Source organism: Acinetobacter lactucae (genome assembly GCF_001605885.1).
In the GTDB taxonomy this organism is placed as follows: Bacteria; Pseudomonadota; Gammaproteobacteria; order Pseudomonadales; family Moraxellaceae; genus Acinetobacter; species Acinetobacter lactucae.
Map to the genome: position 1 here is coordinate 1 of NZ_LRPE01000004.1, position 57,671 is coordinate 57,671.

Here is a 57,671-nt window from a genome sequence, read left to right on the forward strand (position 1 = left end):
ATAATATATTTTTTAAAATAGTTTACTTAATATTTTCTTAGCTGAGATCAGTATTCTATTAGTGAATAATTAAAAACCCACTTAATGACGAGTGGGTTTAATTAAAATTTAATATTGCTCGATTGCCTTAGACACAGGAACTTACTCTTTTATTTCATTCGAGTTAGTCTTAAATTAAAGTCGGATGGAAGTAAAATACGATATTCTATCTCAGCTCTTGGTTTGACTTCCGTTTCTTGAGAAGTGGCAATATTGGGGCACATCCCTCCACCTGTTTCTAATCTAAAAATATAATATTTAGGCTCAAGATAAATGGTAGCTATTTCGTTTGAGCGAATTGAGAATGCTTTTTCGTTATTTACATAAATATCATGAGAACAGCCAGATCCTAGAAAACCTTTATCTCTTAAGAATGTAACTTTTGCTTGTTCAGGAGTCTGTTTCTTTAGGTAGTTCTGATTGTACACTCTCTCATTAGGTATTGGTTTCACTGTATTCGAAACAACAGGAGCAGTTGAACATCCAACTAGGCCTAGAATTAGTGCTAAAAAAATAATCTTTTTCATGACATTATCCATTTTAATAATGTGTAAAATTTAAAAGTTAAGGATAATACAAATCCCCTGTCAGTAGTTTAAGTTTTTGAAAAAATTATTTATTTTATCTTCGTTATTCAATAGAATGCCGACATAAATTTTTATAAGAAAATGAAAAACTATGTGGCTTAAATTTTTATTGTATCCCATTGGTATGTTTATACTATGGCAAATTATTTTCATCATCGAGCAGCTTTCTTTAGAATTTTTAAATGCGCCACAAATACTTGTAGGTATAATAGCGCTGATCATAAATTGCGGTATGCAAATTTTGATTGGTTATAAAGTTCCTAAATTAGCACCAAAATATAAGTTTGTAGCGAGTATTACATACATCATCTTATTCACTTTTTTAGTAGCAATTTATTCAACAACTATTTTATTAGAAGGCTTAAAAGTTGCTCCTCAAGCAATTTGGCTAGGTTATTTATTTTTTCATGTCGTTGGAATGGTTCTATACTTTGCTAACAACACTGATGAATTCTGTTGGGAAAATTTACTGAAGTAGCTCAGCACATTGTTCCCTGCTTTATTTTTCTTATTTTTTTCAAAAAACATCATATTAGACAAATTTTCGTATAAATTACCCTTCTAGGTGAGCTGAGCAATCTAAAGGAATGAAATGACGCTTAAACAATTAAAAGCTTTTTTAGCTCTTGCGCGTACCCTCAACTATGCCAATGCATCTTTAGAGCTACATCTCAGCCAGTCTGCTTTAAGCCTCACTATCAAAAGCCTAGAAGAAGAATTAGGCGGAAAATTGTTTAATCGTAATACACGCCGTGTCGAGCTTACCCAAGAAGGTAAATCCCTTATTCCCTATGCTAAAAAATTACTCGCCAATTGGGATGAAATGGAAAATGATGTAAAACAACGCTTTAAGCTCAATCGGGGAACATTAAGTATTGCCTCAATGCCCTTTGTGACCCATGCAATTTTGCCTGAGGTGATTCATCAATTTTTAGAACTTCATCCCAACCTGAACTTTTCAATCCACGATATTCCGAATGAGACGATTATAGAAAAAGTACAAGATGGCATTTTCGAGCTTGGCATCTGCTTCGAACCGGATCTCACCGAAGGCTTAGAGTTCAAACCATTATTTGAAGAAGATTTCTTAGCTTTATTACCTAAGACTCATCCACTTGCTCAGTCGCCTTCTATTACGTGGCACGAGCTTTGTTCAAACCCATTCGTGACATTACAAAAACCTTCAATTGTTCGATATTTAGTTGAACAAAATTGTTTGCGAAATAATATAACGCTCGATTTGAAAGTTGAATGTCATCAAATTTCATCACTTTCAAGTTTTGTGGCTTATGGAATTGGAGTAAGTGCGATTCCAAGGCATTTTGCTAAACACATTGATAAAGAACATAACGTTTTGATTGAGTTAAAGGATGAAGCTATTCATAAGACTGTAGGAATTGTTTATAAAAAGAACTTTGAAATTTCAAATATTTCGACTCAATTTATTGAGGCTTTGGTTCAATATAAATTTTAAAAAATTAAAGACTGTATTTTTAGAATGAGCTAAGCATAAGGCTAAGTTAAATTCTTAATTATTATAATTTTCAATATATTATAATGATTTTATGAAGATTTAAACGTTATATACGTCTGATCTTTTATAGATAATTTGAGACCATTCATTGATTATACTTATTAATCCTTTAAAAAAATTAACTTCTATAACTCGAATTCAGATGCTAAAACTAAGATTACTAAGGGATATAGGATAACAATAGAATGAATAAAGTTTATGCCAATGCAGAGGCAGCACTGAAAGATGTAATTGCAGACAATCAAACACTTGCAGTTGGCGGTTTTGGTTTATGCGGAATTCCTGAAAAACTGATTGTTGCAGTTAAACAAAGTGGTGTAACTGGTCTCACTTGTATTTCTAATAACGCAGGTATAGATGACTTTGGCTTAGGTATTTTGCTTCAAACCAAACAGATTAAAAAAATGATCTCTTCTTATGTTGGTGAAAACAAAGAATTTGAGCGTCAGTATTTAAATGGTGAACTTGATGTAGAACTTACCCCACAAGGTACTTTAGCTGAAAAGTTACGTGCTGGCGGTGCCGGAATTCCTGCATTTTATACGCAAACTGGCGTCGGCACACTGATTGCTGAAGGTAAAGAAGAACGGACCTTTCATGGCAAAAATTACATTTTAGAAGAATCTTTAACAGCAGATGTTGCTCTTGTTAAGGCCTATAAAGCAGATAAAGCGGGTAATTTAGTATTCCGTAAAACTGCTCAGAATTTTAACCCTGAATGCGCGATGGCTGGAAAAATTACAATTGCAGAAGTTGAACAGGTTGTTGAAATTGGTGAATTGGATCCGGATGAGATTCATTTAGCGGGTATCTATGTAAACCGCATTGTACTTAATGCGTCACCTGAAAAACGTATTGAGCATAAAACTTTAAGCACGGAGGCAGTATAAAATGGCTTGGTCACGCAATGAAATGGCACAACGTGCTGCAAAAGAACTTGAAGACGGTTTTTATGTCAATTTAGGTATTGGCTTACCTACCCTAGTTGCTAATTATATTCCTGAAAATATTAATGTTTGGCTTCAATCTGAAAATGGCCTATTAGGTATTGGTGAATTCCCGACTGAAGAAACGGTTGATGCTGATTTAATTAACGCTGGTAAACAAACGGTTACAGCACGCCCTGGCGCTGCCTTTTTCTCAAGCTCAGAATCTTTTGCCATGATCCGTGGTGGTCATGTCAATATTGCAATTTTAGGTGCCATGGAAGTTTCTGAAAATGGTGACTTGGCTAACTGGATGATTCCGGGCAAGAAAGTCAAAGGTATGGGCGGTGCAATGGACTTGGTTGTAGGTGTCCAAAAAGTTGTTGTGCTTATGGAACACTGTGCAAAAGATGGTACGCCAAAAATCGTGAAAGACTGTAGTTTACCTTTAACAGGTAAAGGCGTGGTTCACCGCGTAATTACTGACTTAGGCGTAATGGACATTACCCCACAAGGTGTAGAACTCATTGAACTAGCTAAAGATGTTACGCTTGAACAGATTCAAGCTGCTACAGGTGTTGAGTTTCACAAAACATTAGTCGCGTAAATTTTAATTTTTAGTTATTGAGATAAGACTTAAGTTACAAAGTGAGCTTAAGTCTTAGCCCTTTTAAGCACCGGATGTGCTGTCTACGAATAAGAACGAGAAGGATTTTTTCAGCTATGGAAAAACAGCAAGGAATTTTTGAAAGATTTGCTCTTCGGATTAGTGACTGGTCTGAAAAATGGTTTCCTGATTCATATATTTTTGCTCTACTTGGCGTCATTATTGTATCTATTGCCGCGTTGGGCATTGGTGCGCCGATACATGATGTAGCGACTTCATTTGGTAATGGCTTCTGGAGCCTTATTCCCTTTACCCTGCAAATGACCATGCTCATTATTGTGGGTTATGTGGTTTCTGTATCTAAGCCCGTAAAGTTCCTAATTCAAAAAATGGCACGTATTCCAAATTCTGGACGTGGTGCTATTGTTTTGGTGGCAACTGTCAGCTTGTTAATTTCACTGGTCAATTGGGCAGTAAGTACGATTCTTACTGCACTTTTAGTGATTGCATTAGCAAAACGTAAAGAGCTGAACATGGATTATCGTGCAGCGGCAGCGGCGGCAATTATTGGTATGGGAGCAACATGGGCACTGGGAATTAGCTCTTCGGCAGCACAGCTTCAGGCAAATAAAACCAGTTTACCAGAGTCAATTTACAATCTGACCGGTGTTATTCCATTTACTGAAACGATTTTCCTTTGGCAATCTATTGCGATGACTATTATTTTGGTGATTGTTTCAATCGCAATTGCTTACTGGTCAGCTCCCAAAGGTAATAATGTTAAAACAATTGATAGTTTTGATGTGCGGTTTGAAGAAGACAAACCACACGAGGAAAAATCGACGCGCCCAGGCGACTGGTTAGAAAACTCACCTATTTTAACGATTATTGTGGTGGCATTAGGCTTAATCTGGATGTTTTTTGAATTTTCAAAAAGTAATCCAATCATCGCTATTTCAAGCTTAAACACATATAACTTTGTGTTCTTAATGCTAGGGCTAGCGTTGCATGGAACGCCAAGAAACTTTTTAAATGCTGTTTCAAAGGCAGTTCCTGCTGTATCGGGAATCTTAATTCAGTTTCCACTTTATGGAAGCATCGCTTTTATTATGACGCAAGCTTTAAATAGTCAGGATTTATCGCTGTCGCATTATATAGCCGAGTTTTTCGTTTCAATCGCCTCAAAAGAAACCTTTGCAATTGTGATGGGAATTTACTCTGCCATCCTGGGGTTCTTCGTGCCATCTGGCGGTGGAAAATGGATTATTGAAGCCCCATATGTCATGCAAGCAGCAAATGATTTAAAGGTTCATTTAGGCTGGTCTGTACAAATTTATAATGCAGCCGAAGCTTTACCGAACTTAATCAATCCATTCTTTATGCTTCCAATGTTAGGCATTCTAAAACTAAAAGCAAAAGATGTGATTGGTTTTACAGTCACTCAGCTCGTTGTACATTTTCCATTAGTTTTATTTTTATTATGGTTCTTTGGAAGAACACTTAGCTACACCCCACCTACTTTTTAATTTACTGGCGCCTTTAGTTTCGACTAAAGGCAAATTTAGCAAATACATCAATAAGAGATATTAAGATGAGTTCAATTGTTATAGTTTCAGGTAGCCGTACTGCAATGGGCGGTTTTCAAGGTAGCCTATCGGCTTTAACTGCACCAGAACTTGGCGCTGCTGTCATCCGTGATTCGATTCAACGTGCAGGCATTGCTCCTGAACAAGTAGATGAAGTTATTTTTGGTTGCGTATTAAGTGCAGGTATTGGCCAAGGTCCTGCTCGTCAGGCGATGCGTAAAGCTGGTGTACCTGATCATGTCGGTGCAGTCACTATTAATAAACTGTGTGGCTCTGCCATGAAAGCGGTGTTAATGGCTTCAGATACTTTAAAAGCAGGCAGTGCCAATATTATTGTTGCAGGTGGCATGGAATCTATGACCAATGCGCCTTATATTTTACCGAAAGCTCGCGGTGGTTACCGTATGGGTCACGGCGAAATTAAGGATCATATGTTTTTAGATGGTCTTGAAGATGCTGAAACAAGCCGCTTAATGGGTTCGTTTGCGCAAGACATGGCAAACACTAAAGGCTTTACACGTGAGCAAATGGATAACTTTGCGATTTCTTCACTTAAAAAAGCGCAAACTGCGATTACCGAAGGTTATTTCAAAGAAGAAATTGTTCCTGTTGAAGTAAAAACACGTAAAGGTGTCGAAGTTATCGATCAAGATGAGCAGCCATTAAAAGCCAATCTTGAGAAGATCCCAACATTGCGCCCTGCTTTTAGTAAAGACGGAACAATTACAGCTGCTAACTCAAGCTCCATTTCTGATGGTGCTGCTGCATTAGTACTTACGACTGAAGAATATGCTCAAAGCCATGGCTTAAATACTTTGGCGAAAATTGTTGCAACCTCTACTCACTCACAGCATCCAAGCGAATTTACTATTGCTCCAATTAGTGCAATTCAAAAAGTGCTTGAGCGTGCTGGTTGGTCTGTTGATGAAGTAGATGCATGGGAAATTAATGAAGCTTTTGCAATGGTGGCAATGGCACCAATTCATGAACTCGGTATTGATGAAGCAAAAGTTAATGTACATGGTGGTGCTTGTGCTTTAGGCCATCCTATTGGCGCAACAGGCTCAAGAATTATTCTTTCTCTTATCTATGCTTTAAAACGACTAGGTAAAAAGAAAGGTGTGGCTGCATTATGTATTGGTGGTGGTGAAGCTACAGCTGTCGCAATTGAAATCTAAAAATCAAACCACGCAGAAGGTGTAAGAATTTTTCTTATACCTTCTTTTTTTTTAGACTTTAAAAAGTTCATAACAGGTTTGGCGGAACCATTTATGACTACTTTTATGATGGCAAGACATATGCCAATGTTGTTTAACATCATAAGTTGGGAAGTCTAGAGGCGCCGGTAAAATCTGTAAATTTTCTCTCACCAGTAAAACTTGGCTTAAATAATACGGTACCGTTGCAATCGCATCTGTTTCTTGTACTACTAATCCCACTCCTAAATAACTTGGTAATCGAATTAAAATATTTCGATCCAATCCTTTGTTCTGTAATTCATTTTTAATATGGTAGTGCCCGATTCCTGCATCAATATCAATATGATATTCGCGCATATAATCATCTAAAGTGAAATTATTTGGGTCTAAACGAGGATGGCTTTTAGAGCTAATCACCACATAATGCTGTTTAAAAAACTTTTGTTGGTAAAAGCCTTCTTCTAATTGGGGTAAAAAACCAATTGCGAGGTCAATTTCACCATTTGCCATTTGGTAGCTGGTTTCTGGCGTAATCGGCCTAATATTCAAGCGAATTAAAGGCGCTTTTTCTTTCAAATAGTTGGTTAATTGCGGTAATAAAACCAGATGAGAGACATCTGTCATGGCAATTGTAAAAAGCTGATCTGAAGTTAGCGGATCAAAGTTCACACTAAAGTTATTAATGCTTTCAACTTTATCAATCACTTCACTAATGAGCGGAAAGATTTCTTTAGCCAATTCGGTTGGAATCATTTCATTTCCAACACGAATAAAAAGTGGATCATTAAAATGTTGACGGATTTTGTTGAGTCCATTACTAACACTCGGTTGTGTAAGGCCAATAGCATCGGCAGCCATTGAAACACTTTTAAACCGATAAATATGATAAAAAATATTTAGTAATCTACTATCTAGATCAAACAAAATTGTCTCCGTCTGGATCAAATAATCCATTCAAAAGGAATGAAATCAGGTACAGCATATATAAAAATGCCCACTAAATTTCTGAATTATTGATATATGGTCTAAATTAACAAAGAATCTAGACCATGAGCAATGCTTTATAAAGCCTTTCATCACAAAGACAAAGGTATGAGCTCTTTAATTGATTACTTTGTATGTAAATGTGTTGAATACATCACATATCATTATAAATTTTAATCATGCTGAGTTTGGAAGCCCTTCCAGATTTGCTGAACTGATTTGTTATCACTCAGATTATTTTTAAAAATATAAATATCTTGCGGAAGACAATACTCATTATGATCCAACATGACCAATTTTCCGGTAGCGAGATCTTCCTCTACATTAATTTTTGGAATCCATGCTACACCTAAACCTTGTAATACAAGCTCTTTCAAGTTGGTGGCATTGTCAGTTTCATATAAGGTTTTATAGTTCAGTTTACCTTCGATCAGTTGATCGACCAATTTTCGCAAATAAGCATGTTTACTATAAGCAAGTAATGAAAAGTTACTCTGGATTGTATGTTTAGGCGTATGGTCGGCCTCGGTAGCTGACACTGGCACAATCTCTGTTTCAGCAATCTTGATACCACTTAAAATATCATCGCCAACTCGATTAATATTAGATCGATCTGCGTAACAAATCATAAAGTCACAGGCGCCTTCTTTTAAAAGAGATAAGCCTTCACCACTATTCGTTGCGACAATTTCGATTTTTAAATCACGCATAAATGTTGGGAATTTTTTTAAAAAAGTTGTTAAAAAACCTGATGCTAATGAGTGAACGACACAGAAGCGAATCGTAGATTCGGTTTCATTTTTGATGTTTTTAATCAGTTTGGCAGTTTCTTCTACTTGCTTCTCAATATTTTTAGACATCACCAGCATAATTCGCCCGATGTCAGTAAATTCAATATTATTTTTATTATTTCTAATAATAACTTCAGCTCCAATCATCTCCTCTATTTGCTGAATTCTACGCGTAAACGCGGATTGACTAATAAATCGTTTTTCCGCTGCTTTTGAAATTGAACGCTCACGCTCTAGTGTCAAAAGGTCTTCTACCCAACGTACTTCTAAGTTCATTTTATGCATTCCCTTTTTATATTTATGTCCTTAATCTGTCTGGTTGGGAAGCTGGATAAATAGCTGAATAGATGAATAAAAACTATAAAACATGGGAGTACCTGCAAAAATGCGATGGAGGATTGGCAAAGCCAAACAATAAAATTAAGTATTGAATAATTCTGACATAGAAACGAGCGTAAGAGAATAAAAGACTTTGATTTAACTTACCAACTCATACAAAGATAAAATTATTATTCAAAAATTTTTTTTAAATCAAAAAGTAAGGTATATATAACGCAAGTAAATAACAAGTTTCAACTTAATAAAAAATAGAAATAATCCTATGTATTAGTCATGTTTTATTTTATAAAAAAAAGTCCGTACCTTGGGGATGAATACGGACTGTAAAACTGAAAATTACGATCTTGCTTATTTCAGGAATTAAGCCCTCTGACTTAATAAATTCATTTAAATCAGAAGATATATTTAGAGTATAACTCAGCTCCAAAAACCTGACTATTCTACTAAAGTATTTAACTTAAGATTGAATAAAAACGAATTTCTAATATTCACCAATCAGGTAATATAACTTTTTTGAGATTTCAACCATCATGTTTGAAGTATATTGAGTAATTTCAAAAACTTGTTTTTTTTGGGGGTTGAATACCATATTATCTTTTTCATCACTAAAAAAGATATAAGTGGTGTATTTATCCATATGATGGATATGTTCTTTTAAGCTTAATTTTTCCCCAGAATTGGGATCATAGGCGATAAACTTCATTCTCATGAATTTTGTCTCTATACATACAGTCTTTTATCTAAAATTTAAAAAAAATTAGATAAAACAATATTTTGAGGGATAATATAAAATAGTTAACCTAAGAACTGCGGCTACTTATAAGATATTGGTACAATACTATTAGCCTTGTTTACAGAGGTTTCAGCAGAAGCGATTGATTGCTCTGCTTCTTTAAGCAGACGAGAAGTTTTAGACTCAGTTTTCTCTTCACCGTGGAAAAGTACATAGTATGTAAAACTTCCCAAGATAATTAATGCGGCTGTGACTTTTAACATAAACTTAAAACTAAGATTTTTTCGTATTATAGTGTTTTTTATGTGAAATGCATCACATTTTTATATAAATTTATTAGATAATCTACACTTTAAAAGCCAATAATAAAGATAATTAAGTTGATATTTCACTTAAATTAAGCAGTCTTGAATTTTAAAATGAGTTGCTATCTGAAATTAGCAGATCATCAATTTCATTAAACAAATTTTCAAATTAACTTTTTCTTAACATTAAGTAATTAATTTAAAAAGTAAAATTTAATTCAAATTCAGATTTGCAAACGAATCCTCATAGTTAGTTAACAGTAAAATTTAAAAATCGATATGCAAAAAATGCATAATTAAGCTGATAAATGCATTAGAAGTGAAGCATTTCGAAATCTAATATGAATTATCTTCTTTACTAATTCGAAGTTTAATGATGAACGCTGAAATTACCACCCGTATTGAGAAGGATCTTATTGGTTATAGAGAGATCAATAACAACGACTACTACGGAGTTCAAACGTTACGTGCTCTAGAAAACTTTAATTTAACTCAAAGCAAGGTCGGAAACTTTCCTCACCTTGTTAAAGCCTTAGCAATGGTAAAGCTTGCTTGTGCTGAAGCGAACTATAATCTTAAAAGCTTAGATCAAACTAAATTTGAAGCAATTGAATACAGCTGTAATCAACTTATTCGCGGTAATTTTCACGACCAGTTCCCGATTGATATGATGCAAGGCGGGGCTGGTACTTCAACTAATATGAATGCAAATGAAGTATTGGCGAATGTTGCTTTAGAATATATGGGACATTCTAAAGGCCAATATCAATATCTACATCCAAATAACGACATTAACATGTCGCAGTCAACAAATGATGTGTACCCTACTGCGATTCGCTTAGGTTTGTTATTAAGCTTAGATGAACTTAATCTTCCTTTTAATAACTTAATCTTAAGTTTCCGCAATAAATCACAAGAATTTGCTCACATCTTAAAAATGGGCCGTACACAGTTACAAGACGCTGTGCCTATGACATTAGGTCAAGAGTTTGGTGCTTTTGCAGTAACTTTACAGAAAGACCTTGAGCAAATTAATACGCTTATTCCAAATGTTTTAGCGTATATGAACCTTGGTGGTACGGCGATTGGTACGGGAATTACAACTGAATATAGTTACCGTGAACTTGCCATTCAAGCACTTGCAAAAATTTCTGGTAAGAAAATTAAGTCTGCTCCTGATCTAATCGAAGCAACTTCAGATATGGGTGACTTTGTTCTTTTATCTGGTTTATTAAAACGTACCGCAACTAAACTTTCAAAAATTGCCAATGACTTACGTTTACTTTCAAGTGGTCCACGTACGGGCATTAATGAAATTAACTTAGAAGCACGTCAACCGGGTAGTTCGATCATGCCAGGTAAAGTAAACCCAGTCATTCCTGAAGCAATGAACCTTGCTTGCTTCCAAATTATTGCAAATGACTTAGCGGTAACTTTAGCTGCTGAAGCGGGCCAATTACAGTTAAACGCAATGGAACCACTTATTGCATTCAAACTGTTTGAATCTATGGATTTGCTTGGTAAGGCGATGGCGATGTTCCAAAGTAAGTGTATTGATACGATTACAGCGAACCCTGAACACTGTAAAGCTTTAGTTGAAAACTCAATTGGTATTGTGACCGCACTTAACCCTTACCTAGGTTATGAAACTACAACTCGTATTGCCAAAACTGCAAACGAAACTGGACAAAGCGTATTGGCTTTAGTTCAAAATGAAGGTTTATTATCAGCACAAGTGCTTGATGATATCTTGTCGATTAATAATATGGTTAAACCAAAAATGTCGGCTTAATTCCTGAAATAAAAAAGGAGCTTTTATAAGCTCCTTTTTTATTTGTTTTATATTTTAAAAGCTAAAAGTTGTAGAGAACTGAGCTGTACGTGGATTACCTAAGAAGAGATAGTCGTCACCCATAAATGCGCCTACATCACGCCAATATTTCTTATTAAATAAGTTATCAATGTTGAATCTAAAAGTTGTGTCATGACCAGCAAAATTTGTTTTATAAGCAGCACCAACATTAAAGACACTGTACCCGCCTACTTTTGCCGTTCCCTCTTTGTTTGCATATTTACTGCTATTGTATTGCATACCACTCAGTAATCTTAATCCTTCAATTGAAGGTACTTTATAAGATAACTGTGCAGTTGCGCGTACTTTCGGTACGTTCTGAGTTTGATGACCTTTGTAGCTGTCACTATTAATATCAACAAGACGAGATTTAGTATAGGTAATGCCAGAGCTTACGTCGAGTGTATCGGTTAAAGCACCTGTTAAACCTAACTCAATACCTTGATTGTGTTGTTCGCCTTGTTCAACAAAATCAAATGTTCCATCTGCATTGACTTGGCTATATTGATGGTCTTGTTTTAAATCAAAAATAGCTGCAGTTACTAAGAAGTTGCGTATTTGTTGCTTAACACCAACTTCATATTGTTCAGAATTTTTAGGAGCAAGAACTTCTAGGGCATTATTAGCAAACCACGGGGCCTCTCCACCATCTGATAAGCCTTTGGCATATGAAGCATAAAGATTAGTCGTAGCAGTTGGGCTATACATGAGTGCTAATTGAGGCAAGAACTTATTTAAATCCGTGTCTCGGCTTTGCTGCCCATCTGGACCATAAGCTTGTTCATCAAGGTGAATAAGTTTTCCACCTAGTAACGTTGACCATTGATCATTAAATTGAATCCGATCAGATATGGTAAAAGCAGTCTGCTCGCTTTCTAAAGCTTTGTAACGATCGCCTAAGCTGTCTGATGATGGACTGTAGTCGATCGTATCATTATAGATATTACCAGTTCCTACCGCTACATTAAGTGGTATATGGTGCTTTAAGGTTTTATAAGTACGTTGTAATTCAAAAGCGATTTGATGCTGAATATTGTCAGTATTGAATTGACCATTTAACCCAGCAGCGAACTGGTTAGTAATACGTGTGTCATCTGGGCTGCGGAAGTCATAAATGTCATAGTTACCGTGTTTATCAAAAGTATTACCTAAGCCACTAACTTCACAAATATCGCTATAACATCCCCATGGGAAAGCACTATTATCATCAATCACAACACGGCTTTGAGATGCACTTAAGCTACCATTCCACTGATCATTAAATGCGTATTGATATTTTAATCTCGCATTTACACTGTTATTTACAACAGGTTTACTCCAAGACTGATAACCCAACAAACGGTCTTGATCTACATTTGTTGGTACTTCTTGCCCATCTAGCAGTTGATAACCCGGTACGGAGCGTTGGCTTTGATGCTGTGCTTCAATATCGAATAGTAATTTAGAGCGATCATTAATTTTCCAGTCTAGAGCAACTGAACCAAACTCACGCTTACCATTTGCATGGTCAACATTTGGATGAATACTTTCATGCGCTAAATTGATTCGATAACCAAAACTATCATTAACAAAGCCGCCGACATCTGTTGCCAGTGTATAGCCGCCTTCTGAATTCGCATCGACCGTAATATTTTTAACGTCGACAGGTCTTTTGGTTACATAGTTGACAACACCGCCCGGAGTCGACATTCCACTTTGAATTGCAGAAATGCCTTTTAAGATTTCAACTTGTTGTTTATTTTCTAAAGCCACATTTTGCTCACCACGTATGGGGTGACCGTTAATGAGATAACTTGTGCCTAAATCGAGTGCAAAACCACGTGCTACAAAGTTTGGATAATAACCAATAGCAGCGTAGCCATCTCCCAATGATGAGTCATTTTTAATAACATCGGTTAAGGTTTTTGCGTGTTGATCTGCTATACGTTCAGAAGTAATAGTTGTAATAGATGCTGGGACCTTCTTTACATCGCCCGTTTGAAAACCAGATAAATTAACTTTTTTTGATGTGTATAACACATCATTATTTTGGGTGGCGTTCACAGTAATGGTTGGGAGCTGGGAAACCTCCGCTTCATTTGCATAAACGACAGATGTTATGAGTGCAATAGATGAAGCCAATGCTGTTTTAGAGCATGTCATGAAGTGAAGATTTAACGTACGTCTTTCCATTGAATAACTACCTGCCATACCGTGCATAATTTGAAGCGCTAGAAGTAACTGCTGAGCCTATTTTTAGCCACGCAAGAATACCGCTACATATATTGAGAAACAACACATTCTGTATTTTTTCGATTAAGTGAAGGTGATACAACTTTTATGGACTTATCATTATATGAGTTTCATCTATTTTCTTAGGAATTGGCGCTATAACATTTTAAGTATTACCAAATATTCAAAATAAACTTAAGCTCGAAATGGTACTCAAAAGGAGAAATAGAACAGAAAAATAATGTTGTGAAATGAGCTTACTGATTTTAGATACTAAGAATTATCGAGTTAAGTGAAAGGAACTGTTCGATCATTAGTAAAAATCTCTTTAAATCGAACAAAAGGACGTAATTTCACTAGAATCGAATTTTAAAATTAGAAAAAATGAAGAGTTAGGAATTTAAGGACATGCTCAGGATTGAGTGATATTTAAAGTTTCATTCTATTTTCTATCCAGCATATCTAAAAATTCCTCGTTTTTGTCTGCAAATGATGGAAGAAATATGACATACACTCAGGAAGAAAAACGTAGCAGAATACGTGGGATTGTAGGCGCAGCCTCTGGTAATTTAGTTGAATGGTTCGACTTTTATATCTATGCGGTATTTGCTGCCTACTTTACTCAAGCGCTAACAGCACCAGATATGGATAGTACGACTAAATCTATCTACGTGTGGGGAGTATTCGCTGCAAGCTTTTTTATGCGTCCTATTGGTAGTTGGGTATTTGGACGTATTGCAGACCGGCATGGTCGAAAAAAATCGATGGTCATCTCAATTTGTCTTATGGCTTTGAGTTCTTTTTTATTTGCAGCCCTACCCACTTATAACCAAGTTGGCTTATTTGCCCCATTTCTTTTACTGGTAGTACGTTTACTTCAAGGCTTATCAGTTGGTGGTGAATATGGTGCAGTAGCAACATATATGAGTGAATTAGGCTTAAAAGGTCAACGTGGTTTTTACTCGTCTTTCCAATACGTCACTCTCTCTGGTGGTCAATTACTTGCCAGCTTACTTGGCGTTATTTTATTAACGTTTTTGAGTGAGCAACAATTACATGATGGCGGGTGGCGTATTCCATTTGTTATTGGTGGTATTGCCGCAATTTTATCTTTACTGGCACGTAGTCGCTTAGAAGAAACACTTTCTCATCAAGACAGCGAACGAAAAGAATCTGGTAGCTTAAGAGAACTGTTTAAGAAACACTGGAAAACCTTTTTATTGGTGGTTGGATATACTTCTGCTGGTTCATTAACGTTTTATGTAGAGACTGTTTATTCAAAAACCTATTTAACCAATTTAGGGATGGATGGAAAAACTGTTGGTTATATCATGACCTTCGCACTATTTGTCTATATGTGTGCTCAACCTGTATTTGGTGCAATTTCGGATCGTATTGGGCGACGCTCTTCAATGTTGGCATTTAGCTTATTGTCCGCCATTTTTATCTATCCAGTTATGGCCATTGGGATGCCTAATTATATAGATTCGCCGATCATCATTACCTTGTTGCTTATTTTTATGATGATGATTCTGAGTTTCTATACATCTATTAGTGGCTTGGTAAAAGCTGAAATGTTCCCACCTCATGTACGAGCTTTAGGTGTAGGGTTTTCTTATGCTGTGGGTAATGCGCTGTTTGGCGGTTCTGCACCTTCGGTTGCTTTACAGTTTAAAGCTGCCGGAATTGAAAATACCTTCTTTATATATGTAATTATCATGCTGATTATCTGTTTCTTGTGTAGCCTTGCGCTTCCTAAAAAACCAGATTATTTAGAACATGATCATTAATTAAATAAGATGCCTTCTGTCCCAAGCAGAAGGCATCTTTTATCTCTTAGCAAATTCTTTTAAAAAAGCCCACGGGAAAATCCCTTTATCATGCCCATCATTAAAGCAAATTTGGGCACCATAACCTTGATCGAACATAGCTGTCACTTCAACATTTTGATGCTCTATTTTAATTTGTTTAATTCGCTTCGCTCGACAAAAGCCACATGGGCAAATTTCCCTTAAATGTTGATGACTAAGACATACGCTTGAGCCATCGATCCATATAAAGTGAACCTGCTTATTTATAGTGTCGACACGGATATCAGGTCTGATTTGCATACTTCACCTCACCAATTTGATTTAATCCAATACGAATCGCTTTTCGTACTTCCGGGTCGGAGTCATGTTGGTGTTGTTCTAATAGGTTCTGAGCTTCTGCTGTACCAATTTCACCTAGTGCTAAAGCGACTTCTTTACGTAAATTGCTAATTTCATGCTTAAAGTTATCAGATAAATGAGCGACTGCCAGATGCGATTTAAGTAGTCCTAAGCTTCGTACCGCCGCAATACGTACTTGCCAATATAAGTCTGCTAAAGCATGAATTAAAGGAGCTTCGAGCTGAACGATATGTAATTTTCCAATCGTAAGTGCAGCTTCGACTCTTAATTGCCAACTTTCCGAGGTTAAAGAATGATGAAGTGCTTGGATCACCTCAGCTGATATGTTCTGGCTATAAGCCAAACCACCTGTTGCAATGCGGCGAACCTCATCATCTACATCTGTTTCAGCTGTTTTTGCCAATATTGTAATCGCTTGGTCTTGTTGTAACCAACTTAATGCACTGACTGCCTCACGGCGCACAAGTGCATTTTCATGGTGTACCAAAGCAGATATCTCTGTGAATAATTGCTGTGGTCGTAAAGGTTTCAAAGCACGTAAAATTGCACTAAGAGCGAAAGTATCCGTATGCTTTAAATAAGGTGCAAGGATCTGGGCGGATGCTGCATTTTTCACTTCACTTAAGCTTTGGCTGGCAGCTTGTTTTACATTCAGATCAGTATCAAATAAGGCTTGGGCCAATACTTGCAAGCTAGTTGGATCTTCCCAACTTTCTAGTTTTTTTGCCGCCTCTTCGCGAACTAAAGCTGAAGAGTCGTGTTGTAGTGCTGCATGCAACCAAGGAAGTAAATCCGGATTTTCTTCATCACCAATATTCATTAAAGCGACAAAACGAATCTTTTCATCTGGGTCATTGAGCTGTGCAAGAAATTCCTGATTATATTCATTGAGGTCGTCTAAAGCTTGATAATAAAAACTCATTCGTATTCCTTGATTTGTGATTTCTTTCCAAGCCCTAATGGATTTAAACGGCTTAATTCTTTTTGCTGAGTGGCTTCTTTTAAAGTCTGGATGCAATGTTTTTTAATGGCAGTAAATTCACTACTCGTTACAAGCTCAACATCTCTTGGACGTTCAAACTTAAGCGGAATTTCTTCAATAATTCGCCCTGGCCGATGGCTCATAATCAACACTCGATCGGCCAAAAAAAGTGCCTCATCAATATCGTGGGTAATAAATAAAACCGACGTTTGGATTTCTTGCCAAATTTCGAGTAATAGCATTTGCATTTTTAAACGAGTTTGGGCATCTAAGGCACCAAAAGGCTCATCCATTAATAAAATCCGAGGTTGATTAATCAATACTCTCGCAATTTCAACTCGTTGCTGCATGCCACCAGAAAGTTCGGCTGGAAATTTATGTTCAAAGCCTTTAAGTCCGATCAGATCAATCATTTTCTGAGCTTGTTCAATACGCTTTTGTTTAGCAATGCCTTTCATTTTTAAACCAAAGGCAATATTTTCAAGCACGCTTTTCCATGGAAATAAGGTATGTTGCTGAAACACCAAACCTCTATCTGGATGTGGTTCAAATATCGATTCATTATCGACAGTTAAAGACCCAGAACTAATCGGTAAATGCCCTGCCAAAGCACCTAATAATGTTGATTTACCACAACCCGACGGGCCAAGTAGACATATAAATTCGCCTGGTTGTATTTCAAAATTAACTCGATCTAATGCCTGAAAACGATTTTTAGCTTGCCCTAAATGTAGCGATAGATTTTGAATACGCACATGGCCTTGTGTAATTGACATTTTAAGACTTCCTCAGTTGATACCATGGTGTAAATCGGTTTCCAATCACGCGCACTAAAGTACTGCTAAACATACCCAAGGCTCCTATTAGCACCATGCCAACCACAATATTGCTATAGTTTTGCAAGGTGAAAGATTCCCATGTGAAGTATCCAATTCCGTGTTGGCCCGAAATCATTTCGGCAGTCACTAAACAGAACCAACAAGTGCCCATTCCAATAGATAAACCAGTAATAATGTTCGGTAATGCACCCGGAATAATGACTTCATAAATGATAGCCAGATCAGAAGCACCTAAGCTTTTCGCTGATGCAACGAGCCTTGGGTCAACTGCACCAACGCCATGTACCGTGTTTAATAAAATTGGAAATAGAGCCCCAATAAAGGTAATAAAAATCATAGAGGCTTCTGATGATGGAAAAATCAGAATTGCTAAAGGAATCCATGCAACTGCTGGTATTGGCCGTAATACTTCTAATGGCGGCATGAGAAAGGCAGCCAGTTTTTGATAACGTCCTACCAACAAACCAATACCTACACCAATTAAAGCCGCGAGTACAAAACCAATCACCACTCGAAATACACTGGATTCAACATGTTTAAATGCAGTGCTAAGTTGAAAGAAATCCCATAGCGCATGAATGACATCCAAAGGTGTCGGGACATTACTAAAGTTCACAAGGCCTAAATTTATTTTAAACTGAGCAAGTCCTTGCCAAATTACGATCCAAAAAGCTATTGATGTAAAAGCAATGACATAGCTTTTTAAATGCGCTGAATATGATCTCAACTGCTGAAAAAATTTAGTCAAAAATGTACTTTGGTTATTAAGTTTTGTCTGGGCTAAACTACTCATTTGTCACCTCCTGTTCATTAGGTAAGTCAACACATCAGCTCTGTGTTACAAGCTGAATAGCTTTAAAGTCATATACTTTTCCGCCTTGTTGTTTAGCCCATTTTTCAGCATCATCTTTTAATAAAAAGGCCTGAATTTGTCCTGCTTTGTCTGTGGCATACCATGCCAGATTGGCAAGTAACTTAATGTCGGACTGATGATCTTGGCTATAAACCACACGCACCATTTTTCCATCGGCTTGTATTTTCTTTAAATCAGAAAAAGCGTGCTCAGGCGTTTCATAGCTACGCACTTTTTCTTCACCCTTTACCCAAATTTGAGTCACCCGATCAAATGTTTTGATGGGTTGGCCCGTTAATGCGTCATTGGCAACCAAAGGTGATTTTGCATAGTCAGCAAGTTGCTGGCTGTAATTAAGTCCAGATGCCTGAAATGCATCCTTAATATATTGGTCATCAATAAATTTATTTACATCAAGCGTACCATCGTTTTTGCCTAAAACTTTTAAGGTATCTATCGCAATTTGAGTCGCTTTTCGATATTCAGGTTTCCATGTTAAGTCACGAGTTTGCAGGCCGAGTGGACCATGAAACAGATAGACCACTTCAGCAGGAATACCTGTTTTTTCAGCAATAAATTCACTATATTTTTCAGGTTGCTCTCGAATCAGGCGATTCGCTTCAATAGTTGCCTGTAAATAAGCTTTTATGACTTCTGGATGCTGCTGTGCATAATCCTTGCTGGCAAGTGAACCATGAAATGTCGGTGATTTTGCTTGTGAACCATCATAGATTTTTTTAGCAAAACCTTGATAAGCAAATAACTCTCCAAATGGTACGAAGTCAGCATGTGCAGCAATCTTATGACTTTTTAATGCAGGCCCTGCCACTTCTGGCGCCTGAGCAATCACTTTAATATCTTTATCAAGTTGCCAACCTTCAGCTTGAATCGCACGCAGCAAAAGTCCATGAGCAGTTGAAGCAAAAGGTACAGAAATGGTTTGTCCTTTTAGTTCTTTGAGTGAAGTTACTTTTGAGTCAATTGGAACAACAATCGCATTACCACTACCATTAATACTGCCTGACAATGGCGCTAAAAATATGCTTTCTTTTCCAGCTTTTTTAAATGCCGCTAAATTATTAACCGCAGGAAAGTCAGCCATTGCTCCCAAATCTAGACGCCCAGCTACCATCTCACTGGTAAGTGGTGCACCAGAGGTAAAGTTTTTCCATTGAATGTCATATTTAACATTCTTGTATTTACCATCTTTGGGTAAATATTTTGGTAATAAATTCAATTCACGAACTAGCAACCCACCTGTTGCACAGTTAATGGTGGTGTCTTGCGTGCCAATCGCTACACGAACAGTTTCTGTTTTACCGCCGCATCCCAAAGTGCTAAGTACAATGGCACCAATTAAGCTACTGAGTAATAGTTTTTTATTGATCAATTTATTTTGTCTCATGTTGAGTATTCCAAATTAATTATTTGAGTAGGTATGGGATATTTACTTTAACTGCATCTGTTGGGCAGTCTTTTTCACAAGGCATGCAGTACCAACATTCATCAAATTGCATATAGGCTTTTTGAGTTGTTGGATCGATAGCCAATAAATCCATTGGACAAACATCTACACAGACTGTGCATCCTTTATCAGCAATACATTTATCTTCATCAATAATGACGGGTGCGACAGTACGGTGCTGTACTTCTTTAAAAATAAAAGCCATGATTTGAGTTCCTGATTTATTTAGTCTGCTAGAGCAACATCTTTTTGAATACGTAAACGGTCATACGACACAGCTTCATCTTGATTAATCGGCACAACATAAGGCTCGATTGGCTTTTTGAAACTGACCATGTTGCCGTATTCATCTTTTTTCAAATGCGCGTGACAGAACCAATCCGAGTTATTTTTTTGAGGGAAATCTGCTCTATAGTGGTACAGTCCCCAGCGGCTTTCTTCTCTAAACAGTGAAGCTCTAGCTGCCATTTCAGCACAGTCTCGAATAAAAGAAACTTCAGCAGCACGCATCAGCTCATGCGGGTTTCTTGCAGAGATTCGCTTAATATCCTGTTTGATTTCTTCAAAACGCTTGAGCCCAATTTCCATTTTTTGGCGAGTTTTAGGCGGTTGCAAATAGTCATTTACAAAACGGCGCAGCTTATATTCCACTTGTTCGGCAGGTAAACCTTCAGAACAATCCAGTGGCGCAAATATTCGTGCTTTTTCTGCTTCTATTTCGCTTTGGTTTAATTCGCTATCTTCAACTGCAATCACGTATTGGGCGGCATTTACACCTGCAAACCAACCATAGGTAAATGCACCAAGCATATAGTTATGAGGTACAGCCGCCATATCGCCAGCGCTGTATAAGCCTTTAACTGAAGTTTCGGCTTTTTCATTGACCCATACGCCAGAAGCACTGTGTCCGCTACAGAAACCAATTTCTGAAATATGCATTTCCACCATATCTTGACGATAATTAGTTCCTCGGCCTTCATGAAAACGTCCACGGCTTGGGCGCTCATTGGTATGCAATATTTCTTCAATAGTCTGAATCGTTTCTTCAGCCAAATGATCTACTTTTAAATAAACAGGACCATTACCACTTTCCAGTTCTTGGTAAAACTCCCACATCATTTGACCACTCCAGTAGTCACATTCAATGAAACGTTCACCTTTACTATTGGCAGTATATCCTCCTAAAGGACCAGTCACATACGCACAAGCCGGTCCGTTATAGTCTTTAATCAGTGGATTAATCTGGAAGCATTCTAAATTGGCAAGCTCTGCACCTGCATGGTATGCCATTGCATAGCCGTCACCTGCATTGGTTGGGTTTTCATAAGTACCCATTAAGTAGCCTGAAGCTGGCAAACCTAAACGCCCTGCGGCACCACAACATAAAATGGCAGCTTTCGTTTTAATGACATAGAAATCACCACTACGACAGTCAAAACCAAGTACTCCATTGATTGCACCTTGCTCATTTTTTAAAAGCTTTGTGGTGACAATCCGATTATTAATTTTGACTTGAGCACGCTTTAACTGACGATATAAAACTTTTTTAACGTCATGGCCTTCGGGCATTGGTAATACATATGCCCCCATGTGATGTACTTTTTTTACTGCAAATTCGCCAGTCTCATCTTTTTCAAACTTAATGCCCCATTGATCGAGCTGTTGAATGGTTTTGAAACTATGCTTTGCATATGCATATACAGTGGTTTGATTAACCACTCCATCATTGGCCATGGTAATTTCTTTGGTGTATTGCTCAGGTGTTGCGTAGCCCGGAATAATGGCATTATTCAGACCGTCCATTCCCATTGAAATCGCCCCACTGCGTTTTACATTCGCTTTTTCAATGAGCAAGACTTTTAAATTCGGGTTTTCATGTTTTGCTTTAATCGCAGCCATTGGTCCAGCAGTTCCACCACCAATCACCACAATATCGAACTCAAGATATTTAGTTTCCATTGTAAAATCCTTATTTTTATCTGAGTTATTAACGATGAATACGTAAACGGTACTGGAATGTATCGCCCGAAAAATAGAGATATTCATAGTCAATCGGTTGGCCATTTGCGTCATGAGTCAAACGCTCAACCCGTAATACCGGAGTTCCGATTTCGACTTGCAGCAAATCCGCTAATTCTTCATCCGCCACCGTGGCATCAATGCTTAAATCCGCATGTCCCAAAGGAATTTCGCACTCTTGTTCTAATGCCTTGAAAATATCTGTTGTGCGTAAATCAATCGCTTTCTCTTTGAGTTTCAACCCAATATGTTCTGGCAAATAAGTCAACTCATAAGACACAGGCTGACGGTTTAGCAAACGAACACGTTGAATTTCATACACACTCGCTTTAACAGGTAACTTTAACTTCGGTACAACGTGCATCGGGATTTGCTTAAGCTCGGCCGAGATGACACGGTTTAAAATTTCGTGACCCGCAGATGACATTGCTTCTGCAAAACCTTGCAAACTTGAAATGTTCTGGAACGTTTTTGGCTTACTTACAAAAGTCCCTTTACCGGGCACCTTAAAAATATAGCCTTCCAACTGTAATTGGTTGAGTGCTTGGCGAACTGTGATTCGGCTTACACCAAACTGTTCAGCAAACTCGTTTTCAGAGGGAATTTGACTCAGCACGGCATATTCACCATTTACAATTTTGTTCAGGATGAGTTCCCTTAACTGATCGTAAAGAGGTTTATGATTTCTGGGATCTTGGGATAGCTGGCTCACGGCTCACAACCTGTTATAACAACTTGAGCAAATAATGTTTAAAATGTTTCAGCTTTGGAAATAATTTAAAGCGATAACTTTAGTTAAAAAAATAATTTCAATTAATATCATCAGCTTAATAGGTAGTTATCTATAAAAAATTAATCATTATCATAAAAAATACATTTGTGTTTGTTATGCTATAAAACATACTCCGTCATACCATAAATGCAGAAATTAATATTATTTTTTAGGGGATAATATGCAACAAAAACAACAAAATACCCCTGATGATTCAGTGGAACAAGTCACCTTCTGGCAAGCCTTTTTATTTTGGCTCAAGCTTGGCTTTATTAGTTTTGGGGGGCCAGCTGGACAAATCGCTGTGATGCATCAGGAACTGGTTGAGCAAAAACGCTGGATATCCGAAAAAAGATTTTTGCACGCACTTAACTATTGCATGTTGTTACCCGGTCCTGAAGCACAGCAGCTAGCAACTTACATTGGTTGGCTTATGCATAGAACTGTTGGAGGATTAGTTGCAGGTATTCTATTTGTATTGCCATCCTTATTTATTTTAATTGCGCTGTCTTGGGTTTATATAAAATTTGGAGATGTGCCTGCTATCGCAGGTATTTTCTATGGGATTAAGCCTGCCGTTACCGCAATTGTCTTTCATGCAACTTACCGTATTGGTAGCCGTTCACTTAAAAATAAATTTTTATGGTTAGTCGCAATTGCTGCGTTTTTTGCCATTTTTGTCTTAAAGCTTCCTTTCCCGCTTATTGTTTTATCAGCTGGTATTGCTGGCTATTTAGCGAGTAAAAAGTACCCAGAACTATTTTCCTCACCAGTTGGGCATAAAACCAGTCAAAAAGATTATGGCCCGGCATTTATTGATGATGAGACTCCAACACCAGAACACGCTAAATTTCATTGGTTGCGATTAGCTAAACTTATTTTTGTGGCAATCGTTTTATGGTTATTGCCAATTTTAGCTTTGGGTGCATATTTTGGATGGCATCATGCTTATACTCAAATGGCATGGTTTTTTACTAAAGCTGCGCTTCTCACTTTTGGAGGTGCTTATGCAGTTTTACCTTATGTCTATCAAGGAGCTGTAAATCATTTTGGATGGCTTTCACCTACCCAAATGATTGATGGTTTGGCTTTAGGTGAAACTACACCAGGACCTTTAATTATGGTTGTGGCCTTTGTTGGTTTTTTAGGAGGTGTCAATCATTCATTACTTGGTTCTGAGTATCTATTTTTTGCCGGAGCACTAGGAGCTGTCATTGTCACTTGGTTTACCTTCCTTTTTTCATTTGTCTTTATTTTTGCTGGTGCACCGATTATTGAATCTACTCATAATGAAATTAAGTTTACCGCACCACTGACTGCAATTACCGCTGCTGTGGTTGGTGTCATTTTAAATCTAGCATTATTTTTTAGTTATCACGTGCTATGGCCACAGGGCTTTTCAGGACACTTTGATGTTGCAGCAGCCTTCATTACTCTGGGTGCATTTATTGCATTGTTCCGCTTTAATGTTAACGTGTTATATGTCATTTTTGCTTCGGCACTGGTTGGGCTCGCAGTCACTTTCTTCTAGTTATTTACTGATTGAATTGATTTTTCAAAATCATAATCTCAATAAGGCCGAACAGTTCCTTTCTGTTCGGCTATTTATATTTTTAACCCGCTAACTGGGCAATTTGCGCTGCTGCATTATCTAAGGCAGCTTGACGTGCTTCTGGTCCGAAAGCGATCCCTTCCGCACGCACAAAAGTGATATCAGTCACCCCAATAAAATTGAAAAACGCTTTGATATAAGTTTCTTGATAGTCTAAAGCTTCAGCTGGTGAACCTTCTGAATACACACCACCACGCGAAGAAGCAATAATGACACGTTTCCCCTCTACTAAACCTTGAGGACCATTTTCCGTATAACGGAATGTTTTTCCAGCAACAGATAGTCGGTCAAGCCACGCTTTTAACTGTGATGGGAAGCTAAAGTTATACATAGGTGCGCCAATTACAACGATATCTGACGATAAGAACTCATCCAAATATTGGGTGTTTCTTGCAACACGTTGTTGCGCTGTTTCATTATTAGGTTCAACACCTTGCCATGCTAAAAACTCAGCATCAGACAAATGAGGAATTGGCTCTAAAGCAAAATCGTGATGAATAATTTCTGCATCTGGATAAGCTGTGCTGAGCTGACGAATAACAGATGAGGTGAGTTGGCGGCTAACAGACTGCTCACCTAAAATACTTGTGTCAATTTGAAGTAGTTTCATCGTTTATACCTACAGTATAAAATTGTTACTTGAACTAATTATGTTACTACTATTATTCTTATGCACAAGAAGGCACATTTAGGGAACCAAGTAATATGACTGTAACCATACCTCACGATATCCAAAGTTCAGATTGTCAAAGAGTCAGTCAAGTATTGGCTAGAGTTGGTGAGAAATGGAGTATACTCATTGTAATGACACTTGCATCACGTTCTCATCGCTTTTCTGAAATTAAAAGAAGTATCAATGGAATATCGCAGCGTATGCTTACCTTATGTTTGCGCGGTTTAGAAAGAGATGGATTAGTTAAACGTACTGTTTATCCTGTAGTTCCACCGCATGTTGAATATGAATTAACACCACTGGGCCATTCACTTACAGAACCTGTAATTGCTTTAGGCCAATGGGCGCAGCAGCATATTGCAGATATTGATGCGGCAAGAGCAGCATTTGATGCAGCTCAGGAGAAACCAATTACATTAGATACTTAACGTAACTGCGAAGGACTCATGCCATAAAACTGTTTAAAGCGATGACTTAAATGGCTCGCTGAACTAAACCCACATACTAGGGCAATATCTTGTAAAGAAAGCTGAGATGATTGAATTAAACCTTTTGCCTTGGTTAAGCGTCTTTGCATGACATATTGGTGAGGCGCCATATTCATGGATTGTTTAAACATATGAGCAAAATGATATTCGCTTAAATTCACAACATTTGCTAAATCAGACAAAGTGAGTGCTTGATCTAAATGCCCTTCAATCCAGTCTTGAATATATTTGAGTTTATGAGGCGCCAACCCACCTTTAATGACAGGTTGTTGCCACTTCACGTTGCTATATCTTCGAATTAAATGATTCAGCAATAAGCTGGCAGTGATACTCATCTGTAAATGGTTTGCTGAATCTTTCCAATCACAATCTAGTAAGAAGAACTGATAAAGCGCTCGGATCCTTTCATCATCATTAAAAACGACTTCATTCAATTCAATTTGATTGGGTTCTTTGTCCCATATTTTTTCAGCAACATCACGCAAATGTTGATCGGTATAATACAAGTGGACAAATTTAAGCCCACCTCGTATATCCCAAGTCGACTCCTGATGTTCAGGCAATAAGCAAAAACGACCCGGCCCACCGCCATTTTTCCAGCCCGCAGGTGTTTTTTGATAGCTTTCATAGCCATCTTGAATATACAGACTTAAAGTGTGGTGATCGCTACAGACACTTACACGATCTTGCTGATTAGACCAAAATGCAAGTTGCATATTTTCATCAAGCACCACCGTTTCGTGAAGCTTGGCTTTAGATTGCTGTAGCTGTTCTAAAGTTTGATAGGCCATGCAAAATTAAAACGAATCTCATTGAGCTTAAGTTAACCATATTCAGCAAAATTGAGCTAGTTTAGTTCTATAAAAAACGCAAGATCTTGCATGTAGAACACAAGAATATATACGTGAAAAATGAAGCATTCCTAGATACTTAAGCTTGGTAATCGAGGATGAACTTATGAATATTTTACTCTATGTTGCGGTGGTGTTGATTTGGGGAACAACATGGATTGGAATTGCCGTTCAGAGCCATTATGCAACACCTGTCGTCGCAATTTTATGGCGTTTTGCCATTTCAGCCTTATTACTTTGGGTTGTTTTACTATTTTCAGGAAAATTACAACGAATTGCATTAAAAGACCATTTATTTTGTATGCTACAAGGTCTATGTGTTTTCGGCCTAAACTTTATTTGCTTTTATACCGCAGTTAAATATGTAAACAGCGGTTTAGAGTCTGTCATCTTTTCGATGGCTGTTTTCTTTAATGCCATTAATGCCCTTATCTTTTTTAAGCAAAAACCTTCACCAAATTTTGGTCCAGCTGCACTTTTAGGTTTAGGTGGCATCGTTTTACTATTTTGGCATGACCTCATAAATAGCCAGTTTAATGCTCAGTTATTATTAGGTATTGGGCTATGTGCTGTAGGCACTTACGGTTTTTCTTTAGGGAATATGATCAGTGTTAGACATCAAAAACGTGGTCTAAATATCTTTTCAACGAACTGTTATGCCATGACATATGGTGCACTGGTGATGTTAAGTTTAGCTTTATTTACTGGTCAAAATTTAATGCCTCCAATGAATTTCCCATTTTTAAGTTCGGTACTTTACTTGGCTGTATTTGGCACAGTTATTGGGTTCTCTGCTTATTTTTCTTTAGTTGGGCGAATTGGTGCTTCAAAAGCAGCATATAGCACGTTGCTCTTCCCTTTAGTGGCTCTAACTGTTTCTACCTTTTTTGAAGGATATGAGTGGACCTTAAATGCTGTATTTGGAATTTTATTAATCTTACTTGGCAACTACTTAATGTTTAGTAAGTTTGAAATTGGAAAGAAGTTATTTAATAGTCAAAAAAATTGTGAGAAGCAGGCTTAAAAGCCTGCTTTTTTTTATAAATCATAATTAATTTTAGCAGCCCGTTTTTAGCATCAACTCCAAATCTTTTAAAGCAGCAGCTGCCGTAGCTAAAGGCGCAGAAGCCCCTCCACTTACAACAAGTTCACCCATTTCTTGCGTTAACACCCGAATGCATTTATTAGAACCTTGCAGATGAGCAAAAGAATGATTTGGCGGAACTAATCTTAATTCAACACCTATTTGAATTTGCTGATTTTTATTATGAATAAAACCCACCAAACGAGGAATTAGATTTTCTTTTTTCCAATCACGTATATGATCGGCTGTAACATGACTGATTCCTTGTTTTGGAATATCCTGAATTTTTACATCAGCTCCTAAAACAGTATTTGCCAGTATAGTAATTTTAGCAGCGGTATCCCATCCATCTACATCGAAAGAGCTATTAGGTTCGGCAATACCTTTTGCTTGTGCTTTTTCAAGAGATTCTGCAAATGTACATTCATTTTGCAACATATCATTTAAAATAAAATTTGTGGTGCCCGTAAACACACCTTCTATTTCTAAAATTTGACAGCCAGCTAAGTTATATTCAAATAAATCAACAGTTGGTAAAGCCGCAGCCGTCGCACCACTAAAAAATAGTTTTTTATTGTGCTGATGTGCCAAGTTAATTAATTTTTTACCATCTACGACTAACGCACCTTTAGATACCGCAATCGCATTCATGTTATGTGTTAAAGCATAATTTAAATAAAATAGGCCTTTTCCACCGGTAACATAATCACTTGGGCCAGTCTCAATAATGACATCTGCTTGAATCTGTTCTAAAAACTTTTGCTCAGTTAAGCCTACTTGATATTGTGTTTTATCTAGCCACTTTGTAGCTTGTAAGCCTTCTTGATCAATTAGACCTGATGATGAGTTGCAGACACCCACTAAACGGGCATCAATTTGATATTTTTGTTTATAGTATGTCGATCGATTTAAAAGAAGCTCTTCAATTTGTTGCCCAATCCGTCCAAAACCACAAATTGCCACGTTAATTCGCTTCATATCGCTTTCTCAAAAATTTATATGGTTTAAATCAAATTTCCAAAGATAATTTTAACATCTCATCTTTGGAAAATTACTATTTATAGAGAAGGTTAAAATACTATATTGCTCAGATATTTGTTAGATTAACAATCTTAATGACCATATAAATTGCGACAGCAAAAACCATTAAAGCAAAGACTTTTTGCACGATTGCAGACGGAATAAAACGAATAGCTCTGCGTCCTAATAGCATACCGAATGCACATGCGAGCGAAAACGCACTGGTAATGGCTACAGGATAATGGAAACCCCCTGCAATATGCATCACAATACTCATGCCACTAATGAGAAAAATAATCATAAGTGATGTTGCAACAATGCTATGCATATCCAAATTTGTGACTTTTCTAAGCGCCGGCACAATTACAAAGCCGCCACCAACACCGAGCATACCAGTTAAAAGCCCAGCAATAATTCCTATACTTGCAAGAACGCTACCTGTTTTAAAATTCCAGATAAAGCGTCCCGTACTTGGGTTGACCTGACACGGCGGGTTATGAAAATCTGAAACTCTATTACTAATAAGTCGATAACCCACAGTAAACATGACCAAGCTAAACATTAACATGAGCCAGACAGGTGAAATCGTGTTGGCTATTAAAATGCCAATATGTGCCATAGGAGCACCAATTAGGGCAATCCAGATCGCAGCACGATAGCGAACAATCTTTTTAAATAAGCCTTCAATGGTGCCAATGAGTGTAGATAGCGCAACTGCCAATAACCCAATCGGCGCAGCTTGCGCCACACTCCAGCCTTGACTGGTCATGAGCGCAGGTACAGCAAGAATACCCCCACCTGCACCAGTAAGACCAAGTAAGAAGCCAATCACGATGCCTTCAACGACAAGTAATAACATATCAAAAGCCTAAAATTGCATATACATCATTTGCAGTAGACTGCTGGTTAATGAGTGAGTAGATCTCGCCTTCTTGCGAAGCTTTAACCGCTTCTCAGGACAAAGCGTTGCTTTGTTTACCCTCTTAACTCGAGCACAGCTCTCGCCTTCTTGCGAAGCTTCAACCGCTTCTCAGGACAAAGCGTTGCTTTGTTTACCCTCTTAACTCGAGCACAGCTCTCGTCTTGCGCTCGGGTAAAGATTATTAATCTTTACTTATCCTCGCTCAGGTTTGACCATCCATTCGCGGCCTTTGAGCATGCCTTGCCAGTAAATTGGCGGTAAAATCTGTTCTTTAAGCAACCATGCTAAACGTGATGGTTTTTGCCCATCGATTACCCATTTCGGAAAACTAGGAAGTAATTTGCCACCATAACCAAATTCTGCGAGAACGATTTTTCCACGCTCTACCGTGAGCGGACATGAGCCATAGCCGTTGTATTCAAAGAAGTTTTGTTCACCCTTGAGCTGGGCTATAACATTCACAGCAACGATGGGTGCTTGTGCTCGTGCCGCAGCAGCAGTTTTGGCATTAGGCGCATTCATCACATCACCTAAAGCGAAAATATTGGCATGTTGTGTGTGTTTTAAGGTTTGAGGATTCACACTCACCCAGCCGGCTTCATCAGTAAGAGTACTTGCACGAATAAAATCAGGCGCTTGTTGCGGTGGAACAACATGCAACATATCGAAATCAGTCTCGACCAATGCTGCATTTTCATCGTTCACTACCTTAAACCATGCTTTTTTTGCAGGCCCATCTACTTTGACAAGCTGATGGTTAAAGTGCAGTTCAGAACCATATTTTTCGACATATTGCATTAGTGCAGGTACATATTTCTTCACACCAAATAAAACACCGCCTGAGTTATAAAAGTGGATAAAGATATCTTTAAGTTTGCCTTGCTTTAACCAGTAGTCAGCTGAAAGGTACATTGCTTTTTGTGGAGCACCAGCACATTTAATCGGCATAGGCGGCTGAGTAAAGACAGCCTTCCCACCGTTTAGCTCTTGCACCAGTTCCCATGTATACGGCGCTAAATCATAACGATAGTTAGACGTCACCCCATTTTTACCTAAGGTTTCAACTAAACCTTCAATGCCATGCCAATTGAGTTTTAAACCGGGACACACGACCAATGCTTTATATTGAATGGGTTGGCATCCTTCCAAAATAACCTGATTGTGCTCAGGGTCGAATCCAGCAACGGCAGCTTTCATCCATTTCACTTTTGAAGGAATCACGCTTGCCATTGAGCGTGCGGTTACTTGGGGTTTAAAAATACCAGCCCCAACCATGGTCCAGCCCGGTTGATAATAATGAGTATCGGCCGGATCAATAATGATAATATCTAAATGAGGTTCACGAGACAGTAAGCTTGATGCTACAGAAATTCCTGCTGCTCCAGCGCCCACAATCACAACGCTATAACAAGGAATTGTCGCTGGTTCGTGGTCACGTTTTAAAATACGTGGCACCAAGCCTTTTAAGTTAAAGCCAAGTTTGTTACCAGCTTCAACTAACAGTGCTGCATCTGATGGAGCAACTTCGCCCAAAGCCCATAAACTGATTGCACGCATACCAGAACGGCAATACGCTAAAACGGGCTTCTGAGCATTCTGATAAAGCTGCTTAAACTCGGTAACTTGTTGGTCAGTAATTTTGCCACTGGTAACAGGTTGATAAATTACGTTTAGACCATGTCGCTGAGCTGCTTCTTCAATTTCAATCACATTAGGTTGGTCTGCACCTTCTCCGTCTGGACGGTTACATATCAGAGTTTTTATTCCTTGGTCTGCAATTTTTGCGACATCATCAGCAGTAATCTGGCCAGCAACATAAAATTCTTGATTAACTCGTTTAAGTTCCATATTGCCACCTTATGATTGGGAAGTTGAACCACAGGCCTGATTGGCAGGTAGTGCTTTATCGATTTGTTTAGGATATGGCAGATTTAGGTTATTCATTAATTTAATAAAATCTTCGCGCGAGCGATTCTGACCTAGACGTGAATTTTTTAAACGTTCATAACCAATCGTTGAAGACAAACGACCCTTATAGTCGTGTCCAGGATATACAATAGTGCTGTCAGGTAGGCTGAAAAGTTGCTTATGAATACTGTCATAAAGTGTGCCTGCATTACCTTGTTGAAAGTCAGTTCGACCGCAACCGTCAATTAATAATGCATCGCCAGTGAAAACTATATTTCCTACCAGATAACTTGTACAAGCATTGGTATGACCTGGTGTATAGCGCGCTTCAATACTGAGATTACCGACTTTAAGCATGCAACCATCAGTGATTAAAATATCTCCACAACTTACATCTGAGTTTCGGTGTAAAACCGATTTGCAATGGAAACGTTCACGAAGCAAATTCGCAGCAGTAATATGGTCTGCATGAACATGTGTATCTAATGTATAGATGAGCGTAAATTGATGTTGCTCTAATTCTTTTGCATAAATTTCTATATCTGATGCGACTGGATCAATTAAAACCGCCTCTCGTGTTTCTTCACACCCAAGCATATATGTATAAGTCGAACTTTCCTGCTCAAAAAACTGTTTAAAGAACATGATTTATACCTTAATAATTTATTTCTTTCCTATATTTTGCAAATAAGGTGCCAATTATTTAAAATTTAATAATAAATATAAAAATCAATAAATTAAATTAATTAATGAAATTAAAATAAGAAGATGAACTGAGCTTGATGTTCCCTTGAAACTCAAGTATGTTTCAATGAAACGATTGTGAAACACATGAAATGGCAAAGTTAAATTTTGAGTCAGAACAAGATTTTTATATATTATTTGAGCAACTTAAGGCTTTATTTCCAAATGCAAGTCTGTTTTTAGCAGACACAACGACTCACGCCATTCACTATAAATTTAATACAGACGATATTTCTGTTGAGAGCATGGCAGCGCTTACTCAAGATCATCACAATCAATATCTTGAGATCAATACTCCTAAAATAAGAAAGCGATTTATCTATCAAGAACATGATATTTATATTGCCGAGCATCATATTATTGGCAAGTTACATATTTTACAGCCAGTTGGCACAGAAAATGATATTGCTGGTCAATCAACGCTAACAGAACAATTACAGGACTTAGCCAAGGTTTTTAACAGTTGCTCACCAGAAATGGCTCGTATGTTTTCCATCATTCAAAGAGTTGCAATTACTGAGTTTCCAGTACTCGTCCGCGGCGAGTCTGGTAGTGGTAAGGAACTGGTAGCAAAAGCAATTCATGATTATAGTCAGCGTAAAAATAAGATTTTTGTAGCGATTAACTGTGCTGCCCTCAATGCCAATATTTTAGAAAGTGAACTTTTTGGACATGTTAAAGGCGCTTTTACAGGAGCAATTCGTGACCATAAAGGCGTGTTTGAACGTGCCGCTGGTGGGACGCTTTTTCTGGATGAAATTGCTGAGATCCCTTTAGAACTTCAGGCTAAATTATTACGGGTGTTAGAAACAGGTGAATTTACGCCTGTAGGTGGTGAAAAACCGATTCAAGCCAATGTCCGAATTATCACTGCAACACATAAAGCTTTACGCGAAGAAGCTAAGGCTGGACGTTTCCGCCACGATTTGCTCTACCGTTTACGCGTAATTCCAATTTTTATACCACCACTCAGAGAACGTAAAGTCGATATTCCACTCATTGTGGATCAGATTTTAAAAGAGAGTTCAACTCAACTCGACACAATGCCGCGTCATGTCAATCAAAAAGCTATACAAGTTCTATTAAATTATGACTGGCCAGGAAATGTTCGTGAGCTTAAAAATACATTGCTTTATGCATTAACCATGGCAAATGGTAAAGACGAAATTGAAGTTGAAGACTTACCAAATGAACTATTAGATGCAGACGAATACGTTAAATTACCTGAAAATAATGCAGAACTTACACCTGAAAATGTTCAGGCAGCTCTAGAAAAATATCACCACAACCTGAATATGGTCGCGAATATTTTTGGAATTAGCCGTACCACGCTTTGGCGATACAGACAAAAGCATAAGCTTTAGCTAGGTATTTAGCTCGTCTAAAGCGTATCATATTGCACTTGGTTAGGTTCATTAGTTCAAAGGCTTTATATGATTGTCCGTGATAAAAGCAATGTATTTAAATTATTATTTGCTTGGAAAGGAACAATTTTGCCGAAGGTCTTGCCTGCACTGAGCATTGTTATTCTGATCTCAGCATTTGTTGTTTTTCTTTCTTATTATCATTGGATTCAAATCCCTACCGTACCTGCAATTGGTTTTACAATCTTCGGTGTGATTCTGTCAATTTGTACGGGTTTTAGAAATAGCGCGTGTTATGACCGATGGTGGGAAGGTCGCAAACTTTGGGGTGCGCTAATTGCCAATGCCAGACATATCGTTAGAGATAGCCATGTTCTATCGAATGAACAGCGTGAACATTTAATTCATCAAGTCCTAATTTTTAGTAATTTATTGCGTGATCGACTGCGTCAACAAACAGTTGAACCCACCAAATTTCTTGAACATGCCTATTTAACGAACTCTTCACTTAATTATTTAAATGAGCATATTAATGCACCACAATTTGTACTCGAAAACATTCAAAAAGATTTAGTTAAAATACTAAAAGATGGTGAAATTAGTGACATTATCTATAGCACCTTAAATCGACATATTGTTGAGTTAGGCAATATCCAAGCAGGTTGTGATCGTATTGCTGGGACACCTTTACCCTATTCATATTCAGTACTTTTGCACCGTGCCGTTTACTGCTTCTGTTTCATATTACCATTTAGCCTTGAAGCAGCTTTGGGCATCTGGACACCGCTTATTGTCGGCTTAATCGCTTATATGTTTTTAGGTTTAGATGCCTTAAGTGCTCAAATTGAAGAACCTTTTGGTTTGCAAGAAAATGATTTACCGCTCGATTCAATTGTACGTTTGATTGAGAGAGAGTCTCTAAGCTCTTTAGGACAGCCATTACCGCCTATTATTGAAGCCCAAGACAACAATTTACTTTAATAAAAAAGAGCGAATCATCGCTCTTTTTTATAGGTCTAAGTATCTATTTAGGGCTGTACGATAATCTTAACGGCTGACTCATTGTTATGAATTAAGGTTTCAAAACCTTGTGAAATCAAATCATCAAGTTGAATACGCTGGGTAATAAAAGGTTCAAGATTTATTTTACCCTCTTCAACCAGTTTAATCGTTTCTTGATGGTCATTCACATAGGCAATTGTGCCTCGTACATCAAGCTCTTTCATCACCACACTATGCACATTAATTGATGCTGGATGGCTCCAAATCGAAACAATAACGATAACGCCTGTTGGTTTGACTGCTGCAACCAAAGTATCTAAAACTTTGTTAACGCTACTACATTCAAACGCGACATCAACGCCATCGCCATTGGTAATTTTCATGACCTCAGAAACAACATCAACTTCTGACGGGTCTAAAATATAATCTGCGACTCCCGACTCTTTGGCCTTCTCTTTACGTTTTGCACTTAGCTCGGTAATGATGACCTTAAGACCTTTTGCTTTTAAAATTGCTGAAAGCAACAAACCTATTGGGCCCGCACCACCTACCAGTGCAATATCACCAGCCTTTGCACCACTACGTACGAAAGCATGGTGACCCACAGATAACGGTTCAATCAAGGCCGCCTGATCTAGTGGAATTTTATTGGAAATTGGATGCACCCAACGGCGTTTAACCGCAATTTTCTCCGATAAACCACCGCCACGACCGCCTAAACCAATGAAGTTCATATTTTTAGAAAGATGGTAATTATCACCCGGTCCAGTCGGCACATCATCGGCCACAATATAAGGCTCTACGACTACATGCTGACCAATTTCAATATCATCAACACCTTCACCTACGGCATAAACCACACCTGAAAACTCATGTCCCATAGTAATCGGCGCAGATTCGCCTGAAATAGGATGCGGATGTCCACACGGTGGAATAAAAATCGGTCCTTCCATAAACTCATGCAAATCTGTACCACAGATTCCACACCAAGCCACCTGAATACCTACAGTGCCGGGAGTGACTTCTGGTTCAGGGATATCTTCAATACGAATATCGCCTCTGTCATAAAAACGCGCTGCTTTCATTATTATCTCCCTCAAATCAGGATGTTGTTTTAGCGATAGACAATGCCGCCGTCCGTTAAAATGGATTGGCCTGTAATGTAATCTGAATCTTCACTTGCCAGAAAAGCAACTAATGCAGCTACATCCTCTGGTATTTGGGCTCTACCTAAAGCAATACCTTCCACATATTTTTTATAAGTTTCACCTATAGCGGCACCGGTAATTTCAGCAAAACGTTTATCGATTTCAACCCACATGTCAGTTCCGACAATTCCGGGACAATATCCATTTACCGTAATACCGTGACTGGCATATTCTTTTGCCGCAGCTTGGGTAAGTGCTCGTACCGCAAATTTGGTTGCCGAGTAAATACCGAGTAAAGCAAACCCGTCGTGGCCTGCAATTGAGCAAGCATTAATGATTTTTCCTTTATGTTGCCGTTGCTTAAATTTTGCAGCAGCAGCCTGAATGCCCCACAGTACTCCACCAATATTGATATCAACAATTTTTTGAAATTCATCAGGTGTGATATCAGCAATGGCTTGAACTTGTGCAATTCCAGCGTTATTAATCATGACATCAAATCCACCAAGAGTCTCTTCAGCATGATTTATAGCGGTATATACTTGCTCACGGTCACTGACATCAGCAATAAATATGCTCGCATTTACACCTAAACCCTGAATTTCCTGCTGCACCTCGTTCAGTCGATCTTGTTTCATATCGACTAGGGCAATATGTGCCCCTTCTTGCGCCAAGCGCAGGGCAATCCCACGGCCAATGCCTTGAGCTGCCCCAGTCACTAAAACGACTTTATTTTTTAATCCCTTAACCATGTTCAACTCCTGTAAATGTAGAATTTCTACATATGAATCGCTCGTTGCATTGAAGCCAGAATAGATTCATGCATGGCTTCTGATAAGGTTGGATGTGGGAAAACCACTTGAGCTAAACTTTCATCAGTTGCTTCTAGATATTTAGCAATCGCAAAGCCTTGAATGTGCTCAGTCACTTCATGACCTACCATATGTGCACCAAGTAGTTCGCCCGTTTCTGCATGAATGATTGTTTTAACGAAGCCTGACGCATCTCCAATTGCCAAAGCTTTGCCATTCGCAGTTAAAGAAAACTTGCCGACTCGTACAGGTAAGTTCTTAGCTTTTGCTACGTTTTCCGTTAAACCAATACTCGCCACTTGTGGATGCGTAAAAATACAACCCGGTATCTGGCTACGATCGAGTGAATGTACGTTTGCTACACCAGCAATTTTCTCGACACATATCATGGCTTCATGGCTTGCTTTATGGGCAAGACACGGCGCTCCAGCCACATCACCAATGGCATAAAGTCCTGCTACGTTGGTTTTACAATAGTCATCAATTGCCACAAAACCTTGTGGATTGAGTTCTACACCTAAACGTTCTAGTCCTAGCCCCGTGGTGTTAGGCTGTACACCAATTGCCGAAAGCACGCGGTCAAAAACAAGCGTTTGAACATCATTTGCCGTTTCAACCACACAGTGGACTTGCTCATTTTCAATCTGAATACTTTGAACGACAGCATCGGTTAAGACTTTCATACCTTTTTGTTCAAATTGTTTTCTAACAAATTGAGCAACTTCCGCATCTTCAGTGGGTAAAATCTGCTTGGCTAAATCAATAAGGGTGACCTGACATCCTAAATCTTGATAAAGACTAGCAAACTCACTGCCAATCGCTCCCGAGCCTACAACCAATAAGCTTTTTGGTAATTGCTCTGGTACAAGCGCTTCTTTATAGCTCCACACGTACGTTCCATCGACAGGAAGCTGAGGAACATGTCGAGCTTTAGCTCCAGTTGCCAAAATAATATGGGGCGCACTCAAAGCCTGACTTTTACCTTGAGCATCGGTCACTTCAATTTTTTCTTTAGCCGTAAGCTGAGCACGACCATTAAATACAGTCACCTGATTTTTTTTAAGTAAGTAATCAATACCTTGTACTAACTGAGCTGACACTTGACGGCTATGTTGCACAAGCTTTTGAATATCAAAATCGAGTTGAGATACCTGAAAACCAAACTGTCCGGCATGTTTAAACTGAGTTGCAAGCTCTGCCCCTGCAAGCAAAGCTTTAGTTGGAATACAGCCCCAGTTTAGGCAAATTCCGCCTAGATGTTGTTCTTCTACAATTGCGGTTTTTAACCCGAGCTGGGCTGCACGAATTGCAGCCACATACCCACCTGGTCCCGCGCCAATCACAATTAAATCAAATTGAGCTTCTGACATGCGGGTTCTCCTACACCAAAATTAAAGCAGGGTTTTCAACAAACTGCTTAAAGCTGGCCAAGAATTTCGCTCCAACCGCACCATCAATGACTCGGTGATCGCATGACAACGTCGCTGTGACAATCTCACGAACCACTACATTGCCATTTTCAACAACAGCGCGAGATTCAGAAGCACCTAATGCCATAATTGCACCTTGCGGTGGGTTAATAATGGCATCGAACTGCTTAATGCCTAACATTCCTAAATTTGAAATGCTAAAACTGCCGCCTTGAAACTCATCAGGTTGTAACTTGCCAGTCTTGGCACGCGTTGCCAAATCACGCATGTCATCGGAAATCTGTGCTAAAGACTTCTGATTCGCCGCTTTCACAATGGGTGTAATTAAACCGTTTGGAATTGCCACAGCTACCGAAATATCTGCTTGAGAGAACTGTAAGATTGATTGAGTCGCCTCATCAAATTGAACATTCACCTCAGGTACTTTAATGAGTGCCGCTGCAGCTGCCTTAATTAACATGTCATTAATAGAAAGCTTCACTTGTGGCACAGTTTCATTAATTTGCTTACGTAGTGTTTGCATAGCTTCTACGTTTAGATCGACTACAAGACGGAAATGTGGCGCATTACGTTTTGCCGCTTGCAAGCGTGAAGCAATCGCTTTACGCATACCATTCATCGCGACTGTGGTGATTGTCGATTGTGGTTGAGCAACAGCACACTGAGTAGACTGTTCACTTCCCACCGTTGGGTTGTCACGGTTGTAAACCGCTTCAACATCTTCTTTACAAACCCGGCCACGAGTACCTGAAACACGGCAGTCATTTAAGTTAATGCCCCATTGTTTTGCTAAACGACGTGCTACAGGCGTCGCTGAAACTCGGCTATCGTCGGCAGTAGATTTAACCACTTTAGCTTGAGTTTGCTGTTTAACGTCAGGCCACTGACCTCCAGCAGCCTGCACAGCTTTCTGGATGTCTTGAACACTAATACGTCCTTCACGGCCAGAGCCTGTGACTTTCGCTAAGTTCACATTATGTTTTTCAGCAAGTTTTAACGCATGCGGTGTTGTAAACAACTCATCAGATGTTTGATAACCTTGTAATGACTCGGGTACAGCGTAGTCACCTTTAGCAACCTTTACTGGAACTGGAGCACTTACAGCTAAAGACTGTGGTTGTTCCGCTTTTTCAATAACAGGTGCAGATATTTCCGCTTTACTCTGTTCCGAAGATGCTTCAGGAGCTTTAGCTGCTGAACCACCGAGTGATGCAATAAATGTTTCAATTTCTGCATCAGAAACTTCACTTTCAGCACATACCGCAATGAGACCACCGACAGGTAAAGTCTCACCATCTTTTGCTAAAATTTTACGGAGCGTTCCTGCAAAAGGCGCTTCTAATACATTGACGATTTTTGTGGTTTCAATTTCACAAATTTCATCGCCTTTATTAAAGCTATCACCTTCTTTAATCAACCATTGGGCAATCGTGCCTTCTTCCATGGATAATCCCCATTTCGGGATCTCCAGCGTTTTAATTTCGCTCATCCTAAGCCTCCAATGTTTTTCGCACAGCTTGCTCAATACGCTCTACACTTGGAATCCATTCTTTTTCTAAAACCGGAGAGAATGGAACAGGCGTATGTGGTGGCGTTACGAGTTCAACAGGTGCTTTTAAATAGTGGAAACCTTTTTGTGCAACTAGTGCAGCAACATCATGCCCGAAGCCACAGCGTGCCGCCGATTCATCCACAATAACCACACGTCCAGTCGATGCAACAGACTCTAAAATTCCTTCTTCATCCAGAGGTGAAATTGTACGAGGGTCTACCACTTCAACTGAAATGCCATCTTTTGCCAATTTATCCGCTACTTCATTGGCGCGGTGTACCATCAACCCTAAAGCAATAATGGTCACATCTGTCCCTTCACGAGTGTAATTTGCTACACCAAAAGGAATAGTATAGGCATCACCTGGAACTTCACCTTTAATGTCATAAAGCATTTTATGCTCACAGAACACTACAGGGTCGTCATCTCGAATAGCCTGAATTAATAGCCCTTTCACATCATATGGGCTAGATGGAACTACAACTTTTAAACCCGGAACCGCAGCAAATACGTTATATGGTGACTGAGAATGCTGAGCTGCCGCAGAAAAACCTGCACCAATCATGCCACGTACAACCATTGGCGCTTTTGCTTTTCCGCCGAACATATAACGGAACTTAGCGGCTTGGTTATAAAGCATGTCATGACACACGCCATAGAAATCCATAAACATTAAGTCAGCAACAGGACGTAAACCTGTAGCCGCAGCACCAGCGGCCATACCAATAATCGCTGATTCGGTAATTGGAGTATCAATCACACGTTCTGAACCAAATTCCGTCCATAAACCTTTGGTTACACCAAGTACCCCACCGAAGCCTTCAAGCTCGTTCTCTTCGGTATTTTTACCACCATGGCCGCCGCGCACATCTTCGCCAACCACGAAAACAGTTGGGTCACGGCGCATTTCTGATTCAATGGCTTCTTTAATCGCATTACGAAAACTTTTATTTGGCATCTTTACTATTCCTTTAGTAAGAGACATAGACGTCAGTAAGGAGTTGTTCTGGTTGTGGGTATGCCGCAGCACGAGCTTTAGCAACGGCATCATCAACATTTGCTTTAGATGCTGCATCAATCTCGTCTAGTTTGGCTTCATCAATTTTGCCTTTGACTTTTTCTCGGAAAATTTTCAAAGGATCTTTATTTTCTTTGATGAATTCGACTTCTTCTTTAGAGCGAATCAAGCCCGGGTCACCTTCAAAGTGGCCATAAAAGCGGTTCGTAATGGTTTCAATCACACTTGGACCTTCACCACGGCGTGCACGATCAATAGCAGTTTGGGCCGCTTCATAAACTGCAAAGAAATCGGTACCATCAACTTTAACTGCTGGTAAACCAAAACCAGCTGCACGACCAGCAATATCCTTACTTCCTACCGCGTAATCATGGCCCGTTCCTTCACCAAAACCGTTATTTTCGAAAACGAAAATGACTGGAAGTTTAAGCACAACAGCCATATTCATCGCTTCAAAGGTAAGGCCTTGGTTTGAACCACCATCACCTGTAAAAGACAGGCCCACGCCACCAGTTTTTAAGGTTTTTGCTGTCAACGCTGCACCAATTGCTAATGGAGGCCCGCCGCCCACAATTCCGTTGGCACCGAGCATACCTTTATCCAAATCGGCAATGTGCATAGAACCGCCTTTTCCACGACATAGCCCGTCATCTTTACCGAAAATTTCCAGCATCATGGCATGAATGTCACAGCCTTTTGCAATACAGTGTCCATGCCCACGGTGTGTTGAAGTGATATAGTCTTTGTCGGTTAAGTTTTCGCAAATCCCGACTGCTACAGCTTCTTCACCACTGTATAGGTGAATAAAGCCAGGAATATCACCATTGGTATTTTCTTCGTGAAGTCGATCCTCAAATTCACGAATATCACGCATGCGTTTATATGCTGCGAGTAATTGCTCTTCCGTTAATTGCATATCCTTTTCCTTTATTATCTTGATTATTGAAAATCAACCAAGTTTCAGCGAGAGTTATATATTTCGCTATAAACAATAAAGCTCAATTTAATTTAATATGCTATTAGACTAAAAATTTTTAAATGGTTTTTATGGCTATTATTTTTTATTTTTCAAAAACTTGTACAGCAAAAATAAAATTAAAAAATTTTAATACATTTCATTGTCTTGCAAAACAAACCTTTAACCAACCTTTATTAATTTATAATATTAGCTGTGTACTATGCTCATTAATAAACTCAATATCCGTTATTTAATTTATAAGGATTTTTATTATATAGAGTCTAGTTGCAAATTATTTAATATAAAATGGAATTTTATATATGGACTTAAAAAAGCAAATAGGAACTGGTATTAAATTAAGAGGAATGGATAAAGTTGCTCGTATTCCGATTAAAATCTTACCTACAGAAGAGTTACCAACAAAACCTGACTGGATTAGAGCCAAAATAACCGATTTTGAAGAAATTAACCGCATAAAAAATTTGCTACGTCAACAAAAGTTACACAGTGTTTGCGAAGAAGCAGCGTGTCCAAATTTACCGGAATGTTTTGGTGGAGGTACGGCAACATTTATGATTATGGGAGACATCTGTACTAGACGCTGCCCTTTTTGTGATGTGGCTCATGGTCGCCCAAGAGCTTTAGACGAAGATGAACCTAAACACTTGGCAGAAACAGTCGCAAACCTAAACTTAAAGTATGTCGTGATTACCTCTGTTGACCGCGACGATCTACATGATGGCGGCGCTGCACATTTTGTAAAATGTATTGAAGAGATCAGAAAGCGCTGTCCAGAGACATTAATTGAGATTTTAGTACCAGATTTTCGCGGTCGTTTAGAGACAGCGCTTTCAACTCTAAGCTTATCGCCTCCAGATGTGTTTAATCATAATATTGAGACAGTTCCGCGTTTATATAAAGCGATGCGTCCTGGGTCAGACTATCAACATTCACTCGAGCTGCTAAAACGCTTTAAAGCATATTGTCCCGATATCAAAACCAAGTCTGGCCTGATGGTTGGATTAGGAGAAATAGAGGCTGAAGTGCTTGCCCTACTCAACGATTTAAAAGACTATCAAGTCGATCTTGTCACGATTGGTCAATATCTTCAGCCTTCAAAATCACATGCGCCTATTCATCGGTTTGTAAATTTACAAGAATTTGAACGATATACCCGACACGGTAAGCGATTAGGTTTTAAAAATATTTGGAGTGCACCTATGGTTCGTTCTAGCTATTTTGCTGATCGACAATATTTTGGAGAAGAAGCACCGAAACCTTTTAGTCGACAAGATGTCTTATCGTAAGGAATAGGCAATTAACAAAACTTATCCAATAGGATAATGGTCAAGACCTATAAAATTATTTAAGGTAAGGAGATAACTAGGAAATAGTCACAATAAAAAAGTTATAACAGTTGAGCGGCTACGGATACGCCATTTCAATGATAAAGGAATTTCGATATGGATATGTCAGAACAATTATCATCGCCTTTTATAGACACTACTCCGTCCTTATTTCGGCCGGAATCCTCATCTCATTCTAAATTATTAGGAAAAAAACCATCACTTGAGCTTGAGGCAGCACCTTTGTTTGATCTGGGTGAGGAATGGGAACATTCATTATTTGGTCGTTCGATTCATGAGTGTCATCGCAATTTAATGCATATTGCCGAAGATGCCGATATGGCAATTGGTGTGACTGATCCTCATGGCACGCTACTTTGGACATGGAGTAGTCATCCAATGCGCTCATCGGCCGAGCAAGTACACTTTGTTGAAGGTGGTCAGTGGTCTACTCAGGCAGTAGGTCAAAATGCAATTGGTTTAGCATTAAATACACATTCTGCAAGCTGTGTTTACTCACACGAAAACCAAATGAATAGTGTTAGAGACTGGGTGTGTTACGCAGCCCCAATAACAGATACAAATACAGGTCAATTTTATGGGATTATGAATTTATCGACTAAATCTCATAAGCATAATTCTCTTGGTCTTTTAGCCGTTGAAAGATGTGCAGATATTGTTAAACAAGCTATTCAGCTACATCAAAAAAATATTTTGTATATTAAGGCCTTTGGAACTCCCAAAGTTCAATATAACCAACACAGCCTTACATTGACTCAACGTCAAATTGAAATTCTGTGCATTCTAACTCTTTGTCCTGAAGGGATTAATCTTGAAGAACTTCACTATGCTTTATATGGTGATCGGCCTGTAAGTACCACCACTTTAAAAGCAGAACTTTCTCAACTTAGAAACCTAATACCCGACGTTATCGAGTCACGACCATATAGACTTAACTGCGAAATTCAATGTGATTTTTTAATGGCTGAACAAGCATTAAACCTAGGCTTCACATCAACTACGCTGACACTTTATAAAGGAAGTTTTTTATCTAAATCAGAAAGCCCTTTTTTATGTGCATGGAGAGATTGTTTTGACGCTCGTTTGAGCCATGTGATTTATCAAATTGAAGATATTGATCAATTATTACGCGTAGTCAGTCGTGTACCAGACCGTGTAGATGCTGTTGAACGCTTACTTGAATTATTACCCGAAGAAACACCTTATCGAACTAAACTGTTAAAGTTGCTCGAATAAAATAAAAGGGAGAATATCGTATAAATATTCTCCCTTTTTAAGGCCAGATCAAGCAGAGGCTTGAAGCTGTACCCTATAGCAATCGTCCAAAGCTAATTCATAATACCGTAGCCCTTCTTCGGCAGCATGAAATGCTTTTTGCTGCCAGTCAGGACGGTCATTACATAAACGCTTAATCAGTTCCATAGCTTCATATGGATGAAGATCATCATAATGTGCATGAGCACGTAACCAAGCTAAAGAACGTTTATCAATCGTGACTTCAGGATGATTCGTATAGGTATGAATACCTTTATACACCTGAATAGACCAATCTCCGGTTGCCCATTCAATTGCTAAATTTGTTGCAGCCAGACATTCTGCCAAATTCCCTCGATGACTCATATTCCATAGAAAATGGTTTACCGCGTTCATAGCAGCTGGTGGACGTACATGATCAAGTTCTTCAACTGTTAAGCCAAAACCTCCAGCCCAATCGCGATACCATTTTAAGTGTCGCTCTTCTACCTTAATATTTTGGATTAACCAATCTCGTGCTTCTGTAACTCCCGGTTCAGAAAACCCTGTTGCTTTCCCTAATGCTCCAGCCATATACGACGGGAAATGGGCGACTAATGGATAGAAATTAAGTAAAGCATAACGGAAACTATCTAGGCTCAATCCCCCATTGGCCATTTCCGTAAAAAACGGATGTTTACTCACCCGTTCTTTTGCTGGTAACAGGTCGTCCCAGAACCGTTGTGACCATCCATTATGCGGCGTAATTTCTAAATTCATTCCATATTGATTTAGAGCAGTCATTGCTAATTTTCCTATTTATATGACAGCAATCATCTGTATTTCACGCTATAAGTCTATCCGAAAATGATAAAGATACAATCGTTAATCGACCATTTGTAACTTTTTTCGATGGATTGAGAGACTTTAGATAATTATTACGCTAATCATTGAAATGTCGTGATTTTTATCACATTTAACATAGATAAAAATCATTACTTTTTTAAAAAATCTGTATTATTATTTTGAATAAACCACACATTATATAATCAATATTTTTAGATGGAACTTTACTTAAAATAAGTCTGATTTTATAACAACTTCCAATATAGTGAGCATTAATTATGAAGTTGCAAGGTTCCAATATATTGGGACAGGAACAAATAGATTTATTAACCACGCGAGGATTAAACTTCGTATGGTTTCCAAAGCGGCTTGAAACGATTTATCGTTTTCAGTACCAAAATGGTGCTGCCTATGAGTTCCGCTATAGAGCGCCTATTATTTTAATATTATATATATTTTTAAGCTTTGGTATATATCAAGTTTTACCAAGTGAACAAGTTTTGCCCTGGTTTAGTTATTATTCTTGGGTAGGTGTAATTGTTTTTATTGCTTGGATTTTATCATTTATTAAAAAACTGAACCAATATTTTGATTATTATGTAGGAATTGGCTCAGCTTTAGCGGTAGCAATTACTTTTATTTTAATTAATGTTATTGAAAATGGCCAAGAGAATGTTCTTTTCCATGCAGCGATGATGTATGCAATCGTTATTATTTATGGTGCTGTTGGTATGCGTTTTTACACCGCCATATTTGCTGGGTGGATAGGAGGACTAGCTGGAATTTTAGTAAGTAACTACTTAAATGGTGTAATCGACTGGACTTTTCTGAACCGCACTTATACCTTCAGTAGTTTTCTAGGAATGACTCTCGCCTATGCAACTGACCGTCAGCACCGAGAAAACTATTTACAAAACTGTATGATCGAGCTTAACCGTATTGAGCTCATGCAACAAGCACAGCAGTTATCCTTACTCTCACAACAAGATGCACTTACGGGTTTAGCCAATCGACGCTATTTAGATGAAACACTTGATAATGAATGGCGCCGTGCATTACGGCATGAAACACCACTCACAATTATGATGGTCGATATCGATTATTTTAAAGCATACAATGACACGCTAGGACATCTCAAAGGTGATGAATGTTTAAAAGAAATCGCAATTGCTATTTCTTCTATTGCTGCTCGTAGTGGTGATTTAGTTGCTCGTTATGGCGGCGAAGAGTTCTTGCTACTATTTCCAATGACAAATGCGCAGCAAGCTTTAATACAGGTCGAACGTTTAATGAGTGCGATTAATAAAATTGCGATTAAGCATCCATGTAGTGATGTTTCACCTTATGTCACCATTAGCGTAGGAGTCGCAACCACAATTCCACGGCTAAACGATTCAATTTCTGCTTTTGTTGCACGAGCTGACCATGCCTTATACAAAGCAAAAACAAATGGGCGTAATCAATATAAAATTGCTGTAAATGAAGAACAAATTGTAGATTTAACTTAAAATGGCAAATAACTATTGAAGATAACTTTTGGCTAATGATTATATTATTTTTTGGTATTACTCATTTGAATTAAAATAATGAAAAGCTTATCTATTTAGCTTTAATATAGACTAAATATTTTTGTTTAACTGTTAAAATTAAATTAAAAATAGTTTAGTTAAGATTAATAAATACCGACTCTACTCTAACCTAAAATATTCCAGTTCATCAGAATTCTCCTTTCAACTTTCTCCAAAGTTTATTTATAAAATAGAGCAATAAGTTTTGCTCAATCCTGGGAGGTGTTGTCTGAACAACTTCATTTGAAAACGGTAATATCGAGACAATATTTTCATGTATCGTTTCATAGTTCGGATAAGCTTCTTTTTTAATAATTTCTATCGTTTTTTGTATTTCATCTACAGATAAGTTCAAGAATTTTTTAATTTCTTGGACTGTTTTTGATTCAATAGATAATAAAGCACAAACTCTAGTGACATTAACAATTTGCTCTGCATGAATATTTTTAAAGTTTGGATAACAAACGAGTTTATATAAAACTTTAGTTTCCAAAGAATCATTAGAAGTTATATTTTTATTATTTTCTATACGCTCTTGATGAGTATTTTGAAAATATTCATTCTTTTCTACTTTTTGTAAAATATTTAAAAGTTCCTGATACCGTATTGGTCTCTTTAACCCATATTGGTAACCTTTTAAAAGCTCAGGATTATTGCTTAATACGATTTTAATTTTTTTAGGAATAAGAATATTGGTATAACCACTATCTAAATCAATAATATGTATATCTGGATCATTATCATTATATACCCAATTTCCAGATAACTGAGATGACAAAGACAAGTCATGAATAACTTTTATCATTGCCTGTAAATTTTTAGGCAAAAGCTTATCCTTTGACATACAGCCAATTCTATATGTGCATTGATTCATTGATATTTCCCCAATTTCAATGATGACTTTGAAAATTATTTGTTTAAAGTAATAAAATTTAAATATGTAATAAACTTATATAAAACCAATTTGACTAAAATTAGTTTTAAGATATAAATATCTTGCGTAGCGAACAAATTAATAAGATTTTAATTTCTTACTTAAGCAGATAAATATATTCAGAAATAAATCGCGCGTATTATATTTATATAGAGATTATAAGACAAGGAAATAATTTAAAATTTAATAGAGTCAAATATGGTAAAAAATTAAAGCCCCCAAGTTTAAGTTAAATATGGGGGCTTAATTACTATAGTCGAAAATTATGACTATGGTTCAATTGGGGCAAACGGTGGAACAACATCTGCATTTTGTGCACGATGGCGTAGGAAGTGGTCCATTAAAACAATGGCTAGCATTGCTTCTGCAATTGGAGTTGCTCGTACACCTACACATGGGTCATGACGACCTTTAGTTAACACATCAGTATCTTCACGGCTTAAATTAATCGTTTTACCTGGTGTTGTAATACTTGCAGTAGGTTTTAATGCGATGGCAACTCGAATCGTCTGACCACTCGAAATACCTCCTAAAATACCGCCTGCATGGTTCGCCAAGAAGCCATTACTCGTCAACTCATCACGTGTTTCATGACCAAATTGCCCAGCAACTGCGAAACCATCCCCGATTTCAACACCTTTAACCGCATTAATACTCATCATGGCATGAGCAATGTCAGCATCTAGGCGGTCAAAAACAGGTTCACCCCAGCCTACAGGAACTTTTTCAGCTAAAATTTCTAGCTTAGCCCCGCAGCTTGTACCTTGTTCACGTAAAGATGTCACCAAGGCTTCAAAACGTGAAACAGCGTCTACATCACCACAGAAAAATGGATTATTCGGAACTTCATTCCAATCCAGTTTTTCAGCAACTTCATTACCAATTTGTGTGACGTGACCGCGAATCAATACACCAAATTTTTCTGCTAAATATTTTTTAGCAATAGCACCCGCTGCAACACGCATAGCAGTTTCACGAGCACTAGAACGACCGCCCCCCCGGTAATCACGGAAACCATACTTTTGTGTATAGGTGTAGTCCGCATGACCCGGTCTAAAAGTCTGAGCAATATTGCCATAATCTTTCGATTTTTGGTCAGTATTACGAATAAGTAAGCCAATTGGCGTACCAGTCGTTTTACCCTCAAACACACCAGAAATAATTTCGACTTGATCAGGCTCTTTGCGCTGAGTCGCAAATTTTGATGTACCCGGCTTACGGCGGTCCAGATCTTTTTGTAGATCTTCTTCGGTTAACTCAAGACCAGGTGGCACACCATCAACAATTGCCATTAAGCCAACGCCATGAGACTCACCACATGTCGTTACGCGAAAGAGTTGTCCAATACTGTTCCCTGCCATACGTACAACTCCTTATGCTTGTTGCTGTTCAAATAGTTTTCTGTAACGACGACATTGTTCTGCGGTTAAAGCAAAAATGCCAGAACCACCTTTTTGGAAAGTAAGCCAGTTGAAATCAATAGTATTGAAGTTTTGGCGCATAGCCCATTCAGAGTTACCCACTTCAATGACAATTAAACCATCTTCAGTTAAATAATCTGCCGCTTGAGCAAGCATTTTACGCACGAGGTCTAAACCATCTTGGCCTGCTGCCAATGCAAGCTCAGGTTCGTGCAAAAACTCTTCCGGTAAGTCAGCCATATCTTCGGCATCAACGTACGGAGGGTTACTTACAATTAAATCGTACTGGTTTTCAGCTGGAATCTTTGCAAATAAATCAGATTCAAGTAACGCAACTTGATATTGTTTATTGTGGTGTTCAACGTTAATCGAGGCTACTTCTAAGGCTTCTTTAGAGATGTCCGTTGCATCTACTTCAGCATCTGGATAAGCATAAGCCAAAGCTACAGCAATACAACCAGAACCTGTACACATATCTAAAATACGTTGTGGCGTTTTAGGATTTGCATTTTCTGGTAGATTATTTAGTGCTTCACGCATTTGCCCATTTTCATCTAAACAATATGGTGCAAAACGTTGCTCAATTAACTCTGCGATTGGCGAACGTGGAATAAGTACACGCTCATCTACATAAAATGGCTTATTAAAGAAGTAAGCTAAATTTAATAAATAAGAAGTTGGAATACGATCATTAATACGACGTTCTAACAAACTTAAAAATTCTGCTTTTTCACTTGGTAATAACTTGGCATCTAGAATTTCTGCGTCTGCTGACCATTCAAGAGATAAGGTTTGTAAAACTAGTGCAGAACTTTCTGCAAAATAATCTTCAGTACCTTGTCCTAAATGTGCATCATGTTGACGTAATGCTGATACCCCAAAACGAATAAAATCTCGAATTGTTGATAAATTTTCAGCAGCTTCCTGTAAATGTTCAGGGCTAATCGTCGGTCGCTCCACTTAGGCGTCTCCAAAGGCAAATTTTGCAAAGTGACTATTCTACTGAGTGAGACCAAGCAACGCAACGCTTTGCCTTGTGAACCAGTGTTTTACACACCTATCTCTAACAATCACAGCTTAAAATTAGAATACTTTGTTTTAATTAAGAAATAATGAACTTTTAACAAGGGATAGATTTCGTCTATGAAATAAAAAAAGCGGTCTTTGAAGTTTGACCGCTTTTTATGTTTAGTTGGTTTAAAGCTTAAGTTTTTCTGCCACATAATCTGAATCTTTGTCTCCACGACCAGAAAGATTAACTACAATCATGGTTTCTTTCGACAGCTTTGGCGCTTCACGAATTGCCCAAGCGACCGCATGTGAACTTTCAAGTGCAGGAACAATACCTTCAACACGAGATAAGGTCATAAAAGCATCCAAACATTCTTGATCAGTTGCAGTGCTATATTCCACACGCCCTAAATCTTTTAAGAAACTATGTTGTGGCCCAACACCTGGATAGTCCAATCCTGAAGCAATAGAATGCACCGGTAACGGTTCACCTGCTTCATTTTCAAGGACATAACACGCCATACCATGAATTTGGCTTGGCTTACCTAAAGTTAGCGTTGCTGAATGCATATTGGTCTCTAAACCATGTCCAGCTGGTTCAACCCCGACTAATTTCACATCCGAATCATTTAAAAATGCGGTAAAAGCGCCAATCGCATTTGAACCGCCCCCTACACATGCCACCACATAATCCGGATTTTTTCCAAAACGATGATGTGTCTGCTCTTTAATTTCATTACCAATAATCGATTGAAAATCTCGAACCATTTTTGGAAATGGATGTGGTCCAACTACAGAACCAATTGCATATATAAAGTTTTTAGGATCTTTTAAATATTCTTCAAATGCACTATCTACGGCATCTTTTAAAGTTGCTGTACCACGTGTAACTGCTACCAAACGAGCACCCAAAATTTTCATTTTGACCACATTAGGATGCTCTTTTTCAATATCGACTTGTCCCATGTGGATTTCACATGGAATACCCACTAAAGCACAAGCCGTTGCTAAAGCGACCCCATGCTGACCCGCACCTGTTTCAGCAATAACCTTCTTTTTGCCCATATACTTAGCAAGAAGAGCCTCACCTAAACAGTGATTGATCTTATGAGCACCTGTGTGATTTAAATCTTCACGCTTTAAATAAATTTGCGCACCGCCTAACTGTTCTGACAGACGCTTAGCATGAAATAAAGGACTTGGACGGCCTACATAATTTGAAAAAAGATCTGATAGTTCATTTTGAAATTCCGCTGTATGGCGGATTTCTTCATAAGCAACATTAATTTCATCCATTGCTTCTTTTAAATGTGGCGGAATGAATTGACCGCCATATTCACCAAAGAATCCCTGTTCATTCGGTAAAGCAATACCATTAATTTGATGTTGCATATCATCCTCTTTTTTAAATTATTAAAGTTATCAAGTTTATCGAGAAAGGTAGCGCGTTAAATCCTCAATGCCTTTTAGCGTCATTGGATACATATGATTTTCAAAAATCTCTTTAATCCAACCAATTGTTTGAGTGTAATGCCAATACCCTTCCGTTTCAGGGTTTAACCATGCTGTTTTATCAAAATGTTGACGTAGGCGACGTAACCAAACCTCGCCTGTTTCATCATTCATATATTCAACCGAACCACCCACCGATTTCAGCTCATACGGTGCCATACTGGCATCACCTACCACAATTACACGATAGTCACGTCCATAGGTATGAAACAAATCCCACGTATTCATGCGGGTTGCTGTTCTTCTGTAGTTATCTTTCCAGACATAGTCATAAAGACAGTTATGGAAATAAAAGTATTCGAGTGTTTTAAATTCAGTTTTAGCTGCGCTAAAAAGTTTCTCACATTGAGCAATGTGCGCATCCATCGAACCACCCACATCAAACAACATGAGTACTTTGATTCGATTACGACGCTCTGGCACCATCTGAACATCTAAGATACCTTGTTTGGCTGTTTCTCGAATAGTTCCGTCAACATCTAACTCTTCAGCTGCGCCTTGGCGAGCAAATTTGCGTAAACGTCGTAAAGCAATTTGCATCTGACGAGTTCCAAGAACTTGGTCGTCATCTAGATTTTGGTATTTCCGCTGTTCCCAGACTTTAACCGCAGAACGTTTACGCCCTGGTCCACCAATGCGTACGCCTTCAGGATGGTCACCAAAGGCTCCAAAAGGTGAAGTTCCACCTGTGCCAACCATACGGTTGCCACCTTGGTGTTTCTTATGCTGTTCGCGTAACCGCTCTTCCAGCATTTTCATCAGTTCTTCTAAGGAACCTGCTTTTTCGAGTTCAGCTCTTTGCTCTGGTGTTAAATGCTTTTCGAGAAGTTCTAAATCGAACCAGTCTTTTGGTAATTTATGAACTTGCTTGAGTAACTCATCCAGATCAAAGGTTTCAATGCCATCAAAGTAATCTTTCATGGCACGATCAAACTTGTCAAAAAAGCGCTCATCTTTAACTAAAATTGTTTTAGCAAGTTGATAAAACTCTTCTTGATCAGCAAAAACCAAACCTTCACTTACTGCACGGTTTAAGTCAATAAGTTCACGAGTAGTAACTGGAACACCATATTTACGTAAGGTGTAAAATAACCGCACAAACATGGGTTACTCCCTCCCTTAACGTCGAGACATGAAAGCCAAGCGTTCGAGAAGTTGTACATCCTGCTCGTTTTTGATCAGCGCACCATATAAAGGTGGAATCGCTTTTGAGGTATCTCGATTGCGTAATACATCTTCTGGCATATCATCTGCCATGAGTAAACTTAACCAATCAATTAACTCAGAAGTTGACGGTGGTTTCTTTAAATTAGGAATTTCACGTAGTTTAAAGAAAACCTGTAAAGCTTCGTTCACCAATGTTGCAGAAATATTCGGGAAATGAACTGCAATGATTTCTCTCATTGTGGCTTCATCTGGGAACTCAATGTAATGAAAGAAACAACGACGCAAGAAAGCATCAGGTAATTCTTTTTCATTATTAGAAGTAATAATTACAATTGGGCGCTGTGTTGCGGTAATTGTTTCATTTGTTTCATAAACATAAAAAGACATTTTATCGAGTTCATGCAGCAAGTCATTTGGAAACTCGATATCAGCTTTATCAATTTCGTCAATTAATAATACGCAGCGCTCTTCACTCGTGAAAGCTTCCCACAATTTACCGGGTTTAATATAGTTCTTAATATCGTAAACTCGGTCATCACCTAACTGGCTATCTCTTAAACGAGAAACTGCATCATATTCGTACAACCCTTGCTGCGCTTTAGTTGTAGATTTGATATGCCAAGTAATCAGTTTTAAACCTAAGCTTTGTGCTACTTGTTCAGCAAGTAAAGTTTTCCCCGTGCCCGGTTCACCCTTAATCAGTAAAGGTTTTTGCAAAGCACGAGCTGCTTTTACAGCGAGCTTAAGACTATCAGTCGCGATATATTGATCTGTACCAGTAAAATGTTGGGTATCAGCAGACATGTAAAGACCTTATTTTTCTATTTCAATGGTTAGATGGAACGCATGTTTTTGTTTGTTGAATATTTTGACCAACAATATCCAATCACCAAACCTAGACCAACGACAAACAGAATTAAAGATAAATTCGACCAAATTAACGGACTATCTTTAGTTAAAACACCAAAAAGAAGTCCAAAAATAGCAGGTGCCACAGATGCATTCGGCCCTTCAGACACGGTTGGTGTGACTAAAATAGCAAATACAACAAGCCAGCTAATTGCACCAAGAGTTGTAGGAAGACGACGCATTAATCGCCACCAACACCACAAAGCAATAATAGCGCCTATTCCATAAGCTGTTAAAGCAATAACACCTTCAGGAATAACATCCAAAAAAGAAAATAATTGATTCATTATTCCAGTTTGATCTTCACGCACCACGTAAGCCCTCTGGTTCAACTGCATTCGGGTTAATTAACCCTTCTGGCGGCATCTGAATAAAGAAACCTTTTGTTTGTAATGAGTCTAAAACATGTAAAACATTAACACGCGCCAATTTACGTGTTGGAGCCAACTCTAAATGCATGACAAACGTTGCACGACCAAACGCTTGTAAAACAGCTTCAGGAACATTTTCAAACGGATCAGCTTGCTCCGCATCGTCAGGATAGTTTGGACGAGCAATATACATGTACATTTCATCTTTTTTGCTCGATCTATAAATATCACAGTGCATTTCAAATCAACTCTTGAACTAAGGACAGCATACATGAAAAAAAACGACACACACACGCAGGTTTGTTTACGCATCAGTCGTTTTTTTAATTCTTGAGAAATATTAACCTACAACATTGATTAAGGTCGATAATAACTTTGTTCTAAACAGGGATTAGATTTCAAAAATACAATTTAACCTATTGATTTTAAATATTAAAATATAAAATCTATTTTACTAAAATAAAACCAGTTTTAGGACTTATAAAAAGTATTCATCATCAAATACTTCTTTATTGGTAAATCTTTTAAATTACTATTTAGTTGTTTGAAAAATATATTATTAAACTTATTCGCCTCTTATAGAGACACATACATTTAATTAAAACTTTTAACCACTTCACTACACATCACCAGACGTTACTTAACTTAGTTATTATCTGAATATGTTTCAATAATAAGTATCTTGTTCATAGATATGGAGGACAAAATTATGCCTCGTGGTGATAAAAGTGCTTATACAGCAAAACAAAAACGTCAGGCCAAACATATTGTTGAGAGTGAAGTAGATAGAGGTCATTCTCAAGAAGAAGCCGAACGAATTGCATGGTCTACCGTCAATAAACAAGATGGTGGCGGTAAGAAAAAGTCTCACTAAAACAAACATTAAATACTTCTTTAGCTTGGGCTAAAGAAGTATTTTCATTAAAAACAAATCAATAATATTTAGAAAACTCGAGAGCTTTTTATATAGTCATCGCTTACCAGATTTAAGGCATTCAAAATAGCGCTATCATCTTGGCTCAATAAAGCTTGGTTAAGGCTTTCCATATAGGCAATAAGCTTAGTTTTAGAGGTATGAGCAAATTCGGTTGTTACAGCTTCATCTTCATATAATATTACGTAACTACGTGCGAAACCGTAGATTAGGTAAACTGCTGCTTTTTCTTTTGTATCTTTAGATTCTTTAAGAGACTGCTCACAAGCATTTTTTAAATCCTTAAATGCATCTGTACCAGTAGATTGATTTTTGAAAGATAAAAGTATTGTTTGGAAGTTCATATCCATATTCCACTCAAAAAGCAAAGCTACAGAAGAAGATAGAACCTGTCAAATAATATCTTGATTAATATAATTTTAATTGTAAATAAATTTATATTTAACTTCTTTTAGCTCACGATAAATCATGTAATAAAAAAACCACTCTTTTTTAAGGGTGGTTTAGTTAAAACAATCAATAATTAAAAGCTTATTTCAATTGTGATGGTGGTACCCGAGTGCTCAATATCAGTTGAGACATTAAACCCTCTACTTTTAAGCTCCTCTTCCACCAATGTAAGATGATCAGGACTTATAGCATCAACAGGAAACCAGAAAGTTGCTTTTCGCTTCCCCTCCTTAGATTCAGATTCAGTACCAGTTAAAATTTTTTCCAATATGACGTCTTGATTTATTTTAAAGTTTTTAGCGTTTTGACGAGCTTGTTCAGCATTAAAGTTGTTAAGCATATTTATCTCTCTAATTATTAATTTATCTAATTTTATAACATAAAAAGGCTATATAAGTTTTAGTGTTGTGTAGTTAAAACCAATCAAAGATATAAGCTTATTGATTGAATAAATGTTCTACCCAATCGATAAATTTTCTAGCATTTCTATTTTTAAAATCTTCCCTATTTGGAATGTAGTAACACAGCTCTGATTGAATGGGTTTAGTTTCGAATTCCTGCAAAAGATTGGCTTTAACAAACCTATGGGTCAGTGTAGCAGAACAAAATACTAACCCATTGGCAGATAAAGCCTCGTGTATCCCAAAAATCTCCTGATCAAACTTCTTAATAGTTACCCTCTTTTGGTCCCATCCATTCACCTCAAGCCAGCTCTCTAATGGTGGACTTGGTAATGCTTTATTTTTCCATTCTGTGGTGAATAACGTTATTGACTGACTCGTATCTTTGGACAGAGCGAGTTTAGATACGCCAAATACATTAAAAGACTCATATTTAAGGACATCTTTAGAAGGTACTGAAGATACATCACCATATCGAATAGGTAATGTATATAAATGATTGTCTAAAGTTTCACCCGTAGAAAATTCAACTGAGATATCTGGATTCAATTGATAAAATTCATTTATAGAAGGAATTAACAGCATTGCAGCTAGTGAAGAGGTACTTGCAACTCTCACTATATTTCCATTTACTGTTATTTCATCTAATGCATCTTCTATTTTACGAAATCCTTCAGAAATTGCTCCCGCAAGTCTTTCCCCTGTCGTTGTAAGCGTTATTTTTCTGACTTGTCGATGAAATAAATCAACATTTAATCTGCTTTCTAGATTGGCGACATGATGTGAAATTGCAGTCGGTGTAAGTGAAAGTTCTTCAGCAGCCAACTTAAAACTACCCAATCGAGCGGCTGATTCAAATGCCTTAAGTGCTTGCAAAGAGACTTGCATGCTTTCTCCCCAGTGATATTCATAGGTGAATTAAAATCATCTATAAATGTAATTTTCTCGTTTGTCTACTTATCTTTTAAAACTCAAAATAAATTGAATCTTAACCTTTGTGGAATTAATGATGAGTAAAATATTACATATAGATGCCAGTGTAAGAGCTGCCATTAACCCCAATCCAAAACATAGTTCGATTTCAAAAAATATTGCCAATCGGTTGATCAACTCATGGAAAAAGCAAGTGCCTATAGATGAATATATTTATCGAGATGTAGGAATGAATCCTCCACCCTTTATTACTCAAGATTGGATTGAGGCTGTATTTACGCCTGAGAATAAAAGAACTCAGGCTCAACACGATGTTTTATCTATATCAGATCAATTAATAGCAGAAGTTTCTAGCTCAGATATTCTTGTAATTTCTTCACCTATGTACAATTACGGTATGCCTGCTCAACTGAAAGCATGGTTTGATCAAATTATTCGAATTAATAAAACTTTTGATTTTGACCTTGCTCGAGGAGACTTTCCTTTACAACCTCTTTTGTCGGGCAAAATTTTAATTATTATTACTTCCAGCGGAGAGTTTGGGTTTGAGAAAGATGGAATTCGACAAAATATGAGTCATCTTGTACCCCACATTTGTACACTGAGCAAATATTTAGGCGTAGAAAAAATTTATGAAATTAGCTCTGAATATCAGGAGTTTGGAGATGAACGACATATAAAATCACTAGAAAATGCTTTTCAAAAAGCTGAGAAACTCGTAGCGCAACTTTCCAGTTTATACACAAAAAGTTAGTACAATATGAATCCTTAATTTTTCAAGTTTAATAATCTACTGACATTTTAACTGAGTTTTATGATTAAAAATAAAAAGCCAACCCAATTGGGTTGGCTTTTTTATTTCTGCACCGAAACAAACTTATAGTTATATATTATACATATTGAAATTGTTTTTCTTAAAACCAAGAATATACAGACCTGTATGTTTAATCAATTGAATTTTTCTCACTGTATAAATTAATTTAATTCATTATCAATTTTATAAATTTAAATTACTTCAACCCATCACTTTACTAGCTTTTTAAAAAGTTAATTATTTAATATAGCTAACATAAAAATTTACTTTATTAACTATTAATATTGAATATCTATTATTTATAAATAAAAACTACCCAATTTAAATTATTCACCAATCTTAATTAAAAAAGGCCCATCAATGATGAGCCTTTTAAACAATAAATATGGATGAATTTTAAATCGATAGACTTTGTTTTTC

57 protein-coding genes (1 of these 57 running past the window's edge) are annotated in these 57,671 nt (G+C 37.8%); 18 read left to right on the forward strand and 39 right to left on the reverse strand.

From position 1 onward, the window contains the following. Nucleotides 1-149: 149 nt before the first annotated feature. Complete coding sequence (locus tag AWW73_RS01180) at nucleotides 150-566, reverse strand: hypothetical protein (protein WP_061874547.1); 417 nt, start codon at nucleotides 564-566, stop codon at nucleotides 150-152. A 151-nt stretch (nucleotides 567-717) separates the two neighbouring features. Here AWW73_RS01180 and AWW73_RS19050 point away from each other — a divergent pair, with 151 nt between their 5' ends. From AWW73_RS19050 to AWW73_RS01210, 6 genes are all read left to right on the forward strand, one after another. Beyond that, a complete protein-coding gene (locus tag AWW73_RS19050; RefSeq protein ID WP_062848511.1) occupies nucleotides 718-1,104 on the forward strand; it encodes a hypothetical protein in 387 nt (128 codons plus the stop codon). 114 nt (nucleotides 1,105-1,218) lie between these two features. Then, complete coding sequence (locus AWW73_RS01190) at nucleotides 1,219-2,100, forward strand: LysR family transcriptional regulator (RefSeq protein WP_062848512.1); 882 nt, start codon at nucleotides 1,219-1,221, stop codon at nucleotides 2,098-2,100. A 245-nt stretch (nucleotides 2,101-2,345) separates the two neighbouring features. Further along, nucleotides 2,346-3,050, forward strand: a complete 705-nt coding sequence (locus AWW73_RS01195; RefSeq protein ID WP_062848513.1) for a CoA transferase subunit A — start codon at nucleotides 2,346-2,348, stop codon at nucleotides 3,048-3,050. Nucleotide 3,051: 1 nt separating this feature from the next. Continuing rightward, complete coding sequence (locus AWW73_RS01200; protein ID WP_016145215.1) at nucleotides 3,052-3,693, forward strand: 3-oxoacid CoA-transferase subunit B; 642 nt, start codon at nucleotides 3,052-3,054, stop codon at nucleotides 3,691-3,693. A 116-nt stretch (nucleotides 3,694-3,809) separates the two neighbouring features. Further along, nucleotides 3,810-5,219 (forward strand): short-chain fatty acid transporter, encoded by a 1,410-nt coding sequence (locus tag AWW73_RS01205; protein WP_062848514.1) that lies wholly within the window; start codon nucleotides 3,810-3,812, stop codon nucleotides 5,217-5,219. Nucleotides 5,220-5,284: 65 nt separating this feature from the next. After that, the gene (locus AWW73_RS01210) at nucleotides 5,285-6,457 is read left to right on the forward strand and encodes a thiolase family protein (protein WP_062848515.1); all 1,173 of its coding nucleotides are present in this window, start codon (nucleotides 5,285-5,287) and stop codon (nucleotides 6,455-6,457) included. 51 nt (nucleotides 6,458-6,508) lie between these two features. Here AWW73_RS01210 and AWW73_RS01215 read toward each other — a convergent pair whose 3' ends face one another. From AWW73_RS01215 to AWW73_RS01230, 4 genes are all read right to left on the reverse strand, one after another. Further along, on the reverse strand, nucleotides 6,509-7,402 hold the full coding sequence (locus AWW73_RS01215; protein WP_003651675.1) for a LysR family transcriptional regulator: 894 nt from the start codon (nucleotides 7,400-7,402) through the stop codon (nucleotides 6,509-6,511). A gap of 233 nt (nucleotides 7,403-7,635) precedes the next feature. Further along, the gene (locus tag AWW73_RS01220) at nucleotides 7,636-8,529 is read right to left on the reverse strand and encodes a LysR substrate-binding domain-containing protein (protein ID WP_016145212.1); all 894 of its coding nucleotides are present in this window, start codon (nucleotides 8,527-8,529) and stop codon (nucleotides 7,636-7,638) included. Between the two features lie 544 nt (nucleotides 8,530-9,073). After that, nucleotides 9,074-9,295: a hypothetical protein gene (locus AWW73_RS01225; RefSeq protein ID WP_079748386.1), complete on the reverse strand. Its 222-nt coding sequence runs from the start codon at nucleotides 9,293-9,295 to the stop codon at nucleotides 9,074-9,076. 110 nt (nucleotides 9,296-9,405) lie between these two features. Beyond that, nucleotides 9,406-9,588, reverse strand: a complete 183-nt coding sequence (locus AWW73_RS01230; protein WP_031948275.1) for a hypothetical protein — start codon at nucleotides 9,586-9,588, stop codon at nucleotides 9,406-9,408. A gap of 415 nt (nucleotides 9,589-10,003) precedes the next feature. Between AWW73_RS01230 and AWW73_RS01235 the strand changes: the two genes are divergently transcribed. Next, nucleotides 10,004-11,422, forward strand: coding sequence for an aspartate ammonia-lyase (locus tag AWW73_RS01235; protein WP_031948274.1), 1,419 nt, complete (start codon nucleotides 10,004-10,006; stop codon nucleotides 11,420-11,422). A gap of 54 nt (nucleotides 11,423-11,476) precedes the next feature. Here the strand turns inward: AWW73_RS01235 and AWW73_RS01240 are convergent, their stop codons facing one another. Beyond that, nucleotides 11,477-13,681: a TonB-dependent siderophore receptor gene (locus AWW73_RS01240; protein WP_062848516.1), complete on the reverse strand. Its 2,205-nt coding sequence runs from the start codon at nucleotides 13,679-13,681 to the stop codon at nucleotides 11,477-11,479. Between the two features lie 515 nt (nucleotides 13,682-14,196). Here AWW73_RS01240 and AWW73_RS01245 point away from each other — a divergent pair. Next, nucleotides 14,197-15,483, forward strand: coding sequence for an MFS transporter (locus AWW73_RS01245; RefSeq protein ID WP_062848517.1), 1,287 nt, complete (start codon nucleotides 14,197-14,199; stop codon nucleotides 15,481-15,483). A gap of 39 nt (nucleotides 15,484-15,522) precedes the next feature. Here the strand turns inward: AWW73_RS01245 and AWW73_RS01250 are convergent, their stop codons facing one another. From AWW73_RS01250 to AWW73_RS01285, 8 genes are read right to left on the reverse strand one after another with little or no spacing between them, the layout of a single operon-like run. Continuing rightward, nucleotides 15,523-15,804: a gamma-butyrobetaine hydroxylase-like domain-containing protein gene (locus AWW73_RS01250; RefSeq protein WP_062848518.1), complete on the reverse strand. Its 282-nt coding sequence runs from the start codon at nucleotides 15,802-15,804 to the stop codon at nucleotides 15,523-15,525. After that, nucleotides 15,788-16,786, reverse strand: a complete 999-nt coding sequence (locus AWW73_RS01255; RefSeq protein WP_062848519.1) for a HEAT repeat domain-containing protein — start codon at nucleotides 16,784-16,786, stop codon at nucleotides 15,788-15,790. Before AWW73_RS01255 ends, AWW73_RS01250 begins: the two co-directional genes overlap by 17 nt. Beyond that, nucleotides 16,783-17,622, reverse strand: a complete 840-nt coding sequence (locus AWW73_RS01260) for an ABC transporter ATP-binding protein (protein WP_031948269.1) — start codon at nucleotides 17,620-17,622, stop codon at nucleotides 16,783-16,785. The genes AWW73_RS01255 and AWW73_RS01260 overlap by 4 nt, the downstream gene beginning before the upstream one ends. Nucleotide 17,623: 1 nt before the next feature. Then, nucleotides 17,624-18,478, reverse strand: coding sequence for an ABC transporter permease (locus AWW73_RS01265; protein WP_062848520.1), 855 nt, complete (start codon nucleotides 18,476-18,478; stop codon nucleotides 17,624-17,626). Between the two features lie 34 nt (nucleotides 18,479-18,512). Next, a complete protein-coding gene (locus AWW73_RS01270) occupies nucleotides 18,513-19,943 on the reverse strand; it encodes an ABC transporter substrate-binding protein (RefSeq protein ID WP_062848521.1) in 1,431 nt (476 codons plus the stop codon). Between the two features lie 19 nt (nucleotides 19,944-19,962). Next, the gene (locus AWW73_RS01275) at nucleotides 19,963-20,208 is read right to left on the reverse strand and encodes a 4Fe-4S dicluster domain-containing protein (RefSeq protein ID WP_000864074.1); all 246 of its coding nucleotides are present in this window, start codon (nucleotides 20,206-20,208) and stop codon (nucleotides 19,963-19,965) included. Between the two features lie 20 nt (nucleotides 20,209-20,228). After that, on the reverse strand, nucleotides 20,229-21,962 hold the full coding sequence (locus tag AWW73_RS01280; protein WP_062848522.1) for a fumarate reductase/succinate dehydrogenase flavoprotein subunit: 1,734 nt from the start codon (nucleotides 21,960-21,962) through the stop codon (nucleotides 20,229-20,231). A 28-nt stretch (nucleotides 21,963-21,990) separates the two neighbouring features. Further along, nucleotides 21,991-22,734, reverse strand: a complete 744-nt coding sequence (locus AWW73_RS01285) for a GntR family transcriptional regulator (RefSeq protein WP_062848523.1) — start codon at nucleotides 22,732-22,734, stop codon at nucleotides 21,991-21,993. 241 nt (nucleotides 22,735-22,975) lie between these two features. Here AWW73_RS01285 and chrA point away from each other — a divergent pair, with 241 nt between their 5' ends. Next, nucleotides 22,976-24,325, forward strand: coding sequence for a chromate efflux transporter (gene chrA, locus AWW73_RS01290; RefSeq protein ID WP_062848524.1), 1,350 nt, complete (start codon nucleotides 22,976-22,978; stop codon nucleotides 24,323-24,325). A gap of 82 nt (nucleotides 24,326-24,407) precedes the next feature. Here chrA and AWW73_RS01295 read toward each other — a convergent pair whose 3' ends face one another. Further along, entirely contained in the window at nucleotides 24,408-25,016 is a 609-nt protein-coding gene (locus tag AWW73_RS01295) for an FMN-dependent NADH-azoreductase (RefSeq protein WP_000771649.1), read from the reverse strand. 95 nt (nucleotides 25,017-25,111) lie between these two features. Here AWW73_RS01295 and AWW73_RS18310 point away from each other — a divergent pair, with 95 nt between their 5' ends. Continuing rightward, on the forward strand, nucleotides 25,112-25,507 hold the full coding sequence (locus AWW73_RS18310; protein ID WP_080612851.1) for a winged helix-turn-helix transcriptional regulator: 396 nt from the start codon (nucleotides 25,112-25,114) through the stop codon (nucleotides 25,505-25,507). Here AWW73_RS18310 and AWW73_RS01305 read toward each other — a convergent pair. Further along, nucleotides 25,504-26,358 (reverse strand): helix-turn-helix domain-containing protein, encoded by an 855-nt coding sequence (locus AWW73_RS01305; RefSeq protein ID WP_031948262.1) that lies wholly within the window; start codon nucleotides 26,356-26,358, stop codon nucleotides 25,504-25,506. The genes AWW73_RS18310 and AWW73_RS01305 overlap by 4 nt on opposite strands. 166 nt (nucleotides 26,359-26,524) lie before the next feature. Here AWW73_RS01305 and AWW73_RS01310 point away from each other — a divergent pair, with 166 nt between their 5' ends. Further along, entirely contained in the window at nucleotides 26,525-27,442 is a 918-nt protein-coding gene (locus AWW73_RS01310; RefSeq protein ID WP_062848525.1) for a DMT family transporter, read from the forward strand. A gap of 33 nt (nucleotides 27,443-27,475) precedes the next feature. On the opposite strand, the gene AWW73_RS01315 is transcribed toward AWW73_RS01310, so the two are convergent. From AWW73_RS01315 to AWW73_RS01330, 4 genes are all read right to left on the reverse strand, one after another. Beyond that, nucleotides 27,476-28,480 carry a homoserine dehydrogenase gene (locus AWW73_RS01315; protein WP_062848526.1) on the reverse strand — a complete coding sequence of 335 codons (1,005 nt, stop codon included), beginning with the start codon at nucleotides 28,478-28,480 and terminating at the stop codon, nucleotides 27,476-27,478. Between the two features lie 109 nt (nucleotides 28,481-28,589). Next, nucleotides 28,590-29,381: a sulfite exporter TauE/SafE family protein gene (locus tag AWW73_RS01320; RefSeq protein WP_062848527.1), complete on the reverse strand. Its 792-nt coding sequence runs from the start codon at nucleotides 29,379-29,381 to the stop codon at nucleotides 28,590-28,592. A gap of 255 nt (nucleotides 29,382-29,636) precedes the next feature. Continuing rightward, nucleotides 29,637-31,292, reverse strand: coding sequence for a bifunctional protein tyrosine phosphatase family protein/NAD(P)/FAD-dependent oxidoreductase (locus tag AWW73_RS01325; RefSeq protein WP_062848528.1), 1,656 nt, complete (start codon nucleotides 31,290-31,292; stop codon nucleotides 29,637-29,639). 9 nt (nucleotides 31,293-31,301) lie between these two features. Next, nucleotides 31,302-31,997, reverse strand: a complete 696-nt coding sequence (locus AWW73_RS01330; protein ID WP_062848529.1) for an MBL fold metallo-hydrolase — start codon at nucleotides 31,995-31,997, stop codon at nucleotides 31,302-31,304. 191 nt (nucleotides 31,998-32,188) lie between these two features. Between AWW73_RS01330 and AWW73_RS01335 the strand changes: the two genes are divergently transcribed. Both AWW73_RS01335 and AWW73_RS01340 read left to right on the forward strand, forming a co-directional pair. Further along, on the forward strand, nucleotides 32,189-33,460 hold the full coding sequence (locus AWW73_RS01335; RefSeq protein WP_061874662.1) for a sigma-54 interaction domain-containing protein: 1,272 nt from the start codon (nucleotides 32,189-32,191) through the stop codon (nucleotides 33,458-33,460). 69 nt (nucleotides 33,461-33,529) lie between these two features. Next, complete coding sequence (locus AWW73_RS01340; RefSeq protein ID WP_057106728.1) at nucleotides 33,530-34,441, forward strand: bestrophin family protein; 912 nt, start codon at nucleotides 33,530-33,532, stop codon at nucleotides 34,439-34,441. A 47-nt stretch (nucleotides 34,442-34,488) separates the two neighbouring features. On the opposite strand, the gene AWW73_RS01345 is transcribed toward AWW73_RS01340, so the two are convergent. From AWW73_RS01345 to AWW73_RS01370, 6 genes are read right to left on the reverse strand one after another with little or no spacing between them, the layout of a single operon-like run. Beyond that, complete coding sequence (locus AWW73_RS01345; RefSeq protein ID WP_062848530.1) at nucleotides 34,489-35,547, reverse strand: 2,3-butanediol dehydrogenase; 1,059 nt, start codon at nucleotides 35,545-35,547, stop codon at nucleotides 34,489-34,491. 29 nt (nucleotides 35,548-35,576) lie between these two features. Further along, complete coding sequence (locus AWW73_RS01350) at nucleotides 35,577-36,362, reverse strand: acetoin reductase (protein WP_062848531.1); 786 nt, start codon at nucleotides 36,360-36,362, stop codon at nucleotides 35,577-35,579. Nucleotides 36,363-36,388: 26 nt separating this feature from the next. Beyond that, a complete protein-coding gene (gene lpdA / locus AWW73_RS01355; protein WP_062848532.1) occupies nucleotides 36,389-37,792 on the reverse strand; it encodes a dihydrolipoyl dehydrogenase in 1,404 nt (467 codons plus the stop codon). A gap of 10 nt (nucleotides 37,793-37,802) precedes the next feature. Then, entirely contained in the window at nucleotides 37,803-39,341 is a 1,539-nt protein-coding gene (locus AWW73_RS01360) for a 2-oxo acid dehydrogenase subunit E2 (RefSeq protein ID WP_062848533.1), read from the reverse strand. Between the two features lies 1 nt (nucleotide 39,342). Next, nucleotides 39,343-40,362, reverse strand: coding sequence for an alpha-ketoacid dehydrogenase subunit beta (locus tag AWW73_RS01365; RefSeq protein WP_062848534.1), 1,020 nt, complete (start codon nucleotides 40,360-40,362; stop codon nucleotides 39,343-39,345). A gap of 13 nt (nucleotides 40,363-40,375) precedes the next feature. Further along, a complete protein-coding gene (locus AWW73_RS01370; protein ID WP_004792523.1) occupies nucleotides 40,376-41,338 on the reverse strand; it encodes a thiamine pyrophosphate-dependent dehydrogenase E1 component subunit alpha in 963 nt (320 codons plus the stop codon). A gap of 362 nt (nucleotides 41,339-41,700) precedes the next feature. Here AWW73_RS01370 and lipA point away from each other — a divergent pair, with 362 nt between their 5' ends. Further along, nucleotides 41,701-42,687 carry a lipoyl synthase gene (lipA, locus tag AWW73_RS01375; protein ID WP_062848535.1) on the forward strand — a complete coding sequence of 329 codons (987 nt, stop codon included), beginning with the start codon at nucleotides 41,701-41,703 and terminating at the stop codon, nucleotides 42,685-42,687. 156 nt (nucleotides 42,688-42,843) lie between these two features. Further along, entirely contained in the window at nucleotides 42,844-43,983 is a 1,140-nt protein-coding gene (locus AWW73_RS01380) for a hypothetical protein (RefSeq protein WP_062848536.1), read from the forward strand. Between the two features lie 48 nt (nucleotides 43,984-44,031). Here the strand turns inward: AWW73_RS01380 and AWW73_RS01385 are convergent, their stop codons facing one another. Beyond that, nucleotides 44,032-44,784, reverse strand: coding sequence for an iron-containing redox enzyme family protein (locus AWW73_RS01385; protein WP_002113940.1), 753 nt, complete (start codon nucleotides 44,782-44,784; stop codon nucleotides 44,032-44,034). Between the two features lie 320 nt (nucleotides 44,785-45,104). On the opposite strand from AWW73_RS01385, the gene AWW73_RS01390 reads away from it, so the two are divergent. After that, on the forward strand, nucleotides 45,105-46,334 hold the full coding sequence (locus tag AWW73_RS01390; protein ID WP_057106971.1) for a GGDEF domain-containing protein: 1,230 nt from the start codon (nucleotides 45,105-45,107) through the stop codon (nucleotides 46,332-46,334). Nucleotides 46,335-46,542: 208 nt separating this feature from the next. On the opposite strand, the gene AWW73_RS01395 is transcribed toward AWW73_RS01390, so the two are convergent. From AWW73_RS01395 to AWW73_RS01430, 8 genes are all read right to left on the reverse strand, one after another. Next, nucleotides 46,543-47,268, reverse strand: coding sequence for a hypothetical protein (locus tag AWW73_RS01395; RefSeq protein WP_031948244.1), 726 nt, complete (start codon nucleotides 47,266-47,268; stop codon nucleotides 46,543-46,545). A gap of 329 nt (nucleotides 47,269-47,597) precedes the next feature. Then, nucleotides 47,598-48,689, reverse strand: coding sequence for a chorismate synthase (gene aroC / locus AWW73_RS01400; protein WP_062848537.1), 1,092 nt, complete (start codon nucleotides 48,687-48,689; stop codon nucleotides 47,598-47,600). Nucleotides 48,690-48,701: 12 nt separating this feature from the next. Then, nucleotides 48,702-49,709 (reverse strand): 50S ribosomal protein L3 N(5)-glutamine methyltransferase, encoded by a 1,008-nt coding sequence (gene prmB / locus AWW73_RS01405; protein ID WP_016145181.1) that lies wholly within the window; start codon nucleotides 49,707-49,709, stop codon nucleotides 48,702-48,704. Between the two features lie 237 nt (nucleotides 49,710-49,946). Continuing rightward, nucleotides 49,947-51,152, reverse strand: coding sequence for a tryptophan synthase subunit beta (trpB, locus tag AWW73_RS01410; protein WP_062848538.1), 1,206 nt, complete (start codon nucleotides 51,150-51,152; stop codon nucleotides 49,947-49,949). 36 nt (nucleotides 51,153-51,188) lie between these two features. Then, the gene (locus AWW73_RS01415) at nucleotides 51,189-52,376 is read right to left on the reverse strand and encodes a vWA domain-containing protein (RefSeq protein ID WP_057105125.1); all 1,188 of its coding nucleotides are present in this window, start codon (nucleotides 52,374-52,376) and stop codon (nucleotides 51,189-51,191) included. Nucleotides 52,377-52,391: 15 nt separating this feature from the next. Continuing rightward, on the reverse strand, nucleotides 52,392-53,243 hold the full coding sequence (locus AWW73_RS01420; protein WP_002113662.1) for an AAA family ATPase: 852 nt from the start codon (nucleotides 53,241-53,243) through the stop codon (nucleotides 52,392-52,394). A gap of 29 nt (nucleotides 53,244-53,272) precedes the next feature. Continuing rightward, nucleotides 53,273-53,659, reverse strand: coding sequence for a hypothetical protein (locus tag AWW73_RS01425; protein ID WP_025470605.1), 387 nt, complete (start codon nucleotides 53,657-53,659; stop codon nucleotides 53,273-53,275). Next, nucleotides 53,652-53,957 carry a YcgL domain-containing protein gene (locus tag AWW73_RS01430; protein WP_016141114.1) on the reverse strand — a complete coding sequence of 102 codons (306 nt, stop codon included), beginning with the start codon at nucleotides 53,955-53,957 and terminating at the stop codon, nucleotides 53,652-53,654. The genes AWW73_RS01425 and AWW73_RS01430 overlap by 8 nt, the downstream gene beginning before the upstream one ends. Before the next feature lie 471 nt (nucleotides 53,958-54,428). Here AWW73_RS01430 and AWW73_RS18315 point away from each other — a divergent pair, with 471 nt between their 5' ends. Then, a complete protein-coding gene (locus tag AWW73_RS18315; RefSeq protein ID WP_016145178.1) occupies nucleotides 54,429-54,593 on the forward strand; it encodes a hypothetical protein in 165 nt (54 codons plus the stop codon). 68 nt (nucleotides 54,594-54,661) lie between these two features. Here AWW73_RS18315 and AWW73_RS01435 read toward each other — a convergent pair whose 3' ends face one another. The 3 genes from AWW73_RS01435 to AWW73_RS01445 all read right to left on the reverse strand — a co-directional run bounded on the left by AWW73_RS01435 (nucleotide 54,662) and on the right by AWW73_RS01445 (nucleotide 56,392). Then, nucleotides 54,662-54,997: a hypothetical protein gene (locus AWW73_RS01435; protein WP_031946483.1), complete on the reverse strand. Its 336-nt coding sequence runs from the start codon at nucleotides 54,995-54,997 to the stop codon at nucleotides 54,662-54,664. Between the two features lie 179 nt (nucleotides 54,998-55,176). Beyond that, the gene (locus AWW73_RS01440) at nucleotides 55,177-55,443 is read right to left on the reverse strand and encodes a hypothetical protein (protein WP_031948237.1); all 267 of its coding nucleotides are present in this window, start codon (nucleotides 55,441-55,443) and stop codon (nucleotides 55,177-55,179) included. Between the two features lie 97 nt (nucleotides 55,444-55,540). Continuing rightward, nucleotides 55,541-56,392, reverse strand: a complete 852-nt coding sequence (locus AWW73_RS01445; RefSeq protein ID WP_062848539.1) for a LysR family transcriptional regulator — start codon at nucleotides 56,390-56,392, stop codon at nucleotides 55,541-55,543. A gap of 118 nt (nucleotides 56,393-56,510) precedes the next feature. Here AWW73_RS01445 and AWW73_RS01450 point away from each other — a divergent pair, with 118 nt between their 5' ends. After that, a complete protein-coding gene (locus AWW73_RS01450) occupies nucleotides 56,511-57,191 on the forward strand; it encodes an FMN-dependent NADH-azoreductase (protein WP_079748362.1) in 681 nt (226 codons plus the stop codon). Nucleotides 57,192-57,647: 456 nt separating this feature from the next. Here AWW73_RS01450 and AWW73_RS01455 read toward each other — a convergent pair whose 3' ends face one another. Continuing rightward, on the reverse strand, nucleotides 57,648-57,671 hold the 3' end of the coding sequence (locus AWW73_RS01455; RefSeq protein ID WP_062848540.1) for a ribonuclease D. The gene runs 1,101 nt beyond the window's last position; the window shows 24 of its 1,125 coding nt (coding positions 1,102-1,125); its start codon lies off the right edge, out of view; its stop codon occupies nucleotides 57,648-57,650.

Excerpts from the sequence above, each read along its gene's own strand:
- AWW73_RS01180 (WP_061874547.1), bottom strand. The coding sequence starts at position 566 with ATGAAAAAGATTATTTTTTTAGCACTAATTCTAGGCCTAGTTGGATGT.
- AWW73_RS19050 (WP_062848511.1), top strand. The coding sequence starts at position 718 with ATGTGGCTTAAATTTTTATTGTATCCCATTGGTATGTTTATACTATGG.
- AWW73_RS01190 (WP_062848512.1), top strand. The coding sequence starts at position 1,219 with ATGACGCTTAAACAATTAAAAGCTTTTTTAGCTCTTGCGCGTACCCTC.
- AWW73_RS01195 (WP_062848513.1), top strand. The coding sequence starts at position 2,346 with ATGAATAAAGTTTATGCCAATGCAGAGGCAGCACTGAAAGATGTAATT.
- AWW73_RS01200 (WP_016145215.1), top strand. The coding sequence starts at position 3,052 with ATGGCTTGGTCACGCAATGAAATGGCACAACGTGCTGCAAAAGAACTT.
- AWW73_RS01205 (WP_062848514.1), top strand. The coding sequence starts at position 3,810 with ATGGAAAAACAGCAAGGAATTTTTGAAAGATTTGCTCTTCGGATTAGT.
- AWW73_RS01210 (WP_062848515.1), top strand. The coding sequence starts at position 5,285 with ATGAGTTCAATTGTTATAGTTTCAGGTAGCCGTACTGCAATGGGCGGT.
- AWW73_RS01220 (WP_016145212.1), bottom strand. The coding sequence starts at position 8,529 with ATGAACTTAGAAGTACGTTGGGTAGAAGACCTTTTGACACTAGAGCGT.
- AWW73_RS01225 (WP_079748386.1), bottom strand. The coding sequence starts at position 9,295 with ATGAAGTTTATCGCCTATGATCCCAATTCTGGGGAAAAATTAAGCTTA.
- AWW73_RS01230 (WP_031948275.1), bottom strand. The coding sequence starts at position 9,588 with ATGTTAAAAGTCACAGCCGCATTAATTATCTTGGGAAGTTTTACATAC.
- AWW73_RS01235 (WP_031948274.1), top strand. The coding sequence starts at position 10,004 with ATGATGAACGCTGAAATTACCACCCGTATTGAGAAGGATCTTATTGGT.
- AWW73_RS01240 (WP_062848516.1), bottom strand. The coding sequence starts at position 13,681 with ATGCACGGTATGGCAGGTAGTTATTCAATGGAAAGACGTACGTTAAAT.
- AWW73_RS01245 (WP_062848517.1), top strand. The coding sequence starts at position 14,197 with ATGACATACACTCAGGAAGAAAAACGTAGCAGAATACGTGGGATTGTA.
- AWW73_RS01250 (WP_062848518.1), bottom strand. The coding sequence starts at position 15,804 with ATGCAAATCAGACCTGATATCCGTGTCGACACTATAAATAAGCAGGTT.
- AWW73_RS01255 (WP_062848519.1), bottom strand. The coding sequence starts at position 16,786 with ATGAGTTTTTATTATCAAGCTTTAGACGACCTCAATGAATATAATCAG.
- AWW73_RS01260 (WP_031948269.1), bottom strand. The coding sequence starts at position 17,622 with ATGTCAATTACACAAGGCCATGTGCGTATTCAAAATCTATCGCTACAT.
- AWW73_RS01265 (WP_062848520.1), bottom strand. The coding sequence starts at position 18,478 with ATGAGTAGTTTAGCCCAGACAAAACTTAATAACCAAAGTACATTTTTG.
- AWW73_RS01270 (WP_062848521.1), bottom strand. The coding sequence starts at position 19,943 with ATGAGACAAAATAAATTGATCAATAAAAAACTATTACTCAGTAGCTTA.
- AWW73_RS01275 (WP_000864074.1), bottom strand. The coding sequence starts at position 20,208 with ATGGCTTTTATTTTTAAAGAAGTACAGCACCGTACTGTCGCACCCGTC.
- AWW73_RS01280 (WP_062848522.1), bottom strand. The coding sequence starts at position 21,962 with ATGGAAACTAAATATCTTGAGTTCGATATTGTGGTGATTGGTGGTGGA.
- chrA (WP_062848524.1), top strand. The coding sequence starts at position 22,976 with ATGCAACAAAAACAACAAAATACCCCTGATGATTCAGTGGAACAAGTC.
- AWW73_RS01295 (WP_000771649.1), bottom strand. The coding sequence starts at position 25,016 with ATGAAACTACTTCAAATTGACACAAGTATTTTAGGTGAGCAGTCTGTT.
- AWW73_RS18310 (WP_080612851.1), top strand. The coding sequence starts at position 25,112 with ATGACTGTAACCATACCTCACGATATCCAAAGTTCAGATTGTCAAAGA.
- AWW73_RS01305 (WP_031948262.1), bottom strand. The coding sequence starts at position 26,358 with ATGGCCTATCAAACTTTAGAACAGCTACAGCAATCTAAAGCCAAGCTT.
- AWW73_RS01310 (WP_062848525.1), top strand. The coding sequence starts at position 26,525 with ATGAATATTTTACTCTATGTTGCGGTGGTGTTGATTTGGGGAACAACA.
- AWW73_RS01315 (WP_062848526.1), bottom strand. The coding sequence starts at position 28,480 with ATGAAGCGAATTAACGTGGCAATTTGTGGTTTTGGACGGATTGGGCAA.
- AWW73_RS01320 (WP_062848527.1), bottom strand. The coding sequence starts at position 29,381 with ATGTTATTACTTGTCGTTGAAGGCATCGTGATTGGCTTCTTACTTGGT.
- AWW73_RS01325 (WP_062848528.1), bottom strand. The coding sequence starts at position 31,292 with ATGGAACTTAAACGAGTTAATCAAGAATTTTATGTTGCTGGCCAGATT.
- AWW73_RS01330 (WP_062848529.1), bottom strand. The coding sequence starts at position 31,997 with ATGTTCTTTAAACAGTTTTTTGAGCAGGAAAGTTCGACTTATACATAT.
- AWW73_RS01335 (WP_061874662.1), top strand. The coding sequence starts at position 32,189 with ATGGCAAAGTTAAATTTTGAGTCAGAACAAGATTTTTATATATTATTT.
- AWW73_RS01340 (WP_057106728.1), top strand. The coding sequence starts at position 33,530 with ATGATTGTCCGTGATAAAAGCAATGTATTTAAATTATTATTTGCTTGG.
- AWW73_RS01345 (WP_062848530.1), bottom strand. The coding sequence starts at position 35,547 with ATGAAAGCAGCGCGTTTTTATGACAGAGGCGATATTCGTATTGAAGAT.
- AWW73_RS01350 (WP_062848531.1), bottom strand. The coding sequence starts at position 36,362 with ATGGTTAAGGGATTAAAAAATAAAGTCGTTTTAGTGACTGGGGCAGCT.
- lpdA (WP_062848532.1), bottom strand. The coding sequence starts at position 37,792 with ATGTCAGAAGCTCAATTTGATTTAATTGTGATTGGCGCGGGACCAGGT.
- AWW73_RS01360 (WP_062848533.1), bottom strand. The coding sequence starts at position 39,341 with ATGAGCGAAATTAAAACGCTGGAGATCCCGAAATGGGGATTATCCATG.
- AWW73_RS01365 (WP_062848534.1), bottom strand. The coding sequence starts at position 40,362 with ATGCCAAATAAAAGTTTTCGTAATGCGATTAAAGAAGCCATTGAATCA.
- AWW73_RS01370 (WP_004792523.1), bottom strand. The coding sequence starts at position 41,338 with ATGCAATTAACGGAAGAGCAATTACTCGCAGCATATAAACGCATGCGT.
- lipA (WP_062848535.1), top strand. The coding sequence starts at position 41,701 with ATGGACTTAAAAAAGCAAATAGGAACTGGTATTAAATTAAGAGGAATG.
- AWW73_RS01380 (WP_062848536.1), top strand. The coding sequence starts at position 42,844 with ATGGATATGTCAGAACAATTATCATCGCCTTTTATAGACACTACTCCG.
- AWW73_RS01385 (WP_002113940.1), bottom strand. The coding sequence starts at position 44,784 with ATGACTGCTCTAAATCAATATGGAATGAATTTAGAAATTACGCCGCAT.
- AWW73_RS01390 (WP_057106971.1), top strand. The coding sequence starts at position 45,105 with ATGAAGTTGCAAGGTTCCAATATATTGGGACAGGAACAAATAGATTTA.
- AWW73_RS01395 (WP_031948244.1), bottom strand. The coding sequence starts at position 47,268 with ATGAATCAATGCACATATAGAATTGGCTGTATGTCAAAGGATAAGCTT.
- aroC (WP_062848537.1), bottom strand. The coding sequence starts at position 48,689 with ATGGCAGGGAACAGTATTGGACAACTCTTTCGCGTAACGACATGTGGT.
- trpB (WP_062848538.1), bottom strand. The coding sequence starts at position 51,152 with ATGCAACATCAAATTAATGGTATTGCTTTACCGAATGAACAGGGATTC.
- AWW73_RS01415 (WP_057105125.1), bottom strand. The coding sequence starts at position 52,376 with ATGTTTGTGCGGTTATTTTACACCTTACGTAAATATGGTGTTCCAGTT.
- AWW73_RS01420 (WP_002113662.1), bottom strand. The coding sequence starts at position 53,243 with ATGTCTGCTGATACCCAACATTTTACTGGTACAGATCAATATATCGCG.
- AWW73_RS01430 (WP_016141114.1), bottom strand. The coding sequence starts at position 53,957 with ATGCACTGTGATATTTATAGATCGAGCAAAAAAGATGAAATGTACATG.
- AWW73_RS18315 (WP_016145178.1), top strand. The coding sequence starts at position 54,429 with ATGCCTCGTGGTGATAAAAGTGCTTATACAGCAAAACAAAAACGTCAG.
- AWW73_RS01435 (WP_031946483.1), bottom strand. The coding sequence starts at position 54,997 with ATGAACTTCCAAACAATACTTTTATCTTTCAAAAATCAATCTACTGGT.
- AWW73_RS01440 (WP_031948237.1), bottom strand. The coding sequence starts at position 55,443 with ATGCTTAACAACTTTAATGCTGAACAAGCTCGTCAAAACGCTAAAAAC.
- AWW73_RS01445 (WP_062848539.1), bottom strand. The coding sequence starts at position 56,392 with ATGCAAGTCTCTTTGCAAGCACTTAAGGCATTTGAATCAGCCGCTCGA.
- AWW73_RS01450 (WP_079748362.1), top strand. The coding sequence starts at position 56,511 with ATGATGAGTAAAATATTACATATAGATGCCAGTGTAAGAGCTGCCATT.